The 57,186-nt window shown below is 48.4% G+C and carries 58 protein-coding genes and 1 pseudogene (1 of these 59 only partly in view); 28 read left to right on the forward strand and 31 right to left on the reverse strand.

Going from position 1 to position 57,186, the window contains the following annotated elements:
- From AC27IB_RS14585 to AC27IB_RS14595, 3 genes are all read right to left on the reverse strand, one after another.
- The coding region (locus tag AC27IB_RS14585; RefSeq protein WP_487121807.1) for a recombinase family protein at positions 1-195 on the reverse strand (195 nt) is incomplete at its 3' end.
- 186 nt (positions 196-381) lie between these two features.
- Positions 382-1,815 carry a GIY-YIG nuclease family protein gene (locus AC27IB_RS14590; RefSeq protein WP_487121809.1) on the reverse strand — a complete coding sequence of 478 codons (1,434 nt, stop codon included), beginning with the start codon at positions 1,813-1,815 and terminating at the stop codon, positions 382-384.
- A 344-nt stretch (positions 1,816-2,159) separates the two neighbouring features.
- A complete protein-coding gene (locus AC27IB_RS14595) occupies positions 2,160-3,089 on the reverse strand; it encodes a hypothetical protein (protein WP_487121811.1) in 930 nt (309 codons plus the stop codon).
- A 129-nt stretch (positions 3,090-3,218) separates the two neighbouring features.
- Between AC27IB_RS14595 and AC27IB_RS14600 the strand changes: the two genes are divergently transcribed.
- Complete coding sequence (locus AC27IB_RS14600) at positions 3,219-3,947, forward strand: recombinase family protein (protein WP_487121813.1); 729 nt, start codon at positions 3,219-3,221, stop codon at positions 3,945-3,947.
- On the opposite strand, the gene AC27IB_RS14605 is transcribed toward AC27IB_RS14600, so the two are convergent.
- The 5 genes from AC27IB_RS14605 to AC27IB_RS14625 form a co-directional block, all read right to left on the reverse strand.
- Complete coding sequence (locus AC27IB_RS14605; protein ID WP_487121815.1) at positions 3,871-4,353, reverse strand: HEPN domain-containing protein; 483 nt, start codon at positions 4,351-4,353, stop codon at positions 3,871-3,873. The genes AC27IB_RS14600 and AC27IB_RS14605 overlap by 77 nt on opposite strands.
- A complete protein-coding gene (locus tag AC27IB_RS14610) occupies positions 4,262-5,068 on the reverse strand; it encodes a hypothetical protein (protein WP_487121817.1) in 807 nt (268 codons plus the stop codon). Before AC27IB_RS14610 ends, AC27IB_RS14605 begins: the two co-directional genes overlap by 92 nt.
- A gap of 277 nt (positions 5,069-5,345) precedes the next feature.
- Positions 5,346-5,546: a hypothetical protein gene (locus tag AC27IB_RS14615; RefSeq protein ID WP_487121819.1), complete on the reverse strand. Its 201-nt coding sequence runs from the start codon at positions 5,544-5,546 to the stop codon at positions 5,346-5,348.
- 261 nt (positions 5,547-5,807) lie between these two features.
- A complete protein-coding gene (locus AC27IB_RS14620; protein ID WP_487121821.1) occupies positions 5,808-6,380 on the reverse strand; it encodes a hypothetical protein in 573 nt (190 codons plus the stop codon).
- Between the two features lie 157 nt (positions 6,381-6,537).
- Positions 6,538-7,218, reverse strand: coding sequence for a DsbA family protein (locus tag AC27IB_RS14625; protein ID WP_487121823.1), 681 nt, complete (start codon positions 7,216-7,218; stop codon positions 6,538-6,540).
- 200 nt (positions 7,219-7,418) lie between these two features.
- On the opposite strand from AC27IB_RS14625, the gene AC27IB_RS14630 reads away from it, so the two are divergent.
- From AC27IB_RS14630 to AC27IB_RS14645, 4 genes are all read left to right on the forward strand, one after another.
- Entirely contained in the window at positions 7,419-7,649 is a 231-nt protein-coding gene (locus tag AC27IB_RS14630; protein WP_487121825.1) for a DUF2789 domain-containing protein, read from the forward strand.
- Positions 7,650-7,828: 179 nt separating this feature from the next.
- Positions 7,829-9,067, forward strand: coding sequence for a methyl-accepting chemotaxis protein (locus AC27IB_RS14635; protein WP_487121827.1), 1,239 nt, complete (start codon positions 7,829-7,831; stop codon positions 9,065-9,067).
- 55 nt (positions 9,068-9,122) lie between these two features.
- Positions 9,123-9,386, forward strand: coding sequence for a TIGR03643 family protein (locus AC27IB_RS14640; RefSeq protein ID WP_296050542.1), 264 nt, complete (start codon positions 9,123-9,125; stop codon positions 9,384-9,386).
- 65 nt (positions 9,387-9,451) lie between these two features.
- Positions 9,452-10,156: a glutathione S-transferase family protein gene (locus AC27IB_RS14645; RefSeq protein ID WP_487121830.1), complete on the forward strand. Its 705-nt coding sequence runs from the start codon at positions 9,452-9,454 to the stop codon at positions 10,154-10,156.
- A 14-nt stretch (positions 10,157-10,170) separates the two neighbouring features.
- On the opposite strand, the gene AC27IB_RS14650 is transcribed toward AC27IB_RS14645, so the two are convergent.
- From AC27IB_RS14650 to AC27IB_RS14665, 4 genes are all read right to left on the reverse strand, one after another.
- The gene (locus AC27IB_RS14650; RefSeq protein WP_487121832.1) at positions 10,171-10,944 is read right to left on the reverse strand and encodes a DUF3307 domain-containing protein; all 774 of its coding nucleotides are present in this window, start codon (positions 10,942-10,944) and stop codon (positions 10,171-10,173) included.
- Positions 10,941-11,597, reverse strand: coding sequence for a hypothetical protein (locus AC27IB_RS14655; protein WP_487121834.1), 657 nt, complete (start codon positions 11,595-11,597; stop codon positions 10,941-10,943). The genes AC27IB_RS14650 and AC27IB_RS14655 overlap by 4 nt, the downstream gene beginning before the upstream one ends.
- A gap of 100 nt (positions 11,598-11,697) precedes the next feature.
- Positions 11,698-12,819: a HupE/UreJ family protein gene (locus AC27IB_RS14660; protein WP_487121836.1), complete on the reverse strand. Its 1,122-nt coding sequence runs from the start codon at positions 12,817-12,819 to the stop codon at positions 11,698-11,700.
- A gap of 15 nt (positions 12,820-12,834) precedes the next feature.
- Positions 12,835-14,775 (reverse strand): adenine deaminase, encoded by a 1,941-nt coding sequence (locus AC27IB_RS14665; RefSeq protein WP_296050528.1) that lies wholly within the window; start codon positions 14,773-14,775, stop codon positions 12,835-12,837.
- 309 nt (positions 14,776-15,084) lie between these two features.
- Between AC27IB_RS14665 and AC27IB_RS14670 the strand changes: the two genes are divergently transcribed.
- The gene (locus AC27IB_RS14670; protein ID WP_487121838.1) at positions 15,085-16,620 is read left to right on the forward strand and encodes an FAD-binding domain-containing protein; all 1,536 of its coding nucleotides are present in this window, start codon (positions 15,085-15,087) and stop codon (positions 16,618-16,620) included.
- Here the strand turns inward: AC27IB_RS14670 and AC27IB_RS14675 are convergent.
- Positions 16,610-17,116, reverse strand: a complete 507-nt coding sequence (locus tag AC27IB_RS14675; RefSeq protein WP_487121840.1) for a retroviral-like aspartic protease family protein — start codon at positions 17,114-17,116, stop codon at positions 16,610-16,612. The genes AC27IB_RS14670 and AC27IB_RS14675 overlap by 11 nt on opposite strands.
- Before the next feature lie 333 nt (positions 17,117-17,449).
- On the opposite strand from AC27IB_RS14675, the gene AC27IB_RS14680 reads away from it, so the two are divergent.
- Both AC27IB_RS14680 and AC27IB_RS14685 read left to right on the forward strand, forming a co-directional pair.
- On the forward strand, positions 17,450-17,794 hold the full coding sequence (locus tag AC27IB_RS14680) for a hypothetical protein (protein WP_487121842.1): 345 nt from the start codon (positions 17,450-17,452) through the stop codon (positions 17,792-17,794).
- A gap of 183 nt (positions 17,795-17,977) precedes the next feature.
- A complete protein-coding gene (locus AC27IB_RS14685) occupies positions 17,978-18,814 on the forward strand; it encodes a patatin-like phospholipase family protein (protein ID WP_296050520.1) in 837 nt (278 codons plus the stop codon).
- Here AC27IB_RS14685 and AC27IB_RS14690 read toward each other — a convergent pair.
- Positions 18,811-20,100 carry a DUF445 domain-containing protein gene (locus AC27IB_RS14690; protein WP_487121844.1) on the reverse strand — a complete coding sequence of 430 codons (1,290 nt, stop codon included), beginning with the start codon at positions 20,098-20,100 and terminating at the stop codon, positions 18,811-18,813. The two genes, AC27IB_RS14685 and AC27IB_RS14690, sit on opposite strands and share 4 nt — an antisense overlap.
- A gap of 229 nt (positions 20,101-20,329) precedes the next feature.
- Here AC27IB_RS14690 and AC27IB_RS14695 point away from each other — a divergent pair, with 229 nt between their 5' ends.
- A complete protein-coding gene (locus AC27IB_RS14695) occupies positions 20,330-22,393 on the forward strand; it encodes a hypothetical protein (protein WP_487121846.1) in 2,064 nt (687 codons plus the stop codon).
- A gap of 60 nt (positions 22,394-22,453) precedes the next feature.
- Here the strand turns inward: AC27IB_RS14695 and AC27IB_RS14700 are convergent, their stop codons facing one another.
- Positions 22,454-23,461, reverse strand: coding sequence for a WD40/YVTN/BNR-like repeat-containing protein (locus AC27IB_RS14700; protein WP_487121848.1), 1,008 nt, complete (start codon positions 23,459-23,461; stop codon positions 22,454-22,456).
- 69 nt (positions 23,462-23,530) lie between these two features.
- On the opposite strand from AC27IB_RS14700, the gene AC27IB_RS14705 reads away from it, so the two are divergent.
- The 4 genes from AC27IB_RS14705 (at position 23,531) to dgcA (ending at position 27,345) form a co-directional block, all read left to right on the forward strand.
- Positions 23,531-23,974, forward strand: coding sequence for a DUF3859 domain-containing protein (locus AC27IB_RS14705; protein WP_296046785.1), 444 nt, complete (start codon positions 23,531-23,533; stop codon positions 23,972-23,974).
- 197 nt (positions 23,975-24,171) lie between these two features.
- Positions 24,172-25,167, forward strand: coding sequence for an adenosine deaminase (gene add, locus AC27IB_RS14710; protein ID WP_487121850.1), 996 nt, complete (start codon positions 24,172-24,174; stop codon positions 25,165-25,167).
- A 142-nt stretch (positions 25,168-25,309) separates the two neighbouring features.
- Complete coding sequence (gene dgcN, locus AC27IB_RS14715) at positions 25,310-26,308, forward strand: N-acetyltransferase DgcN (protein WP_487121852.1); 999 nt, start codon at positions 25,310-25,312, stop codon at positions 26,306-26,308.
- Positions 26,305-27,345 carry an N-acetyl-D-Glu racemase DgcA gene (gene dgcA / locus AC27IB_RS14720; protein ID WP_487121854.1) on the forward strand — a complete coding sequence of 347 codons (1,041 nt, stop codon included), beginning with the start codon at positions 26,305-26,307 and terminating at the stop codon, positions 27,343-27,345. The genes dgcN and dgcA overlap by 4 nt, the downstream gene beginning before the upstream one ends.
- On the opposite strand, the gene AC27IB_RS14725 is transcribed toward dgcA, so the two are convergent.
- A complete protein-coding gene (locus tag AC27IB_RS14725) occupies positions 27,342-27,812 on the reverse strand; it encodes an EVE domain-containing protein (protein WP_487121856.1) in 471 nt (156 codons plus the stop codon). The genes dgcA and AC27IB_RS14725 overlap by 4 nt on opposite strands.
- A gap of 116 nt (positions 27,813-27,928) precedes the next feature.
- Here AC27IB_RS14725 and trxC point away from each other — a divergent pair, with 116 nt between their 5' ends.
- The 4 genes from trxC to AC27IB_RS14745 all read left to right on the forward strand — a co-directional run bounded on the left by trxC (position 27,929) and on the right by AC27IB_RS14745 (position 31,629).
- A complete protein-coding gene (trxC, locus tag AC27IB_RS14730; protein WP_487121858.1) occupies positions 27,929-28,363 on the forward strand; it encodes a thioredoxin TrxC in 435 nt (144 codons plus the stop codon).
- A gap of 122 nt (positions 28,364-28,485) precedes the next feature.
- Entirely contained in the window at positions 28,486-30,684 is a 2,199-nt protein-coding gene (locus AC27IB_RS14735; RefSeq protein ID WP_487121860.1) for a YgiQ family radical SAM protein, read from the forward strand.
- A gap of 139 nt (positions 30,685-30,823) precedes the next feature.
- On the forward strand, positions 30,824-31,075 hold the full coding sequence (locus AC27IB_RS14740; protein ID WP_296046775.1) for an HP1242/YdcH family protein: 252 nt from the start codon (positions 30,824-30,826) through the stop codon (positions 31,073-31,075).
- Between the two features lie 143 nt (positions 31,076-31,218).
- Positions 31,219-31,629: a hypothetical protein gene (locus AC27IB_RS14745; protein ID WP_487121862.1), complete on the forward strand. Its 411-nt coding sequence runs from the start codon at positions 31,219-31,221 to the stop codon at positions 31,627-31,629.
- A 45-nt stretch (positions 31,630-31,674) separates the two neighbouring features.
- Here the strand turns inward: AC27IB_RS14745 and AC27IB_RS14750 are convergent, their stop codons facing one another.
- On the reverse strand, positions 31,675-32,223 hold the full coding sequence (locus AC27IB_RS14750) for a DUF3718 domain-containing protein (protein ID WP_296046772.1): 549 nt from the start codon (positions 32,221-32,223) through the stop codon (positions 31,675-31,677).
- Between the two features lie 111 nt (positions 32,224-32,334).
- Here AC27IB_RS14750 and AC27IB_RS14755 point away from each other — a divergent pair, with 111 nt between their 5' ends.
- Together AC27IB_RS14755 and AC27IB_RS14760 are read left to right on the forward strand one after the other, a co-directional pair.
- Positions 32,335-32,685, forward strand: a complete 351-nt coding sequence (locus AC27IB_RS14755; protein ID WP_487121864.1) for a winged helix-turn-helix domain-containing protein — start codon at positions 32,335-32,337, stop codon at positions 32,683-32,685.
- A 129-nt stretch (positions 32,686-32,814) separates the two neighbouring features.
- Positions 32,815-33,351, forward strand: coding sequence for a PH domain-containing protein (locus AC27IB_RS14760; protein ID WP_296046768.1), 537 nt, complete (start codon positions 32,815-32,817; stop codon positions 33,349-33,351).
- Between the two features lie 6 nt (positions 33,352-33,357).
- Here the strand turns inward: AC27IB_RS14760 and AC27IB_RS14765 are convergent, their stop codons facing one another.
- The 7 genes and pseudogenes from AC27IB_RS14765 to AC27IB_RS14795 all read right to left on the reverse strand — a co-directional run bounded on the left by AC27IB_RS14765 (position 33,358) and on the right by AC27IB_RS14795 (position 40,869).
- The gene (locus AC27IB_RS14765; protein ID WP_487121867.1) at positions 33,358-34,755 is read right to left on the reverse strand and encodes a sensor domain-containing protein; all 1,398 of its coding nucleotides are present in this window, start codon (positions 34,753-34,755) and stop codon (positions 33,358-33,360) included.
- A 3-nt stretch (positions 34,756-34,758) separates the two neighbouring features.
- Positions 34,759-35,130: pseudogene (locus AC27IB_RS14770) on the reverse strand (PAS domain S-box protein); the annotation flags it as partial.
- A 12-nt stretch (positions 35,131-35,142) separates the two neighbouring features.
- On the reverse strand, positions 35,143-35,598 hold the full coding sequence (locus AC27IB_RS14775) for a PAS domain-containing protein (RefSeq protein WP_487121869.1): 456 nt from the start codon (positions 35,596-35,598) through the stop codon (positions 35,143-35,145).
- Between the two features lie 209 nt (positions 35,599-35,807).
- Positions 35,808-37,400, reverse strand: a complete 1,593-nt coding sequence (gene ahpF / locus AC27IB_RS14780; protein WP_487121871.1) for an alkyl hydroperoxide reductase subunit F — start codon at positions 37,398-37,400, stop codon at positions 35,808-35,810.
- 84 nt (positions 37,401-37,484) lie between these two features.
- Entirely contained in the window at positions 37,485-38,048 is a 564-nt protein-coding gene (gene ahpC / locus AC27IB_RS14785) for an alkyl hydroperoxide reductase subunit C (protein WP_296046761.1), read from the reverse strand.
- Positions 38,049-38,339: 291 nt separating this feature from the next.
- Positions 38,340-39,998, reverse strand: a complete 1,659-nt coding sequence (locus tag AC27IB_RS14790; RefSeq protein ID WP_296046759.1) for a response regulator — start codon at positions 39,996-39,998, stop codon at positions 38,340-38,342.
- 205 nt (positions 39,999-40,203) lie between these two features.
- Positions 40,204-40,869 carry a 2OG-Fe(II) oxygenase gene (locus AC27IB_RS14795; protein ID WP_487121874.1) on the reverse strand — a complete coding sequence of 222 codons (666 nt, stop codon included), beginning with the start codon at positions 40,867-40,869 and terminating at the stop codon, positions 40,204-40,206.
- A 241-nt stretch (positions 40,870-41,110) separates the two neighbouring features.
- Here AC27IB_RS14795 and AC27IB_RS14800 point away from each other — a divergent pair, with 241 nt between their 5' ends.
- The 9 genes from AC27IB_RS14800 to AC27IB_RS14840 all read left to right on the forward strand — a co-directional run bounded on the left by AC27IB_RS14800 (position 41,111) and on the right by AC27IB_RS14840 (position 50,271).
- Entirely contained in the window at positions 41,111-42,664 is a 1,554-nt protein-coding gene (locus AC27IB_RS14800) for a bifunctional GNAT family N-acetyltransferase/carbon-nitrogen hydrolase family protein (protein WP_296046757.1), read from the forward strand.
- Between the two features lie 2 nt (positions 42,665-42,666).
- The gene (locus tag AC27IB_RS14805; RefSeq protein WP_487121876.1) at positions 42,667-43,389 is read left to right on the forward strand and encodes a thioredoxin domain-containing protein; all 723 of its coding nucleotides are present in this window, start codon (positions 42,667-42,669) and stop codon (positions 43,387-43,389) included.
- A 123-nt stretch (positions 43,390-43,512) separates the two neighbouring features.
- Positions 43,513-44,310: a hypothetical protein gene (locus AC27IB_RS14810; protein WP_296046753.1), complete on the forward strand. Its 798-nt coding sequence runs from the start codon at positions 43,513-43,515 to the stop codon at positions 44,308-44,310.
- Positions 44,311-44,473: 163 nt separating this feature from the next.
- Positions 44,474-45,466, forward strand: coding sequence for a patatin-like phospholipase family protein (locus AC27IB_RS14815; protein WP_296046751.1), 993 nt, complete (start codon positions 44,474-44,476; stop codon positions 45,464-45,466).
- 178 nt (positions 45,467-45,644) lie between these two features.
- Positions 45,645-47,255 (forward strand): methyl-accepting chemotaxis protein, encoded by a 1,611-nt coding sequence (locus tag AC27IB_RS14820; RefSeq protein WP_296046749.1) that lies wholly within the window; start codon positions 45,645-45,647, stop codon positions 47,253-47,255.
- Between the two features lie 146 nt (positions 47,256-47,401).
- Entirely contained in the window at positions 47,402-47,941 is a 540-nt protein-coding gene (locus AC27IB_RS14825) for a manganese efflux pump MntP (RefSeq protein ID WP_487121879.1), read from the forward strand.
- Positions 47,942-48,133: 192 nt separating this feature from the next.
- A complete protein-coding gene (locus AC27IB_RS14830; RefSeq protein WP_487121881.1) occupies positions 48,134-48,904 on the forward strand; it encodes an SDR family NAD(P)-dependent oxidoreductase in 771 nt (256 codons plus the stop codon).
- A 109-nt stretch (positions 48,905-49,013) separates the two neighbouring features.
- Positions 49,014-49,445, forward strand: coding sequence for a hypothetical protein (locus AC27IB_RS14835; protein WP_487121883.1), 432 nt, complete (start codon positions 49,014-49,016; stop codon positions 49,443-49,445).
- An 88-nt stretch (positions 49,446-49,533) separates the two neighbouring features.
- Positions 49,534-50,271 carry a hypothetical protein gene (locus AC27IB_RS14840; protein WP_487121885.1) on the forward strand — a complete coding sequence of 246 codons (738 nt, stop codon included), beginning with the start codon at positions 49,534-49,536 and terminating at the stop codon, positions 50,269-50,271.
- A 57-nt stretch (positions 50,272-50,328) separates the two neighbouring features.
- On the opposite strand, the gene rpsO is transcribed toward AC27IB_RS14840, so the two are convergent.
- The 7 genes from rpsO to AC27IB_RS14875 all read right to left on the reverse strand — a co-directional run.
- Entirely contained in the window at positions 50,329-50,598 is a 270-nt protein-coding gene (gene rpsO, locus AC27IB_RS14845; RefSeq protein ID WP_296046740.1) for a 30S ribosomal protein S15, read from the reverse strand.
- 113 nt (positions 50,599-50,711) lie between these two features.
- Positions 50,712-51,689: a tRNA pseudouridine(55) synthase TruB gene (truB, locus tag AC27IB_RS14850; RefSeq protein ID WP_296046738.1), complete on the reverse strand. Its 978-nt coding sequence runs from the start codon at positions 51,687-51,689 to the stop codon at positions 50,712-50,714.
- A gap of 6 nt (positions 51,690-51,695) precedes the next feature.
- Positions 51,696-52,094: a 30S ribosome-binding factor RbfA gene (gene rbfA, locus AC27IB_RS14855; RefSeq protein WP_296046736.1), complete on the reverse strand. Its 399-nt coding sequence runs from the start codon at positions 52,092-52,094 to the stop codon at positions 51,696-51,698.
- 109 nt (positions 52,095-52,203) lie between these two features.
- A complete protein-coding gene (infB, locus tag AC27IB_RS14860; protein ID WP_487121888.1) occupies positions 52,204-54,810 on the reverse strand; it encodes a translation initiation factor IF-2 in 2,607 nt (868 codons plus the stop codon).
- A 24-nt stretch (positions 54,811-54,834) separates the two neighbouring features.
- Positions 54,835-56,328, reverse strand: coding sequence for a transcription termination factor NusA (gene nusA, locus AC27IB_RS14865; RefSeq protein ID WP_487121890.1), 1,494 nt, complete (start codon positions 56,326-56,328; stop codon positions 54,835-54,837).
- 48 nt (positions 56,329-56,376) lie between these two features.
- Entirely contained in the window at positions 56,377-56,835 is a 459-nt protein-coding gene (gene rimP, locus AC27IB_RS14870) for a ribosome maturation factor RimP (RefSeq protein WP_296046731.1), read from the reverse strand.
- A 312-nt stretch (positions 56,836-57,147) separates the two neighbouring features.
- Positions 57,148-57,186: the end of a response regulator gene (locus tag AC27IB_RS14875; RefSeq protein ID WP_296046728.1), read on the reverse strand. 954 nt of this gene lie beyond the right edge of the window; 39 of the gene's 993 nt are visible here — the last part of the coding sequence; the start codon falls outside the window, past its right edge — the gene reads right to left on this strand; its stop codon occupies positions 57,148-57,150.

Consider the following 57,186-nt stretch of genomic DNA (forward strand, 5'->3'; position numbering starts at 1 on the left):
TGTAACTACCAGAGTATCCCCCTCTCTGAGTACTTCGAGCACTCGAGTTAACTCAGTTCGATTTTCGCGACTGGTTCCGGAAGCTTGTTCTTCATAAACTCTATCGCAATTAGAGGCTTCGAGCGCTTCACGCTGTAGGCTTGTTGACTGATCTAAGGTTGATACTCGGGCATAGCCGTAACGGTGAGCAGGCATTGTATATCCTATAAAAGTTCGCACAGGGTCTAGAGTCTGCAAGTATACTCTTCGGTTCATGAAAAACAAAGCCTGAACGAACCATTTTACGGTTCACACGAATAGTTCGAGCAGGGTATACTCTAGCGAACTAAAAATTACACTGTTAATGTCAGTATCATCAATGCTGAAATTTTTCTAAGCAAATTATAACGGTCGTAAACTCTTCACAGCTTCCTCAACGCTCCCTGCCCGCACTTTAATTGTGTATCTAAGAGAGCTGGCTGGAATACCATAAAACCTTGCTACATCTTCTACAGAACGAAATTCACGCCCAAACACTACACATTTCCGACCACAGCGCTTAACAGGGGCTTCTGATTTCGGTATCCATTCAAAATTAGCATGAGAATAGGGTAAAGATTGAACGCGTTTGGATAGCACCAGGTTATTTGATTCCACTTGCTCTAAGCTGACATTATCCAGTACATCATTTTTGAAAGTATCGTAATCTCTCCACCGTGAATCAACATCGTTTTTTCTGATTAGGCTTCTGTACCGACGAAATAGCGCTTTCCCAGCTTCTGGATGATCACTTACTCTTCTCGAATAAGATGTCAATTTAGCAGCGTCTCTCTCGCCGGCTCGAATCCTACTCGCGATAACGTAAAACGGAACTTTAAAGTTCGTTAAGCGAGAAAACTCTCTTGATGCCTCTGCAATCGACAAATACTTCCTGCCACTAATCGTGACGGCATTTCCGGCACCACGGCTAAACTGTCCACCAGCACTGCTATTAAGACCAAAAGGATAAAGACTATTTTTTTCTTTGATCAGTTGCTTTTCCAGACCTGGTAGTAACTCCGCTGGAACCGCAGTTTGGATCGGTCGTATTGAAAACGAGTCCGCACCAAAATGTCGAATCGTTCTTTGAAGTAATCGCTGAGAGCCGCTCTTGGCTTCGTTAATATGCTCAGCTCGCCGCTCATGAATAGATTTGCAGGTAATTCCGATATAACTTTTCTGGGTTGGAATACAGGTCATGCAATACAACGTTCCAGTATCACCGGTATTTTCTGACTTCTCGGTGGAAATTGCTCGGTCTATCCCCCACTTTTGCTTTAGTCTGCTTCGAACTAATTTGAATTTTTCTGGTTGGTTGATCGTGAGTAAGAAGTGATAGAGAGAACAGAAAGTTATACCAACCTGGCTTGGATAGTCTTTACCGTCATAAAAAAACGGTTCAGCTTTACCACTACCAATAACCCTAGCCCACTCGCTGTTATCAAACTCTTTCGCCCATTCAAAAATTTTAGGCTCATGCATGATTGAACTGGCTAATAATTTTGCTTCGTATGTTTTTAGACGAGAACGAAAATTTTCATAGCTAATACTACCGGATGCATGTGCCAGATACTTGTCATTTAGACAAACTGAAATACGATTTATGATGATATTTGTTTTGCGAGCGCCGTGTGCAACTCTGTACTTATCGCCACTCAAGGTTAGGGCTTGTTTTGCGGTAATATCGTCTAGTATTCCCCTGTTATACAAACGACTTAGCCGCTGCTTATACAGTTGATAAGTAACTACCGGCTTATCAATGCAATGATACATCTGAATGTAATGGTTATAATTCATCGTTTATTTCCTACTGTTTGCGGAAACTTAAGAGTAGGAGATAAACGAGAAAAAACAAATTTAAGCATTTGTTTTTTAAAGACTTTAATTATTTCAACATTGACATACATTCATGCTATTTGAGAGTAACTTAGTCTTAGGTATAAGGATATTACGTGAGACTCAATTTTTTTAAGAAACGATATCCACCAGCTTAAACTTCTTAGCCTAGGACTTTAGCTTTCAGCAGTCTGGTTTATTCATTAGCTGCTCAACCTTACCGTACAATCGACACCTTATTACAACCTCATCAATAACCAGTAAGGTACCCCAAGCATATCCTTTTACTAGATATTTCGCTTCAGTTACTTTTTCATTCTGTTATATGCAATAATCTCTTTCGCTAACACTTTTAACTCCTGTCTCACCGCTGAGCTAATCGAATAGTTATCTCTTGAAGATCTAAAGATTTTTCTTTTCAATTCTTTAGACAGGTAATCAGCTATACCAGTATCAATATTCAATGGTCGACTAGATTTATAAGACACAACGGTGATTTCACCGGTTGATAAGTCTGTAAAATACTTTCCGATTTTCCATCCGCTATCATCTCCCAAACTATCAATATCAAGCTCGATAAATTCTGATGCTTCTTCGCCTATTACTCGCCGATAAACCTCACAGTTGTAATGATCTTTAATTTGGATAGCGTTGTTGGAATTTGACCGAACAAAATCCAACTCTTTCAGGGCCAATTTAAGACGATTGAATGTATCAGTTGTGGTCAACGCTACACCTTTGAGAGTTTTAAGCTCCGGACACGGTAGAGACGCAAGGATGTGGGCATGAAAGCAGCCACCGCGACTTCTTTCAAGAACGAAAAATTCATGTGTAATTGAAAATTTATTAAATAGCGTTCGTTTCAGGTCAGCTCTTAACGCTGATATGGGAGGCTTTCCGTTACCTCTTGAGACCACAGTAGAATCGATGGATTTTAATCTTCTACAGTAATGCTCTGTTAAAGTAAAAGTGATCATGACTGTTGCTGCATTTTCACTCTTACTAGTTTGGTTTAATACGGCTAATACAGCAGCTCTTAAACCGAAGTTAAGATACTGTTTATTTTTGCTATCTATCTCGATTATCTTATATAAACTTCTTTCGGCTTTTAACTTGGTTAACTTCGATACTAGATATGGGCTGTAGAAGGGTGAGTTACGAGGTACTGTTAAAACGTTCGAAAATACACTGGCAATTTCTTTTAAAGCCGCTTCTATTCTTGCTTTGCCTGACATTCTTATTTTTCTACAACTATAAGGATTTGGTCGAGTTTTACAAAAAACTACCGGCATCGCAATCCTAAAAAAGTAAAGTGAAATACACACAACCACCGTTGTTGTTTTTTACACCACAGGAGCAGCCCCATGGAACAGTACATCGCATATCTAAGAGTCAGCACAAAAGAGCAAGGACGTTCAGGATTTGGTTTAGAAGCTCAGCGCAGAGATATCTCTCTATTTGTCAACCAGCGCCCCTGTGAAGCGACAATCATTCAAGAATACGTCGATGTGCAATCGGGTATAGATAACGCGCGAGAGAAGCTTACAGAAGCTATTTCGTTCGCAAAGAAGCATAACGCATGTTTGCTCGTGTCGAAGCTTGATCGATTGAGTCGTAAAGTATCTTTCATAGCGTCTTTGATGGAGGACAAGCAATTAAATTTTAAAGTCGCGTCTATGCCTCATGCAGACAAATTTCAACTACACATTTACGCCGCTTTAGCGGAACAAGAACGCGACTTTATCAGTTTACGAACCAAAGCTGCACTGGCGGAGAAAAAAGCGTCTGGGGCTGTTCTGGGCGGCTTGAGAGATAATACGAACCGCCGGAATGTTATAAAAAAACATCAGGCTGATCAGGCTGCACCAAAATTTTGGCCTTTAATTCAACCTATGCTTGATAAAGGTGTTTCACTGCGTAGCATTGCGAAAAGACTAAATGAGACAGGCTTAACAACTTCAACAGGTGCTAGCTTCAATTCACAGACAATCAATCAAGAATATAAAAATCAGGTGTTTACGCAGCCTGGCTTTGTAGTTGTTCACATAATTCAAGAACACTCTCAGCCCGATTTACCTGATCTTCAGCCCTGACTTTTTCAAAATCAGTAGTGATATCATAATCGGCTTGTGATCGAATCTCTTTACTTTGCCGAAGCATGTAGGCCAATCTTCTCTGTTGTAGTGAAGAAAATGGCTCTCCATTGCCAGCAGTTTGTAAATGTACAACTAGACTATGGTGCACCCCTCCGCCTGAGTAATGTGGGATAGTCTGTGTTAACAAATCTAACACTCTATGATACATGGCATAATATGCCCTGCTAGCAGCATTCCTAGTATCGCACTCGTTGTCATTGGTAAGACTTGTTTTCGCGGTTGTCAAAAACTCCGATGCTGTTGTGCTCATGCTAGGCAGACGCCTCTTCCGCACTGTTTTGAGGAACGCTCTTTCGTCCTGAAAGAGAAGAGCGAATAAACTGAACAACGACAGGGATATCATCTAAATTTTTTTCAACCAGCCTATCAATCAAAGCCAAATTCAGTTCGAATATTGCTTCCGCTGAAACTTGAGGTTCAAATACTCTGAAATCGATTGACAAGTAAGTGCGTTCAACTCCGTGATGAGCAATGCAGTCGACATTTGCGTAACCTTTATCTTCTATAAGGTTCCAAACTATATCGCTGATAGTCTCTAAATCTACTTTAGACACAAGACCTTTGTCGATGAACTCCTGCAATGCCTTAGCCTCTATTATCGAATGGCAAACTCGCTCACTATATTTTTCAGAATGCGGAACGGCTTTTACAAATTTCTGCATACAAAACTCAAAATCATCAATATTGAGTTTTAATACAGTCCGACATAATGCCTCTTCAATAACTTGAAGATCCCAACATTCTTTTGCACTTGATAACAACACATTATAAGCCTGATTATGCTTTGCACTGTGAGTAAGAGCGACATAGTAGTTGAGTTTTACAATAGCGTCCGAGTTTAACATCAATGTCTTCTCGAAATATTCGACTACTTTATCGACATCTTGTTGAACGCCATATAAACGACCTAAACAATGGTATTTCTCTTCGTACGTTGGCAAACGGTCAATTTCATTAACTAGACGTCGAAAAGTAAATTGATCAAAACGCTCACCTTCTTGCAGCTGACGAGCTATTAAATCACCAATTTCATTTTCTTTAGAAGCGACTTGAACCACGTAGTTTCCTTTATAAACCTGTGCCTGGTAGCCAGTGGAGTAACCCTAATCATCAATCCAGATGTTAGTATACTACTACTCACTTATCGTAAACGAACCTAAAAACGTCTACGCACTTATCGTTGCTCTGGAGTTTGATAGGGAGCTTTTGCCGGACTAAAAGATACATTACACGATTGTTAATGTCCAATTTCTGGGGCAGTTCAAGCAAAACAGATGAGAAAAAACGTATAAAAAAGTTCCCAAATTACCTAAGGCAATACTTTTAGTTATCGAGTTAACGCAACTTTGCCGAACTAAACTGCATATCCTTTTTCGACAAAGATGACGTGATAGTGCTGTATAGAGCTTTTAACAACAGAGTTTTGCCGCAACCATTCATACCAGTAACAATTATGTTTTTGCCTTCGGCTCCGATGACAATAGATTTTTCAGAACGAGGTATTTTGCCGCGCATGGTAGATATAAGATTACGCATAAGGTAATCCATTCATTTTCATTTCTTCACTATACCTGTACCTCTATGAAAACTAAACGCTAAACACCATCTCTCCAGCACCTCAAATGTATCAAACTAGTGTCACAATGTGATTTAGTTGATACTTGCTATAAGACCTAATCCTATGTAGCGTAAGGTAAAGAAATCAGTCAGCAAATGAGTGTCACTTCCCGCCAGCTCCACCAAATAAAAAAGCTTGCCACCTGGCAAGCTTTTTTGTGTTGAATGATGTGGGTAAGTTCAGAATGAATATCGAATCGACAGTGAGCCTGCGTTGTATTCATCGTTTATCTCATAACCGATGCCTGCGGCAATTCCGGTATCGAAATAATAATGCGCAGTAAACTCCACCCCCCCAGCGCTTTCGATATAGGCTGGCCCCCAGTCCTCATATTTGTATTTGATGTCCGTTTGTAAGTTCCGGTAGAAAGAACCTCGTACGCCGGCCGCTACGCCATAGCCGTCTGCGTGGTGGTAACCATTGCCCAACCCATCTTCGTTCTCATAGGTAATTTCGGCATACACCGCCCAGTTCTCAGACACATTAAATTTACTGCCGAAGCCCGAACTCAGGTTGTTATACTTTAAGTCATATCCGTTGAGGCTCTCGTTTAATCTTGCATAACTTCCGGTAACATATAAATACGGTAGTAACGTATAGGAACCTCTTAATACTAACCCTGACGGCGTATTATCGTTTCTATCCAAACTCAGCTGTGAATAAGCTAGTTCTATATAGTCAAAATCAGGCAGGTCGGCAGCAAAAACAGGGGAAACGGCAAACGCCAGCAGCGCGCAGGAAAGCTTTTTCATTCTTCATCCATAAACAGTAGTACTAAATCCATTATTGGTGAGGGTATAACTATTTTGGCCGAAGTAAACCAATGAAAGACATGGGGATTTAAATGAGAGATGTTGATTTAGTGGGGTGATTTCACGTTTAATCACCCCAAAGAAGAAGGCTTTGAGTTTATAGCCCCAGTTCTTTATCCAACACTTTAGCAAATTCCTCGAAGCTCATGTTCGACATCAGCTTACCGTTTACCACAAAGCTTGGCGTTGAACGAATACCATCGGCCTTGGCGTTTTGCTGATACCAGTTAATCAGCCTTTCAGATTTAGCATCATCGCTTAAACAGGCCTGCAGTTGTTCATCACTCAGTCCGACTGATTTACCCAGTGTTACCAACTCATTCAGGATAGTATTACCATCGCGACTGGCCATCCACTGTTGCTGCTGTCCAAACACCTTATCTACAAAATTAAAGTAGTCATCACTATTGCCCGAACAGCGGCCAATTATTGACGCTACCAAACCAAATTGATCAAAATACACTTCGCGAAATACAAATCGGATTTTACCGGTATCGATGTAATTTTCTTTAAGTGGTTTAAACGCGTTGTTGTGAAAAGAAGCGCAGTGCGGGCAGGTAAACGAAGCATATTCTACTACCTGAACCTGCGACATAGGGTTGCCCAATGCCATGTCTTTGACCTTAGCTTCAGCCGGGTTCACCAAGGAAGGTGGCGTTTCTGTACTGCCTGGAATAGGCGTAACAGGCGCACTGTTGTCCTGCTCATACACCATAAAACCAATCCCCAGTGCCAATACCAACACCCCTACGGCCAACAATAATACCCGCGAATTCATTTCTACCTCTGAAGTTAAACTAGATACAAACTGTAGGTTACCATTATCCGGTAACTAATCAGAAGGGGGTTTAACCCGGGCGTCGCTTTATTTGCCTCAACATCCTGTCCATGGCATTTATCGCCTGCAGGGTAAATGGTCCAATTTAGCCGCCTGTGCGTAAGCATTAATGAAACATAAACGCACCCAAGGAGGCACCTATGTTTACTCAACAACCCGGTATTAACGATTTGTTTGTGCAATTAGGTTTACCGTCTGACGAATCGGCCATTGAACAATTTATCAGTGAGCATCGCGGGCTTAAATCGGCGCAGCCGCTGGCCGAAGCACCGTTCTGGAACGACGCCCAGGCGAGTTTTCTGCGTCAGGCGCTGGCCGAAGATGCTGAGTGGGCAGAAGTCATAGACGAACTCAATACCCGCCTGCACTAACCCATTAACTTCGCGTCGGGCACTGCACCGCCCTGCAGTGCCCTTCCCCCTGTGTGACCCTCGAAGTTTGTATTTATTGTTGCTTGATCTGGCGCTATACATAGGCGTTATAGGTTACTTATACTAAAGTAACAGTACTAAACTGTTATAAATGTATAAAAAAGGGCGAAGTTTACGCTATGACACAATGGTTTTGGCACACGTACGATGTAATTGAAAAAACGTTCTTTTACACACTCACCCGGAAGATAATCGGTAACATCAGCTTTTTGTTTTTGTTCCAGCTGGCAAATTTCTACCTGTTTTACGCACTAATGAACAGCTCAGCAGAGACCCACGATAGCTATCAGTCCACACTTATTACGCTGTTTATTTTAAGTACCCTGAGCTTTGCGTTTACCATTTTTTACATGCACCACCTGATTGTAAAACCGGTAAAAGCGCTGCTTAGCACGTTAAATGATATCAATCACACCCAGGGCGATCTTTCTACCCGACTGCCGGCCTTTACCTGTGATGAATTCAGCGAACTGTCTGCCGCCTACAATAAGTTTGCCCATAACCTCAGCGAATTAATTGAGCGTGTGTATAAAGATGCGGAACGCTCAAGCGATGCCAATAAAGAAGTGTGCACGCTGGTAAAAAATGTGGATAGCCAGGCGGCCACCCAGAAACACCTGAGTGACAACATCAGTCAGTCGTCGCAACAGGTTGGCCACAGTATTCACGACATCGTATCGGCGTCTGAACAAGTGGCTACCACTAACAGTCAGAATCAAACTAACGCCACCACGGCCAATCAAACGCTGATCACCTCCAAGCAACAAATTGAGCGCATCACGCTGCTGCTTAACCAGTTTTCTGACACCGTACGAGGTTTGCAAAATAACGCCGATAACGTGCGGAATATTCTCAAGATGGTGGAAGGCTTTGCCGACCAAACTAACCTGCTGGCCCTGAATGCCGCCATTGAGGCTGCGCGTGCCGGTGAGGCTGGTCGTGGTTTTGCCGTAGTTGCCGATGAAGTGCGTAGTCTGTCGGCCAAAGTGGCCGACGCCACACAGCAAATCAGTAGTTTTTTAAATGAGATGGAAACCCTGGTAGGCGAAACCCAGCAGGAGTCCAGCCGGTTAATCGATGCCTCCGGTCAGATGCAGGAGAGCATCAGCGATACGTCTTCTACCTTTGAACAGATGATGGATGATTTCAAACAGAATATGGAAGCTTTTCAGCTGATCATGAACTCGGTCAATGTGCTTGAATCACAACAAGCCCAGGCCACAGAAATTGCCGGTCAAATCACCCAGCTCAGCATGGATATTCAGCATTCCATGGCAGCCAGTGTGAAAGAGGCCGAACATGCTCAGTCTCTGGCCAGTTCAACCCGCCAGGGCCTGAGTCAGTTTGTGGTAAGTTAAAGCAATCCAAAGCGCACGCAGCGTCGTATTGGTGGCAGTAGCAGGAGAACACAGCATGCCACCGAAACACCAATTAGACGACGCCACCTTATCGCGTATTATCGAAATGGCCTGGGAAGACCGTACGCCTTTTGAAGCCATTGAGAAAGAATACGGCTTATCCCAGGATCACGTTATTAAACTGATGCGCGGTGAACTCAAGCCTTCCAGTTTCCGGCTGTGGCGCAAACGCACGGCCGGGCGCACCACCAAACACCTGAAGCTGCGCTCACCAGAAATAAACCGTGGCTACTGCCCTACCCAGTACAAACAGCGCTAGTTACTTTTTGTCTTAGGTGTGATTAACTCATGCCCTCATGGTTTGATGGCATAAGGACGTCGCAGATGATTACATTGTATGGATTCGGCCGCGGGCTGGGCATGTACGACCCAAGCCCTTTTGTACTGAAAGTCGCCGCGTTTTTACGCCTGGCAAACATTGATTATCGCTACGATGGCAACGTTAATTACGTGTTTAAAGCGCCGAAGAAAAAACTGCCGTATATCGACGATAACGGCACCATCGTGTGTGATTCCAGCTTTATTATCAGCCACCTTAAAAAGCGTTACGTCGCCGATTTCGACGCTCATTTGTCTGCCCGGCAACAAGCTACCGCCACCCTTATTAGCAAATCGCTGGATGAGAACTTTTACTGGTGCCTGGTGTATTTTCGCTGGGTGGATAGCGCCAGCTGGCCAACCGTGAAAAACGCGCTATTTGGTAAGCTGCCCTTCCCGCTTAGCACCATTGTGCCGCTGGTGGCTCGTCGGGGCGTTAGCAAACAGGTTTATCAGCAGGGAACCGGCCGCCACAATAAAGATGAGGTGTTAAGCATTGCCAAACAAACGCTTGATGCGTTGTCGGTATTAATCGGTGATAACCGGTTTTGCCTGGGTGACAAGCCAAGTTCACTGGATGCCACCGTTTATGCGTTTTTGGCCGAGGCCGTACTGGTGGAATTAGATAACGACTTTACCCGTCTGGCCCGCCAGTACACCAACCTTAACGATTACTGCCAGCGCATTCACCAGCAATATTTTACGCAATAGCGTGCGTGTAGTGTTTATTTACCTAAGGGAAGTTCTGTTGCCACACTGGATACCAGCAAACCAATGGCAATGGTTAATGCGAAACTGGTAAGCGTGCCAAGCATCACATACTCGGTTAGCTTTTTGTCTTCACTCTGACGCAAATCGCCAAACCGAAACACCGACTTGGCAGCCAGTAAAAAGCCAATGGCCGCAAACTGATTAAGCAAGATAAAGGTGAGTACCAGGACCCGCTCAAGATAACCAATGTTCTGTCCGGCAGCCTGCAATGACGTTTCACTTTGCTCTGCTGGTTTATCGGCCTCCATAGCGGTACTCCAGGGGGCCAGCACTTGCCTGATAATAATCGACACCGGGCGCAGAACCAGTAGGTAGCCGGTAATAACCGCAAATGTTTGGTAGTTAAGTGACTGTTTAAGCCAAGCACTAACCGTGGCTTGCTCAGGTTGCCACACCAGCATTACTATAAAGCCAATCACCAGTAAATGAGCCAATTGGTCTGCGACAAACGCTTTCATTGACGTGCCGGCGTAGGATTTCAGGCCGTCGATAACAATATGTGAGGCCCCCAAAAGCAGCGCGTAAGCGGCCACGGTAAGCGGGTGAATTTCGGTTGTCAGACCAAAAATAAGCGCAGCCAGAAGCCCGTGAATGGCGCCATGCCAGTATAAACAGGGCGCCGAAAAATGACGCTGATTGCGCTGTACTATCCAGTGTGCAGGCTGGAAATAAAAATCAGCCAGTACATGGCCGGCAATTAAGAGTACCAGCAGCGTCATGGTAGTCATGCGGTAAAGTCCTTTGTTACCTGTGCGGCAAAGTCGTCCAGGTAGTCGCTAATCAGGTGATATTGACTGGTGTTTAAGATCCGGGTGACATTGCTGCGTTTCTTATCCAGCACTCTGGCCAGATGTTCATGGGATTTATTATCGGTCATCAGATAAGCCAGCACAACCTGAGCCTGGGTTGAGGTCAGGCGATCAAGGTGACTGTCGTAAAACCGTGTGAGCAAACCAATGTGCTGATTAAAATTGTGATTACCGCTGACAATACTCAGCCCTCGGCCTTTCAGGCTATCGAGTCCATGGCCGGATAGTGAGTACGCTTCACCGGTAGCGGTTTTAACCGTCTGCCCGCCCGTTTCACCGGTGCCAATGCCAATACACTGACGAACGGTCACGGCGGGGTCACCACTGCGTAGGGATAAATCAATCAGCGTGGCTAACGTCGCAGCTGATGGCAACGGTGAAACCACCTGAAAACTGTCGCCACGAAATATGTCGAACTCAGCGCCGTAACGGGCACGTAACGTTTTGAGCAGCCGCTCCAGACTGCCCATCACCTGCGAAAAATCGTTGCCAGAGAGTTTACTCGACCCTACTATATCGCCGGTGATAACCGCAATTACGCCGGTATTTAACGGTGTTTCGGTGCTTTTCATTGCATTATCCTCAGCCACAACGTATTTCAGTAATGAATCACATCACTAAAAGTTACTATATTTAATCACATAAATCAAAGTGATTAAATTTGGTAACATGTCAGCTCAATATACGTTGGGCAAACCAGAAGCTGGCGAGCACCGCAATACACACCGAGCCTGCGCGGGTAATCGTAGCAGTGAACCGGGTAAATCGGGTGACCGATTGCATAATAATAACGGCCAGCACCACAATGCCCAATTGTGCAATTTCAACGCCGGCATTAAAACTTATCAATGCCCCCACATAACCAGACGAAGGAATACCCAGTGCTTTTAACGCCTGAGCAAACCCCAGACCATGTACCAGCCCAAACCCAAACACCAGGGTAAAACGCCATAATAAGCGTGGTTTGAACAACAGGTTTTCAATGGCTATCCAGGCAATCGATAATGCAATGATCGGCTCTACAATGTGGCCGCTCACCACTATTGCCCCATAAGTAGCCAGGGCCAGCGTAACGGTATGCGCCAGGGTGAAGGCGGTGATCAGCAATGCCAACTGGCGCAGTGAAGCAACGCCTAAAAATAACCCCAGCACAAATAATGCGTGATCCCAGCCAAACGGCACAATGTGCAGCATGCCCTGCTGAAGATAACTTAGCCACAGCTTCACGTCTGCGCTTTCCAGCCCGCTGGCCTGAGGCTGTGCGGTAAAATAAAAAGCCGGACTGGCCTGATTCCGCACCAGCCAGCGACTTAACGTAAGCTGCTCACTGGCATAATCCATATTAACCGCAATCGGCTCTTCAAATTTAAAATCATCGGTAAATACTGTCACCAGAGCACTGTCAGTAAAGCCATCAGGCAAATTAAGACTAAACACAAAGCGGGTCATGGGCCAGGCCAGACCGGAGGTAAAATCCTCAGCCGGTGCCTCGGGCCAGGCTACCGACCTGAACTGCCAGTTTAGCTTATCGTTGCCCAGAGTAAACCGACTGGCCTGTTCCAGCTTACTCAGTAGCTGCCTGAAAACGTCTGATTTTTGCGGCTCAGCAAGCCGGGTGAGCGCATAGTAAGCTTCGCCCCCCTCCATGACCTTGGTTAAATCAACATCCAGCGTCACGACAGCCTGACCGGCTTCATTAATAACGACATCAACCCTTGTCATATTGAGCAAGTGCGCCTCAGCCGTTGCCGGCAGCCAGAGCAGCACCAGAAAAACCATCACATAGCGTGTCATGCTAACGAACCTTACCTACCAGATAATCGCGTGGGTATTGCCGGTGGTCACATCCACCAGGCCGACCGGGTTGCCCTCATAAGGAGCTACCAACTGCCACTTCCACGGCGCCGCGGTTAAAAAGGCAAAGCGCATTCGCTCCGGCAAGCCATTGGCATTGATCCACACCATTTTATCGGCCTGGTGATGCAGGTTTTCCATTTCTGCTGCCACTTCATTTACCGGCCGTGCCGTCATTAACCCGCCAATATCCAGCTGAACCCTGGCCACGACTTTACCATCATTCACCAGCGCCCATCCGCCGCCCATTTCGGCAACCGTATTCGCAGCAAGGGCCATGGCATAATCATCATTCCCCATGGTCCAGATATTATGTAAGTCATGCGACTGCGAGCTGGCCAGGGCGGAACCCGGCGTCTTCGGCCCCACATTTTGCCAAATCATTTTCGATACCGCGGCGGTGCCATGATAGCGGTCAACCACCGCCACTTTTATCAGACCAGCATCAGGGTCGGCTTTAATGGTGCCATCCTCTGCAACCGGCAGTTCCATGGTGATAAATTCAGGTTCAAACCAAAATGGCTCCAGCACTGCCGCGTTAACGGTTTCACGGCCTTCGGGAGCGCTAATCACAAAATCGGCGGCAATCAGCTCACGCCCTACATTCATGGTGTCAGTCGCCCACTGTGGGTAATCTATTTCGGGGATGGGAAGCAGGTACTCGCCGTTATCAGCCGCAAGCTGACCATTGGCGTAAACCCGCTCAATGGCAACTGTTTGCGGATCCGAAAGTAATACCACATCGGCATAACGCCCCGGGGCCAGAGCGCCTACCAGATGATCAATATTAAAATGGCGCGCCGTGTTGTAACTGCCCAGCTGATAAGCAATTTCCAGCGGAACGCCCAGGTCGATGGCACTGCGGATGTTATAATCCATGGAGCCCAGTTGTAAGGTGGCAAACACATCGCGATCATCGGTGGTTACCGAAATGTTACTCCAGTCTTTCAGACCCATGTCCAGTAGCTTCGGAAACAGCGAGTCCATGCCGGCCTGTTTAATTTCTAAAAAGACGCCGCGACGTAGTTTTTCAATGCCTTCATCGGCCAGTCGCACTTCGTGATCGGAGGCCAGGCCTGCCGCCGCGAAAGCACTGATATCAGTTTGTGAGGTAAGGTTCATCCCATGGCCTTCCACCACACCACGGTAATCATAGGTGGCTTCGATCATCTCCCAGATACGCTGATGGCCACCGTTATCGGCATTAATGACCGCCGACCAGTCCATTACTTCCCCGAGCGCCACAACACGCGGATCGTAGGTCAGGAAATCGCGCATCTCGTTATAACCATAGTAACCTCCGCCCGACTCATAAACCGTTGGCGGGGTGGCCGAACCGATAGCCGGGAAGATTTTCAGCGTGCTACCTTTACGTTCCGCCTCTAGCCAGAATTCGGCATTGCGATTGCCTACCACGTTGGAAATCTCGTGGGAGCCTTCCACCGTCCAGGTATTGCCATGAGGGATCACCAGTGCCGCTTCGTACTCCGGCGTCAGGTAAGAGCTTTCTATGTGTTTGTGAGATTCACCAAACCCCGGTACAGCCCACAGTCCGTTTGCATCATAGGAGCTCTGTGTTTCGCCTGGCCAGGTGCCGGTATCGCCTACCCAGGCAATACGGTTATGGGCAATCACGATATCCTGTGCGGGCAACCACTCCTGAGTAAACACATTAAGTAGCGTTACGTTTTGAATAACCAGCTCGGCTGCTTCCCGGCCAAGGGCTACCTGCGTTAGCGCCTGGCGGGTTTTCACTTCATCCTTAAAAACATGAGTTTTAACCGGTGCATCAGTATCTGCCGCGGCTTCCTGCTTAACTTCAGAGTGAGGCGAACAGGCACCAAGCAAAACACTGATAAACAGTGTCGCAGCGAGAGGATAACGGGTGGCAGACATAACAATACTCCAGACTGGCAAAGGTGATGGGTGGAAACGAGTAACGCAGAAGGCTGGCAATGGTCAGTTTCTTTTCCGACAGATTGCAGCGGGCTAACAACTATGAGCAATGTAGTAGCAATTGTGGTGCCAGATACCTGACCAAACAGTCAAGCCCGGAGTGAGCGGTAATAGGCCGCTCTATTCACTGCCATCCCGCTGGCAAAAGTAAGCTGCGTGCACCAATTGGTGACATCCTTGCACTGCGCGCTGGCAGATATATTTTTGTGGCGGGCAATCTCTACGGCCTGCTCTCACGTATAGCTCCACATGACACACCAAGCCCGTCCTTCAGCGCCTATGACATCACCGGTACCCGCTATGCTCACTGTGGTCTGGTTTAAGCGCGACCTGCGATTACAGGATCACGAACCGCTTCATCATGCAATAACCGTGGCTGCGAAAAAGGGCTACCCGGTATTGCCACTGTACCTTTTTGAACCGGATATCATGGCCGATCCGCACTATTCTGAGCGGCACTGGCGGTTTGTGTGGCAAAGTTTGCTGGCTATGCAGCGCACGTTACAGGCGGCCAGGGGCGAACTGCATGTCAGCTACGACAACGCCGTTGCGTTTTTTCGCCGGCTGATAGCGGCACATCCACACATCGAAGTGGTCAGTTATGCCGAAACCGGGCTGCAATGTACCTATGAGCGGGATAAGCAACTCAGTACACTGTTTAAACAACACAACATCAACTGGCGGGAATTTCCCTATGCCGGGGTGCAGCGCGGTATTACGCACCGGCGCACCTGGCATCAGCGCTGGCAACAAGTGATGGCTCAACCTGGTTTAACGACTGAACTGCATCACCCGCACTGGTACATCAATAAATCCCTGGTTAACCGGGTACCCGGCGACCTTGCCGCGCGTTTGCATAGGCCCGATGATAGCAAGCAGCCCGGCGGCGAACATCAGGCCCACCAGCTGTTGGCCAGCTTTCTGACCGACCGGCATACCCATTATCACCGTCATATCTCCAGCCCGCTGGCCAGCTTTAACAGCTGCTCCCGGCTGTCGCCCTATCTGGCCTGGGGTAATATAAGCCTGCGCCAGGTTTATCAGGCTCTGAATAGTGCTGGCAGCAAACGCCCCCGATCGTTAAGCGCTTTTGCCTCGCGATTACACTGGCATTGCCATTTTATTCAGAAATTCGAAAGTGAGTGCGAACAGGAATTTCGTGCGGTTAACCACGCTTATTCTAGCTTTCCGTACCGCACTGATGACAAGGTTGAAGCCGACCTCGCTGCATGGAAAACCGGCACCACCGGCATTCCCATGGTAGATGCCTGCATGCGCTGTGTTAACCACACGGGTTATTTAAACTTTCGCATGCGTGCCATGCTGGTGAGCTTTTTAACCCATTATCTGCTGATCGACTGGCGGCTGGGGGTGCGCCATCTGGCCCGCCAGTTTCTCGATTTTGAGCCGGGAATTCATTACCCGCAATTTCAGATGCAGGCGGGCGTAACCGGCACCAATACCCTGCGTATCTATAATCCGGTAAAACAGGCTGAAGATAACGATCCCGACGGCAGTTTTATTCGCCATTGGGTCCCGGAAATTGCGCATCTGCCAAACGAGGAACTTTTTGCGCCCTGGCTAATACCACCACTCACCCATATGGCAATGGAACAACCGGTACCAGAGCGCTACCTGCACCCTGTTGCACAGCCGGATGCTGCCATTACCCGGCACCGGGATTTGTTATGGAATTGGCGAAAAAGAGATGATGTAAAACGGGAAGCAAAACGTATCCTGCACCGCCACTCTATACCTGCCAGCCAGCTAAAGCCTACTCGCTAACTGAGAGACTGGCGTGGAGCTGGGATTGATCGCACTGACTCAGGGTAAGTCTGGCCGGCGCTAACTCAATGCCCAGCGGTGCGGCGCGACTAAGCAGTTCCATGCCCAGAATGTTGTGCTCATTGTTCATCACCGCCACGCTGACATTGGTAAACTGACAATCGTTGCTCAGACTTAGCAGCGGCACATTATACAGCTTCACTTTATGCTGACGGCCATTCGCCAGCCTGGCGATAACCAGACCATCTTCTGTGACCTGCTGAGTTTTTCTGATGCGGGCAAAGGTTGCCTTATTAAGTACGGTAAGCGAGGAGCCTGTATCAATTAAAAACAGCGTATCAGACTCGTTATCCACTTGACTTTGCAGATAAAGCGTACCGCCTTCACTGGTCGTCAGTGCAAAGCTGTTGGCCTGAGCTGTATTAACCAGAGCAAGATTGGTACTTACCAGCACTGCCAGGGCGGCAAACAGGGTTTTGACTGGTTTAACAAACATACGCATTCTCACTCACTGACTAATTCAGAATTCACCGGGGTGAGTTCATCTTTTTGAGACTCAGTGAGTAGTCAGCAAGTTAAGCACCAAAACGTAGGTGATTGTTTTCAATGGTATGCGCTCAGCTGAACTGTCGCTAACGCACAAAATAAGTGCTACACCGCACCACAATATAACAATTTAAACCGTCCTTTATCACCAAATGAAGCTTAAATGAATAAGTTGATAGTTAATTGCTATCACGAGATGGTATTACTTTTTATGAAAGGCTTAATTACACTCGAATTGCCTATAAAAATGCTAAAACTGTTTTAAATCTTCAAGGACACTACAATGAAATTATCAATTTTGCCTTTATTGGCTGTTTCCTGCTTCTCATTTGCCCACACTTCAGCCCAGGCTGCACCAGAAATGAACAATGCCGATACCACCATGGTTGTTGAACGCTCTGGTAAACCGCCTTTCAAGCGTACCTTTGTACAAGCCCGTACCGTTGATGTGGCCCAGTTTGAAACCAGCGCACAATGTGAAGACGTAAAAACCGTCACCCTGCGCGGCAAACCACCGTTTAAACGCTCTACCGAATGTGTTCGGGTTGTTGACGTTGCACAGTTTGAAGTCAGCTCTGAGCAGCCAACCACTGACTTTAGCGGTAAACCACCGTTTAAGCGTCACTAATCCGCTCTGCGCAATCTCCCCGGGCCTGCCAACCGGTTGCCCGGGGATACTTTAATCTCGTTATTGATCCCCGCTCGACCCTTCATTCGTTTATACCGATTAATTAATAAAATTTATTTCATCAATGGTTGTTGTTCCGGTACGGTAAATTAACGGTGACAGCAAAATAAACGGACTTGCATTATGAAGCGTGCCCTCGTTGTAGAAGGAGGCGCCATGCGCGGTATCTTTGCCGCTGGCGTACTCGACAGTTTTCAGCAGCAACAGTATTACCCTTTCGAACTTGTTGTTGGTGTATCGGCCGGCGCTACCAGTGCAGCCGGCTATCTGACAGGCAATGCCGAGCGCAACCGGCGTATTATTTTACGCATGGCCACCCAGCGGGATTTTTTTAACCCACTGCGGTTTGTCATGAAAGGTCATATGACCGATGTAAAGTGGCTGTGGTGTGAATCCCGTGAGCGCTACCCGTTAGATGCAAGGGCGCTGAGCAAAGGGGCACCGCTGATGGTTGCTATCACCAATATGCAAACCGGGCGTGCGGAGTATCATCAGGCAACGCCGGACAATCTGGATGAACTGATGGAAGCAACCTGTGCCCTGCCACTGGTCTACCGCACGCCACCGCAGCTTGAAGAGGATTTCTATGTGGACGGCGGCGTGGCCGATGCTATCCCCGCGAAATATGCCTATGAACAAGGCTGTCGGGACATCACCGTAGTGCTCTCGCAGCCCTGGGGCTATCAGAAACCAGCAGAAAAAACGCCCTGGATGACCAATAAGATGTTTGCCGATTACCCGGCCCTTATCGACACTATCCACCAGCGCAGTGATACCTACAACAGCACGCTGGCATTTATTGCCAATCCACCGGCAGACTGTAAGGTACACATAATCGCCCCACCGGCCGACTTTCCGGTAAAGCGTCTGACGATGAACAAAACCAAACTGATTAAAGGCTATCGCATGGGCCGCCAGTGTGCACAACAGTATTTAAGTCAGTTTACCCAGGCCGCCTAGGCAAGCTGACTAATGGCGTATTCCAGGGTAAACAGTATCCCGCCGATCAGGCCTCCCACCAGGGTGCCGTTTATACGCACCTTCTGTAGATCCTTGCCGATATTCAGTTCGATTTGACGCGCCATGTCCCTGGCATCCCAGCTTTCGATGGTGCGACGGATATGGTCAGTAAGAAAATCGGCCAACTCCGGGGCGATATACCGGGCAGCTACGCCAATATGGTGATTCACTGCCTGCTGTAAATCTGAATCAGCCAACAGTCGCGCGCCCCCCTCACTGAACAATCGGGTAAGCCGGGCAGCTACCTGGCCATCGGTTTTCGCCAGATCATCGGATAACCACGCATGGATATCCTGCCAGATCCGCAGCAAATACCGTTGCAGTGCCTCACTTTCCAGTAACTTATTGCGGAAATCTTCGAGTTTTTGCCGGGCAGCAGGATCGGTTTCCAGTCCATCAATAAAGCGGCTAATCTGTTCATTCAATGCCTGGCGAACCGGGTGTGCCGGATCGCTGTTAATATCCTGCAGGGTATGGCTTACAGCACTTACCGCAATGGCCGCGCCCTGCTCACTTAACCAGCCGGAAGGCAGAATTTTTTCCAACCGACTGTATTCGGTTTTCAGCCAGACATTCAGCTTAGCGGCAATCAGTGCCTGGGTTTCCTCACTTTGTAATGCGCCGGCCAACTTATCGATGAGTTTGTCTACTAACTGCTGATGACGATTATCCCGGGTCATCACACGCAGGGAACCGGCCAGCAGCGCGGCCATCGGGATCTTTCGCAAGCCACGGTCTACTGAGCGACGCAAAGCCTGTTGGATAGGCGTATCGTCAATCACATTTAATAGCCCGGTGAAGCTGTCTGCCACATAATGGGCCAGTCGCGCTGCGTTGTCGTTTTGCGATAACCAGAGCCCCATGGCTTTCGCTGGTGAACTGCGGGCCACCAGCGACTCGATGGCCTGCACATGAAAAAACTTTTCTTTAACAAACTGGGCCAGATTAGTCGCAATAGTATGCTGATTGCGAGCCACGATATTGGTGTGTGGGATTGGCTTAAACGCCGGGATCGGCCGAAATAACGCACTCACCGCAAACCAGTCTGCCAGGCCGCCTACCAATGCAGCTTCAGCCATCATTTTAACCAGCCCCAGAGCAGTATGATCACTCAGCGCAGGCTGCAGGGTTTGCCACACACTAATACAGATAAACAAGCCTGCGGCCCCCAGGAGCCAGAGTCCGGCCTGTCGTTTTGCCCGGGTTAATTGTGCCGCTTTATCCATAGCTTTTATCTCTAATAAGGGTCTTTCGCTTGTACTGATGTATAGGCAGATAGTTACTAAGCAAGGGAGAACCAGTTGATTTCATGGGTATATTTATACTCTTAAATTTTTTATAAATTTAATTTTATTATTTTGCATCTACGCCCGCATCTCACTCGTTTGGCTTATGAGGGCTGCTTTTTTCATCCTGCAGTATGGCAGTCATACCCACTACAAGGAGATACGGAATATGAATACAAAATATCATTGGAGCTTAGCTCCGTCGATCATTGCGCTGTCACTGACTCTGGCGCTTGGCGGCTGTGTAGACGACGGCGACACCGGTCCGGCCGGCATGGACGGGATCAATGGCGCTGACGGCAGTGATGGTAACGATGGCGCACCGGGACTGTCTGAAGGGGTATTTTTAATTGCCAATAACGGCGACGCTAACCGTGGCACGGTTAGCCGGGTCGATCAAAATGCGGCCATACTGAGCCGTTTCACCAGCGGGAATAATGAAGGTATCGTACTCGATGACGCTGGTAACCTGATTCAGGCCGGAGATAGCAGCACCGGCAGCTTGCGGACCCTCTGCCGCATGACCTCTCGCTCAGAAGGCATGTACATGCCTGGCTATGACAAAGACATTACTGGTACCAACACCGGTCTTATCAACCCTAAAGGCATTCACCTGGCCTCCGAAAGTGGCATGGTGTTTGTGGCGGATTTCAACGGTATGCGGATCAGTGTATTTGGCAGTCAGGCCGCAGGCGATGTAATGCCGGTTGCTGAAATTGCTCTGCCAGCCAAGCCCTGGGATGTCACCGTCGATGAAGTGAATGACCGCATGTATGTGGCACTTACCGACGGCACGGTGGCCGTTTACGATAACGTAATGACCTCCGGCTATGCCCCCACCGTAATGCGGACTATTGTACCGGCAGATGCCGACGGTAATCAGTTATCGGTGAATCTTCACGGTATTGTTTATGATGCCTCCGGTGATCGCCTGATAGTTTCTGATGTAGGCGACGCCGCCGTGGCCGATGATGGTCAGCTGTTTGTACTCAATAATGCTGCCATGGCGGATGGTAATACAGTGCCCGCCCGTCAGGTTGGCGGTCCGATGTCTATGCTGGGTAACCCGGTAGACATTATTCTTACCGGCACCACCTTGCGTGTGGCAGAAAAATCGAACGATGCCATTTTAGTGTTTACCAACATTTTCGATGGGCCGGATGGCGATATGGCTCCCACCCTTGCAACCCCTACCAGCAAACCGGAGTCGCTGGTACAGGTAATGCCTGAAATGACCAGCCTGGATGCGTCAGATAACGCGCTGGCGACCACCACCATCAATGGCATTGTGGTGTCCAGCAATCCCTCTGCTGCGGGTGCCACCACCGGGCAAATATCCCGTTACAGTTCGGTACTCAGCAGTACACTGGGCAACTTTGATGCCGGTATGAGTATTGAAAGTGTCACCATTGATACGATGGGTGATGGTGCCATTACCTTTGACAACCCGGATTCGTCGATGGGTGGCGTACTGGTAGTCAACCGTCTGGCCAGCATGCGTGACGACGACAGCTACAGTATGTCGCAGGACCATATGATTATGGGAGCCAGTACCGGTTTAGTCACGCCGAAGGGGGTGGATGTGTCATCTGCTCACGGCCTGGTCTTTGTGGCCGAGTTTAATCCCGATACGCCAGCGGTGCAGATATTTTCGTCTTGTGCGTCCGGCGATGTTGCGCCACTGCTCTCGCTGGTTGCCAGTAACGGTGCGCGTCCATGGGACGTTGACTACGATGCTGCCACCGACCGTGCCTTTGTGGCACTCACTAACGGTACCGTAGCGGTATTTGACGAAGTCACCCGTAAACTGATGTCGGGCATGACAACGATCTCCAGTGAAGACCGTCTAATCACTCCTGCCATGGGAGGCGTGGCGGTTAGCGCGCCAACCAATATTCATGGCATCGATTACGATCCGCAGTCTGACAGCCTGGTTATCTCTGACGTGGGCAGCGCCGCCAGTGCTACCGACGGTAAGCTTTATGTTATCCCAGCTGCCGGTATGGCCAGTGGCTTAAGTGATATGAGCGTGATGATTGCAGGGCCCAACTCCATGCTGGGTAACCCTGTCGATCTGATGTTAAGCAACGGACACCTGTATGTCGCAGAGAAATCGAATAACGTAATCATGCGCTTTGATAACATTCTCAACAGCGCCAGTGGTGATATTGCCGCGGATTACAGCATGAGTTACACCGCGCCGGAATCGGTAGTGGTTGTGCCGGTTAACTAATCTAACGACCAGTAACCAAAGCGCCCAGTCCCGGGCGCTTTTTTTATTCCTGCTGATGAGTTACCGGTACAGCTCTACCACGCCGTTTTTACCCACGCCAATACAACCTTTCTCGACCTGACAAGCCAGACTCCAGATATTGCTTTGGCTCACCACCTGCCAGTCATCTGCGCCCGGTTTTAATACCGCCACGCCCTGAGGATTACTCACCCAGTACTCAACCCCTTCGGTTGTAGCCATTAAAGCTGAGCCATATACCGCGCCTTTTAGCGGCAATTCAGGTAATGCCTGCCAGTTTCCACTATCAATGAAGTACTGCCAGGCACTGGCCACAGCGCCGGCAAGCTTAAGACTGCCGCCACTCACAAACACGGTATTTACTGTTGCCTGCACAGAGAAAATCCCACTCGCCTCGCCGCCGGCAATCGGGCTTTCAATACTGTGCCATTGGTTTCCCTCAAGCATTAGTAGCCGCGGCGTATCACCATTACCGGTGCCAATCACAATTCCCCTGCCCGGAGCCTCATTAAGGCAGGTACCGCTGGAGGCAAACCCGCCCTCTGATGATTGGGCTTTGATGGGCAGCGACTGTCTTTGCCAGTTTAGTCCGCCATCGGTGGTGGCCAGCACAAACAAGCCCTGCTCATCGGAATCGCCATATAACCAGCCCATAGTGAGCGAGGTCATATAAAAGCAGTCATAAAAGGTACTTTGCGCCTCACCCTGTGACACCTGTTGCCAGTCTGCGCCGGCATTATCACTGATAAACAGGCCTGAATCCGGCCCTTCGCCCGCACTCATCACCACCAGCCGACCGCTGCTGAGCCGTTGGTTATCGCGAAACTGTTTCGCTTCAGCCCCGGCCGGGGCCGGTATCTGCTGCCAGCTGTTGCCATCATTTGCAGACAAATAGATCCCTCCAGCAGTGCCGGAAGCCAGCGCATACTGGCCTTGCCAGGTCACCGCCTGAAACGAAACCTTATCGTTTAACTGATGGACCGTTACTTCAGCCTTCGCCACCGGGAAAAGACTGGCGATCAACATGGTAGTCAGGGTTATTCTTTTCATATGTCGGGGCAGAAATCCTTGGTTAAATTTGCTAACATTAAATTTATCATACAATTAAAAAAGTACGCCATGGCAAAGCCAAAACCCATTATTGAAATAGTCACTTATGGTATTCACACCAAGTGGGATGCCGACGCCAAAGCATTGCCTAAAATTAAGACATTCACCAACCACATTCCACTGCAGCTGGATATTGAATTTGGCTTTATTGTTAACATAAAACGCGCCAAGAATCAGCAAGTTCGCTACTGCATTTACCATCCGGACATTCCTGATGAAGACGGTATTGCTATGCCGCCTTTTGACGGCGAGGAATACATCCGCTCAAACGACTGGGATTTTTATCTCGGCGATACGCTGTGGGAACCGCTGCACAATAAAGTAGGCGACTGGCGCATGACTCTGGAACTGAATGGCAGCGTGATTGCCGACAAAACCTTTACTGTAGAAGACGATCTGCCCTACGACGGCGCGCAGTTCTGGCAACGGGGTAAGCCTAAATTACGTCGCTGAGTGATAACGCCGGGCTTGCCATGTTTTCGGGCAAATTTGCACCGTTGTGAAACATCTGCCGCGCCCCGGCGAATAACAAACGCTGACGAAACAACTGGTTAGAATTTTGACTGCCAGGGAATAATACTTGCAAAACTTACCCGAATAATCGCCAAAAACACCCGATGAATATCATCTAACAAGAATACGGAGTGTGTATGCAAGCATTTATCGAAGGTATGCCTAAAGCAGAGTTACATGTTCATATTGAAGGTACTCTGGAACCGGAACTGAGTTTCGCTCTCGCCAAAAAAAATAACATCGAACTTCCCTATGACACCCCTGAAGCACTTATCGCGGCTTACGACTTTCATGATTTACCCTCTTTTTTAAAAATTTACTACGCAGGCATGAGCGTACTGATTGATGAAGAGGACTTTTACCAGCTGACCTGGGATTACCTGGCAAAAGCGGCCTCACAAAACGTGGTTTATACCGAAATTTTCTTTGACCCACAGGGTCATACCAGCCGCGGCGTAAGTTTTGATACGGTGATCAACGGCATCCGCAAAGCCCAGACCGCAGCAGAGGAAAAGCTGGGGATCCGCAGTCAGCTAATTATGTGTTTTCTGCGTGATATGTCGGCAGAAAGTGCCATGGAGCATCTTGAAATGGCCAAGCCTTATCTGGGCTGGCTGGTCGGCGTAGGCCTTGACTCCGATGAGCATAACAATCCACCGGTGAAGTTCCGTGACGTGTTTAAGCAGGCCAAAGAATGGGGCCTTAAACTCACCATGCACTGCGACGTAAATCAGAAAAATACGCTGGAGCATATCCGCCAGGTCATTGAGATTATTGGCGTTGATCGCATTGATCACGGCGTTAATTCACTCGAGTCAGAACATCTTTGCGAGCTAATCAAAAGCCATAAACTAGGGCTCACCGTGTGTCCGGTGTCCAACCAGTTTGTGGTGCAGTCATTAACCTCTGAGGAAATTCGCCAAATGCTCAACAAAGGCATGCTGGCAACCATTAATTCCGACGATCCGGCCTACTTTCGGGCTTATATGAATGAAAACCTGATTGCCCTTCAGCAAGAGGGAGACTTCAGCCGCGACGAAATCAAAACCCTGATGGCCAATGCCTTCAACGTTACCTGGCTTCCCGAAAGCGAGAAACAAACCTATCTGGATCAGCTCAACGCTTATAGTTAAGGATGACCGCCAGTGACAGACCCCGACGCCATTTATTAATGAAGAATAACGCTGGAATTCATTAGTCGATGGCTTTAGGGTACTGACCCATTGTTTTCATCTTCTTCAGTCACCTTATGTGACCTCTGTTCAAGGAGTTATCATGAACCTGCCTTCCCCTTATTTACTTTTTATCGGCACTGCCACGGATCCGCTCAGCATTAAAATGGCCAAGAGCGCAGCAGACTGGAGCCCTGAGATGTGCGTCGGCGAATTTGCTCTGCCCGGCTGCACCGTTTCCACCGGCTTACCGGCGATGACCATTGAAGAAGGCGCAGAAAAAGGGGCTAAAGCTTTTGTCCTGGGCTTTGCCAATAGCGGTGGTGTGCTCGACCCATCACTGGTGGCGTCTATTATTACCGCGCTGGAAGCCGGTATGGATATCATCAATGGCTTGCACGATAAGCTCAGCGATATTGCCGAAGTGGCTGAAAAAGCCGAAGCACTCGGTCGCCGGCTGATAGACATTCGCCACCCGACCACCAAATTTAAAACCGGCACCGGCGTAAAACGCCCCGGTAAACGTTTGCTTACGGTAGGTACCGACTGTTCAGTCGGTAAAATGTACACCACTCTGAGCCTGGCCCGAGGCATGCAAAGTCAGGGCATGAAAGCCACGTTTCGCGCTACGGGTCAGAGCGGCATTCTGGTTGCCGGTGAAGGCGTAGCCGTGGATTGCGTGGTCGCTGATTTTATCTCCGGCAGTGTCGAAGCACTCTGCCCGGCCAATGACGACGACCACTGGGATTTAATCGAAGGACAGGGCTCACTGTATCACCCTGCCTTCGCTGGTGTGAGCTTAGGGCTACTCCACGGCTCCCAACCGGATGCCCTGGTGATCTGCCACGCATTAAACCGTGATCACATGCGTGCCCTGCCCGGCCGCCCCCTGCCTGGCCTTGAACAGGTGATAGAAATGAACTTAAGCGCCGCGCGGATCACCAACCCGGCTGTAAAAGTCATAGGGGTTTCGGTGAATACTTCGTCGGTGAACGAAGAAGAAGCCTTGGCTTATTGTCAGGAAGTCACCAGACAACTCAGCCTGCCCTGTGTGGATCCTATCCGCCATGGCGTTGGCGCACTAGTGGAGGCGTTGGAATGAGTCTGTCTTTTAAAGCATTCAACGAATCCTTTCCGCTCGCCAGAGAGTTCCGTATTTCACGGGGCGCGAAAACCCAGGCCGATGTGATCACCGTGGTGGTCAGTGACGGCCACTATTATGGCTGGGGAGAGTCTGTGCCCTACGCCCGCTATAACGAATCCATTGATTCGGTGCTGGCGCAACTTGAGGAAATCAAACCTGCTTTTGCTAATGTCGGTGAAACCGAAGACCTGCTTGGCTTGCTACCCGCTGGTTCAGCCCGCAATGCACTGGACGCTGCCCTATGGGATTTAAAAGCCAAAATAAAGGGAAAATCGGTGGCCAGCCTGGCTAATCTGCACACGGTACAGCGTTGTTATACTGCGCAAACCCTCAGCATTGATACGCCAGAAGGCATGAAAAACCAGGCACTGGAAATACAAAATGCGCCGCTTATAAAAATTAAGCTGGATGAACATCAGGTGCTTGAACGTTTGGCAGCTATCCACGAGGCCTCACCGCAAAGCCGGTTGATTGTGGATGCCAACGAGGGCTGGCAGGTAGCAATGCTGAACGAATTGCTGCCGGAGATGGCTAAACTTGGTGTGGCGCTGATAGAACAGCCGGTTCCTGCCGAAGCCGATGAACAACTGGCAGGGCTTAATAGCCAGGTCATCCTGTGTGCAGATGAGTCTTGTCACGTGAGCGCAGATATAGAACATCTGGCAAAGTACTATCAGGCGGTCAATATTAAACTGGATAAAACCGGCGGCTTAACCGAAGCAATTCGCGCTTACCACGCGGCTAAACAGCACAACCTGCAAATCATGATTGGCTGTATGGTTGGTTCTTCGCTGGCCATGGCACCGGCTTATGGCCTGTGCGCCGATGTCCAGTTTGTTGACCTGGACGGGCCTTTACTCGTGGCAGAAGACCGTGCAGACGGCTTTACCTTCGATAATGGCCGTATGATTCAGCCTGAGCCATTTCTGTGGGGCCTACCCGGCCAGTATGGTCAGCAAGGCCTGGCCAGACTTTGGGCTGACCTGGCAGATTAAACCTGGCGGCCCGCCAGCTCAATCAGTGTGTGCCATTCGCTCTCTGTTACCGGCATAACAGATAAGCGATGGCCCTTTTTGACCAGGCCTAACTCTTTGATGTACGGGCACCGTTTAATCTCACTAAGGGGCAGCACCCGGGCAAATTTACTCACATATTTCACATCCACACTGAACCAGCGTGGTGTTTCCGGCGTAGCTTTCGGGTCGTAGTAAGGCGATTCCGGATCAAACTGACTGGCATCGGAATAGCCGTATTTAACCACTTCGGCAATACCAGCAATGCCCACCGTTTTGCAGCTCGAGTGGTAAAAAAACACTTTATCGCCAAGCTTTACTTCATCACGCAAAAAGTTTCGCGCCTGATAATTGCGCACCCCGTCCCAGGGCTCGGTTTGGTTTGGACGGCTTGCCAGATGGTCGATGCCGAAGACATCAGGCTCAGATTTAAACAGCCAGTACTGCATGAATACTTCTCCATAGTTACGTGGCGCAAAGTATAAGTCACGCCGATGTACAATTCAGCCCTTGAGAAAAGGAAAAAACACACAATATATAAGCGAAAGTTTATAGGAGTGTCCCCATGAGTGCTATGCATATCGTTTGCCCCCACTGCCAGGGCCTGAACCGCAGTCCGGCAGAACGTCTTAGCGACGGACCGGTTTGTGGTAAATGCAAACACGAACTATTGCCTGCCCACCCCATTGAACTTAAGCAAGCTGATTTTGCCCGCTTTATTGAAAAATCAGACCTGCCGGTGATTGTTGATTTCTGGGCCGACTGGTGCGGCCCCTGTAAAATGATGGCGCCGGCGTTTGCTCAGGCTGCAGCGCAACTATCCGGTCAGGCGATTTTTGCGAAAGTCGACACCGAATCCAACCCCATGTTAAGCCAGCAGTTTGCCATTCGCAGTATCCCCAGTTTACTGGTATTTAAGCAGGGCCGGGAAGTGTCCCGACAAGCGGGTGCGATGCCCGCCGGTCAGCTCATTCAGTGGGCCCGGCAGGTCACGGGTTAAGTGCTATGAACACCGTTGTGCAGTCTGCTTCACGCCTTAATGGTGTAAATGATCACATAGCTATTTTCGCTCGCGGATGTTTGTTATAATCCGGCCGTTTTCACCAGCCTCTGAAGAATCCCATGCAAGCAACCATAAAAGCCGATCGCGGCCTGTTTTCTTATCCCAAATACTGGGCCCATTGCTACGGTAGTGCGCCATTTTTACCCATGTCCCGGGCCGAGATGGACGAACTGGGCTGGGATAGCTGCGATATTATACTGGTGACAGGTGACGCCTATGTGGATCATCCCAGTTTCGGCATGGCCATCATAGGCCGCTTACTGGAGGCCCATGGCTACCGGGTTGGCATTATTGCCCAGCCGGACTGGCAAAATAAAAACGACTTCATGCAGCTGGGCAAGCCTAACCTCTATTTTGGTGTGACGGCCGGTAACATGGATTCCATGATCAATCGCTACACCGCGGATAAAAAGCTGCGTCACGACGATGCTTACACGCCCAACAACGAAGGGGGTAAACGTCCCGACCGTGCGGTAACCGTGTATTCCCAGCGCTGTCGTGAAGCCTTTAAAGACGTGCCCATTATTATTGGTGGCATTGAAGCGAGCTTGCGACGTATTGCTCACTATGATTACTGGTCTGAGAAAGTACGTCGTTCAGTGCTGTTTGATGCTAAAGCTGATTTACTGATGTTTGGCAATGCCGAGCGCCCTTTAGTGGAAGTCACTCACCGACTGGCGGCTGGTGAAGCCATCAGCGACATTACTGATGTTCGCGGGACGGCCATCATTGTTAAACAACCCTTGCCTGAATGGCAGGGCGTTGACTCAACCTCTCTGGACAGACCGGGCAAAATCGACCCAATCCCCAGCCCCTATATTATGGAGCCGGATTGCGAGGGCGAGAACGAAAATAAAGGCAGCCAGCCTGCTGCCGAAACGCAAGCCCAGCCCATCGTGGTTCAGCCAGCTGAAAGGCGTAAGCCGTGGGAGCAGGTATACGTAAAACTGCCTGCATTTGAAGTAGTTCGGGACAACAAAACCCTGTATGCCCACGCCAACCGCATCTTGCATCAGGAAACCAATCCGGGCTGCGCGCGTGCGTTACTGCAACGTCATGGCGATCGCCATATCTGGATCAATCCGCCAGCCATGCCGCTTGAAACCGAAGAGATGGATGCGGTATTTGATTTGCCCTATCAGCGGGTGCCACACCCGGCCTATGGTGAAGCCAAGATCCCCGCCTACGACATGATCCGCTTTTCGGTTAACATCATGCGCGGCTGTTTTGGCGGCTGTACATTCTGCTCCATCACTGAGCATGAAGGCCGCATTATTCAGAGCCGTTCGGAAGATTCGATTATTCGGGAAATTGAGCAAATTCGGGATACGGTGCCGGGCTTTACCGGCGTGATCTCAGACCTGGGCGGGCCAACGGCTAACATGTACCGTCTGCGTTGCAAGAGCGCCAAGGCAGAAGCGACTTGTCGTCGCCCCTCCTGTGTATACCCTTCCATTTGTGCACACATGGACACCGACCACAAACCCACGATCGACCTGTATCGTCGGGCCCGCGATTTACCTGGCATCAAGAAGATCCTGATTGCTTCCGGCGTACGTTACGACCTGGCCATTGAAGATCCCAATTATGTGAAAGAATTGGCCAAACATCACGTTGGCGGATACCTGAAAATTGCCCCAGAACACACCGAAGATGGCCCGTTAAGCAAAATGATGAAGCCGGGTATGGGCACTTATTACCGCTTTAAGGAACTGTTTGACAAGTATTCGAAGGAAGCCGGTAAAGAACAATATCTGATCCCGTATTTTATTGCCTCGCATCCGGGTACCACCGATGAGGACATGCTCGCACTGGCTATCTGGCTGAAAGAAAACCGCTTTAAACTGGACCAGGTACAAAACTTCTATCCGTCGCCTATGGCAACGGCCACCACCCTTTATCACACCGAGGTTAACTCGCTGCGTAAAGTAAAAAAAGACAGCGAGAATGTGCCTTCTGCCAAAGGCGAAATCCACCGTCGCTTACATAAAGCCATGCTGCGTTACCATGATCCGAAAAACTTTGCGCAAATCCGCAAGGCACTGGTGAAAATGGGCCGCGAGGATCTGATTGGCCGTGGTCCACAACATTTGGTACCGCCGGAGTCTGCCAGCGAAAAACGTCAGAAAGCCGCCAAACCCCGTCGTGGTGAGCGGGCGATGACCAAACATACCGGTTTTAAAAATGCCGCCAGTCCCAACCCGGGCAATAAAAAGCGGTCACACAAAACCAAACGTAATAATCAGCAAAGTCACTAATGGTTCGGGCGGGTATCTCCCGCCCTCACCACCGGTTTATCACACCTAAACCATGACCTGAATCAAGGTAAATTTCGACTTGTCGCAGTAGACTATAATTAGTGGAAAGGCCACTGTTAACAACCAGATAAGAGCTACTATGAATATTGAAAAACATGATCTCGTCCATGAATTCCCTGATCATCAGCACACTATTCGTCATTTAAAAATGAATGACCGCCATTTCGCCAGACTGTTTGAACAATACAATGAACTCGATAGCCTGATCCATAAAATGGAAGAAGGTGCTGAGCCCACCTCCGATGACATCCTCAATGATAAAAAAGCAGATCGCGTACAGCTAAAAGATGCCCTGTTCACCTTTATTAAAGAAGCCGAAGCGACCAGCTAGTCGGCAACTCAGACGATACCCAACCTTTTACCGGAGTCTGCCTGCTCCGGTTTTTTCTTTTTCAACGCAAACTTGCGCCAGACAACTTTTAATTTTCGCTAAAAGACGTATTATTCTTAAATAGCAATAAAAAAGTGGTATCCATGGCATCTGAAAATTACTCAATCCAGTGTGAAAAACGGGTAGCGATTGTGCACATCAGAGGCAGTTGGAGTGAAAGTACAACGCGGCGCTTTGTTCGCGACTTCAAACAACAGATTACCCCCCTGCTTTGTGGTAACTGGGCGCAAATAGTTTTCTTTGATGACTGGCAGTTTTCCAGCCCGGACAACGAGCAGGCCATCACCGATTTACTGAACTGGTCTATTGTGAATGGGCTAACCCATTCAGCGCGCATTTTTAAAGCCGATCCGTTAAAGAGTTATCAGCTCAACCGGATGATGCACGAAAATGATTACAGTATGAATATTCGCCATTTTCATTGCGAAAAAGAAGGCGGCGAATGGCTGGCAAAACACGGGTTTCAGGTAAATCCGAGTTTGTTAACCGTATAACGCGTTACGAAGAGATGTTGCCATCCCTTCGTAAGCCGTTCGATTTTACTTACCTGTAGTCATACTCACCGTAATTTCCACCGGAACGCTCCGCTTAGCCGTTACATCTTTAATTTCGATGACAGCATGGGGGTAGGTATACCGTTTAATCACGTCATAGGTGTCTTCAGCACCATAATAACGCGCGAATGCCGCTAATTGCATACCATTACAAACCAGGCCGTTAGCCAGCACTCTGTAAGTTGAAGTATTTATTCGGCTTGAAGGGGTTAGTTCTCTGACCGCTTGTCGCAGGCCGGAACGGTCATCCTCGGCGGCATTTCTGCACACAGAAATGAGGTCTTTTTCAAGCGCTTTGGGATAGCCTTCTGCCATGGCGGTGCCACATACTGCTGATAGCGATAACACCGTCAGGCTAAAAGGTAAAACTTTGCTTATGTTCATCATTTTTCCTTTACCTGATTTTATTTGACTGATTTTTGTTTGGCTGGCGAAACGGCTGCTCAGACCTTTAAAGTGTAAGCGCGTACCGGTCTGGTCGTCTCTGACAAAATAATGAAGACTACATGATAATTTTAATTTACCAATTTTCATTAGCTTACCGAGCAATTGTCATTTGCATGTCATAGCGTTCATTTGTTTTTCATTTGCTCTGCTAAACTTTAGTAGCAGATAACGGGTAAGCTTTGTGAAGATTTTGCGCCCATGACGTACGATAAACCCACTCGAACCATTATTGATTCATCAGGCGAACAGCGAATGCTGTCACCGCAGTGTGGCGATCTGTTTAACATGCTAATGGATAATGAAGGCGATATTGTCACTCGCAGTGCCATGCGCAAGTTTATCTGGGGTCATCAGGTGGTTAGCGAAGATATGATCAACCATCTGGTTTGTCGGCTCAGAAAAGAGCTTAAATCACTGCCCGAACCCCCGCCCTGGCAAATCGAGGTAATCCCCAAAAAGGGCTACCGCCTGACTTCTCTTGAGCCTAAACACAATATCCCTTATTGGCTACACCGCTGGGTGGAATGGGTGCATGACATTATCAAATAACCCGCTTTTACAGGCCTCAGGTTACAGTCGCTTACAATTTGGCCACTGTGGAACACTCCTAAACCTGTTGGCAGTGTTACTTCATGGGGTAAGATAGTAACCTGCAGCCCATCTGAAAAAGGAATCTTCATGGCAGAACAAGTCCTGCGTAGCGCCAGTTTTGACCCAAAAGTTAAAACCTACTGGTTATTCAACCTGTTGATTGTGTCTGGCCTGACAATCATTGGGATCCCATTACTGATAATCTCTGTCCCGCTTATCCTGTTTATCAGTGAGCGTATGCTCAGAGCAATGTCGGCAACCCTCACAGAACGAAAATTAGTGGTTAAACGGGGCGTCCTATTTAAAGTCGAAAAATCTATTCCGCTGGAGAAAATAACCGATGTCGCCATGAGCCAGGGGCCATTAATGCGGGCCATGGGGCTGTACAGGTTAAGTTTTGAAACCGCCGGGCAATCAGGCCCTGGCGCACTGGTGTCTCTGATCGGTATCGAAAACGCTGAAGCGTTTCGCGAAGCGATCCTGACCCAAAAGGACAACAACTCCGCAACGCCCCGTTCTAAGCCAGAACCATCGACAGGACAAGCATCACAACTGGCCGAACTGACTGAAAGTGTTAAACGCATAGAACAAATGCTGGCAACCCTGATCAACAACAAATCCTGAGCGGCACTAGGCATCCGCGTTTGTGCTGGTGGCGTGAGCTTGCATAAAAGTACTGATAAAGCTTTTATCCAGCTTCAGATACTTAATGGGGAAATGCTTAAGGTAAGACAGCGACGAATAGCCAGTGCCAAAATCATCTATAGCCAGTTCCAGACCAATATCATGATAGTGACGTAAAATATTCCCTGCAGTCACTGATTCGGACACCAGGGAATGTTCGGTAATTTCTATCACCTCATTGGCGCTTTGAGTACCGTACTCATGGAGTTTGGCAATCATTTCAGAGATACAAACATCTTCGTCCATTAATTCAAAAGGCGACTTATTCAATGACATCTGAAAATCGAGGTCGTATAAACTGGTCCAGCGCGCAAGCTGGCCAAGCGCCTCATTGCACACCCAGGCATCCAGTTCACGGATCAGACCATATTTCTCTGCCAGAGGGATAAACGTATCAGGCGGAACAAAACCCAGTGTCGGATGTTGCCATCGCACCAGCGCCTCTACCTTACTGACTTGTTGGGTTCTGGCGCACAGAATGGGCTGATAATGCACTTGCAGCTTGTCTTGACGGATTGCCCCGCGTAATTCTTTAACCAGGGAATTATCGTCGCGCAAACTGGTTTCCAGTACGCCGGAATAAAATTCAAACGTGTCTTTGCCGTGTTCCTTGGCGCTGTACATGGCATGATCGGCGCGGTTTAACAGGGATTGACTGGTACGGCCATCATCAGGAAATACCGCAACGCCGACACTGGCCGACAGATTAATTTCAACTTCCTCAAGCTGCTTAATCTCATGTATTGACGCAAGAATATTGGTCAGTGTTTTTTTAACGTCTTCGGTACGATCGAAGCCCATCATACAAATTACAAATTCATCACCGCCAATTCGGCCAATTTCATCGGATTGACGTACGGCATGCTGTAGCTTTGCCGCTACCTCAATCAGTAATTTGTCGCCAAATTCATGACCGAACTGATCGTTGTAATATTTAAAACCATCCAGGTCCACATAAAACAAGGCGAACTTTCGGTTTCTTACCATTGAAAGCTGAATTAGTTCCTCAATACATGTCTGTATACCAGAACGATTAAGCAGCCCCGTTAAGCTGTCGTAAACCGCCAGATGCCAGACTTCTTTTTCTTGCTCGATTTCATGGGATATATCCCGGGCAATCTTGGAAAAACCGATTAACGTACCGGCGTCATCATAAATGGACGAAAGGGATACCGAAACAAAAATTTTATGCCCGTTTTTGTGTAACCGGGTAGTCCTGAAATGCCGAACCGGATTACCCTTGCGAACGGACTTGAGCAGCTTTTCTTCTTCCTGCAATCGCTCAGCCGGAAACAAAAGCGTAATAGGTTTACCGGTAACTTCCTCAGCTGAATAGCCAAACAAACGTTAAGCGGCCTTATTCCAACTGGTGATAAGACAGTTCAAGGACTTGCTGATAATGGCGTCCTCAGAAGACTCAACCAGGGCCTGATAATGGGCTAACTGTTGTTCACTTTTAATCACACGCCGAATGTCGCGGACAAAAATAGCCCCACCGCTGATCGAGTCATGCTCGTCCGGTATAGGTGAAACTGCCACAGACACCGCGATACTGTGCTCGCGATTATCCCGGAGTTTACTGCGAAAGTGTTCGATGGGCTGACCATCAATGATAGCCTCGACTAATTTACGGTAATGATGCGCTTCACTTTTACAAAACAACGACATTACCTCACTTCCAACCAGCTGTTCTTCGCTGTATCCCGTTAAACGGGTAACAGCCTGATTAGTTCAAACAATACGGCCTTCAAGGTTGTAACTGACAATCGCGTCATCAGAATAGCTCACTATGGCTGCATAGCGCTTAAGTATCGATTCGGTTCTTACTTGCTGACTGATGTCTTTAACAATTTTAGAGGCGCCAATGATGTCACCGTTATCATCAAGAATAGGCGATACGGTAACCAAAATATCTAACAACTGACCGGCTTTATCGAGGCGCTGGGTTTTATAGTGCTCAACACTCTTACCTTGCTTGATGGCTTTGAGGATGTGCTGTTCTTCGTCAATTCTGTCATCAGGAAATAAGCGTAATACTGACTGTCCCAACATTTCCTGCGCACTGTAACCAAAAATTGCCTCTGCAGCCGCGTTCCAGCTGGTGATGATGCCGTCCAGTGATTTGCTGATTATGGCATCGTTCGACGACTTTACGATTGCCTTATAAAACTGTGCGGGTGTTGCCATTCAGATTGGATCCATTCTGGTTGAATTGTCCTGTATCACGGTGGTAGATAAAGTCCTTGGTGCTTTAATAAGTGTAGACCAGAATGGCAATGTTGGCGGCGAACAGGAAGCTAGAGGCAGATAGCCTGTTCACACGCTCACCGCAGCCCATAAAAAAAGCGGACTTTCCAGTCCGCTTTTGCATAATGACAGTGATGAAGTTCGCTGAATCAGGCTACCGCTGCCTGCTCCTCAAGCTCTTCTTCTGTCTGATGTGACAGCAAATATTCAAAGGCAGCCAATGAAGCTTTAGCCCCCTCGCCCATCGAGATTACAATCTGCTTGTAGGGCACAGTGGTAACATCACCCGCGGCATAAATACCCGGCTCTGACGTATTACACTTGTTATCCACTACAATTTCGCCGTACTGGGTAAGATCCACAACCCCTTTCATAAACTGGCTGTTAGGCACCAGACCAATCTGCACAAATACCCCGGCAAGCGGCAAGGAATGTTCTTCGTTCGTTGCCCGGTCCTGATACTCAATAGCCGTCACTTTGCCGTTATCGGCAACAATTTGTTTAGTTGCTGCGTTCTTGATAATGGTAATGTTGTCGCGCTTTTCAGCTTGGTCAATCAGAACCTGATCGGCTTTCAGTGTTGGCATAAATTCGAACACAGTGACCGACTTAACAATACCGGCCAAATCCAGGGCGGCCTCGATACCGGAGTTACCACCACCAATGACCGCTACGTCTTTACCTTTAAAGAACGGACCGTCACAGTGAGGACAGTAAGCTACACCGTTACCCACGTTCTCTTTCTCACCAGGTACGCCGAGCTCTCTCCAACGTGCACCGGTTGCGACAATCAGTGATTTGGTTTTAATCTGCTCTCCTGAGGACAGGGTCAGGGTTTTGATATTGCCTTTTTCGATGTCATCAACGCGAACATGCTCTTTTAAGGTTATATCGTAATCTTTCATGTGCTCTGCCAGGTTGCCAACCAGCTCAGGACCGGTGGTTTTTGGCACGGAAATCAGGTTTTCGATACCCATAGTGTCTTTCACCTGGCCACCAAAACGATCGGCAACCACAGTCACTTTAAGGCCTTTTCGGGCACTATAGATTGCCGCACTCACGCCTGCCGGACCACCACCAATGACAGTCACATCCTGCAGTGGTAATGACTGACCTTTGTTAGCGTCTTTCAGGCTTGGGTCGAATTCCAATAATTTGTCTATCAGTGTGGCGGCGTCTACTTTACCGTTTGCAAAGAGCTCACCGTTTAAATACACACTGGGTACACCCTGAATATCGCGCTCTTCTACCAGCGATTGGTAAAGGCCACCATCAATCATTTCTGATGAGATATTCGGGTTAAGCAACGCGAACTGGTTTAATGCCTGGACGACGTCCGGACAGTTATGACAGCTCAGGCTGATAAATACTTCGAACTTAAGTTCGTCTTTCACACCTTTGACTAATGACGCCACGCTGTCGTCAATTTTCAGTGCGGTGCCTGACGCATGCAGCAGTGCCAGAACGAACGAGTTAAACTCGTGGCCACCTGGGATCCCGGAAAAACGAATACCGGTATCTTCACCATCAGCTTCCAGTAAAAAACTGATTGAGCTGCGTAATACGCCGTTTGTATCGCGTTCTTCCAACTGGATCTTGTCACTCACTCCTGCCACATCAGACAGAAACTGCTTCAGTTCGCCACGTTTTGTGTGCTCGCCGGTTTGCAGAACAAGGGTGATGTTTGTTTGCATTGACGCGAAGTAACTTTCCAGCGCCTTTTTAATATCTTGCGTAATCATATTGAATTCTGCCTTAGATAATGTGGTTGAGGGAATGTGCGGGCTGCCGCCCGCACCGACATTACTCGTTGGTTAAAACGGTAATTAGATTTTGCCTACCAGGTCTAAAGAAGGAGCAAGGGTTTCTTCGCCTTCTTTCCATTTGGCCGGGCAAACTTCACCAGGGTGAGAAGCAACGTACTGAGCTGCTTTCACTTTGCGTACCAGATCGTCTGCGTCACGGCCGATACCTTCAGCGGTGATTTCCATCGCCTGGACGATACCATCCGGGTCAACAACAAACGTTGCACGGTCAGCCAGACCCATGTTTTCACGCATACAATCGAAGTTACGCGTGATTTCACCAGTTGGGTCGCCAATCATCGCAAACTTGATTTTACCGATGGTTTCTGACGCTTCATGCCATGCTGCGTGAGTAAAGTGGGTGTCAGTTGATACTGAGAATACTTCTACGCCACGTGATTGCAGCTCTTCGTATTTGTCAGCAACGTCACCTAACTCAGTTGGACAAACGAAAGTGAAGTCAGCTGGGTAGAATACAAATACTGCCCACTTGCCCGCGATATCTTCGCTGCTTACTTCGATTAGTTCACCATCTTTAAACGCGTTCGCTTTGAATGGTTTGATTTGAGTGTTGATTAAAGCCATTTACTTTCTCCTAAAGTTAGGTTTATTTAACGCTTTCAATAATAACCGTGTGACTATTTTTGCCGCTCGGGCTGTGCATACTCACACTGTTGATCTGCAGTTAGGATTACGAGAATTCAACCGTTACGGATTGTTTCTTTCTCGCTTCCGTTTGACTTGGGATAAGAATAACGACTGTCGGGACAGATTTATAATTGGATTTGTTGAAAGTCTGATTCGAGAAAAGCTATCAGAAAGAGATTTTTGGATAGGAATTAATCAACCCGCTCTCGGTGAGCGGGTTACCGCCCGCTATTCTGGAGTAGCGGGCACGGTATTTTCGTTTAGTGACAATGCACTAAGGTATTCATCACGTTTTTGCTGTTGATTGGCAGGCAAAGCCGCTTTACCGAGCAAGTCTGCGGCATTCACAGCCACCTCATACTGGCTGTCTGATAAAGGTTCGGTTTTATTTATTTGTACCAGCACTTTGAGCAGACTCAGGGCTATCGATTTGTCATGGGGCGATAACGTCATCGCCTGACACAGATTATTGTAAGCCGGAATAATCCGATTCTCGCGATAATTTACCGCCGCCATTTCTTTCAGTTCTTTGGTGGTAAATTTAATTTCACGGCGTTCAATTTCTTCCCGCTTCAGGTATTCATCTACCACCTGGCTGGCCAGCGTGTCGCCGGCTAACTGGGTACGCAAGGTATCAAGAATAACCAGACACTCTTCTTTCATTCCCAGTTCATGATAGGCCTTCATTAAATCCAGATTATCTTCCAGATTCATTGCCATTTCAGGTTGCAGATTATCCGTTAATAACTGTTCAGCAGTGCGCTTGTTATTTTTGAGCGATTCCATACGCGCTTTAATAATCAGCATCTTGTTGGCTAAACCCGGTTCCAGAAACTCGCCCCGGGTTACCCCTTCAACTTCCCGGGTAATTTGACGCTGGAGTTTTTCAGCCTCAGTTCCTGAAACGGTGGCAGCCAGGTCAATCATGGTACGAATCACATTGAGGCCAAGTTCCGGAGAATCATGAATTGAGTTTTTGGCAAACTTAGCCATGTTCTGTACCGCAGCTAACTGACCGTACTTATCCCGATTCAGTCGAGCTAAATCCCACAGTTTTTTATTCCGCTCAATGTTACGGGGAGCGAGCTTGCTCGCTGCTTTCACCTGTTCATAGGCAACATCAAACTGCTCTTTGCCAATATAATACTGGGCCAGCAAGTCATAAGTCAGGAAACGGGTATCATTGCGCTGCAACAAGTCTTCAATAAGCAGTTCAGCTTCCTCGACCTTGTCTTGTTTGAACAATGCTTTAGCGAGGCCAATGTGCACCCAGGCGTGATCATATTCTGCTTTTAGCCCGGAAAAGTACCGTTCGGCGGTGGCATAGTCGCGTAAGTGCACCAGGCATTCGCCAATCATTCTTTTCAATCGTGGATGGTATTCCACCACACCGCTGTCTTTCAGGCTGCGCTCGGCGTGGTAGATAGCCGCCGCGTAATCGCCATTGTCCATACAATGCATGACTTTGTGCAATTTACGACGGATATTAACTAAATAGTTAAAGCGCTGCTGAACCCGGTTTGCATCCAGGGGTTTTACCCAGAAATCATCCGGCTGTAACTCGATGATGCAATTAACCAGTTCCATACTGGTTTCTGCACTGAGAAAGACAACCGTGGATTTATCGCTGATGTAATGGTTATGTTTGAGTTCTTCAAACAGATGGAAGCCGTCTTTATCGCTGCTAACGTTAAACGCCAGTAATACCACGTCATAAGTGTCTTTCTGACACAAACGAACGGCATGGAATGCATTTTGTGCACTGCTAACCTGTTGGACGCCCAGTTCTAACAGGGCAGACTTGATTAAGTCATGGATAAGCGCCTGATTGTCAACAACCAGCACTTTTAATTCATCAATCGCTTTCGGTAATGGGATTTTATCCATTGTCACAACCACTTAACACGAAATAGCTTTCCTTGTCTGTGCAATGCCCCGCTGTAGCAGCCATGCGTGCATCACGCCTGCCACTGCTCGAAGCGCTAAACCTGAGGGTATGTATTACCTGATGTTATCCCGAATTTCATCAAACTGCCATACTCATATTACTCTGCTAACGGGAAATTCCGTTGTTATGGCCTTTCTCTTTGCCTTAGCGCGGCGGATCGACCCGCTGAGCAGTAGAGTTATTGACCCGGAACCAGCCAGCAATCGAGAATCGGTCTCGCTGGGCGGGTAATACCTCGTGGGGAAATTCCTCACTCAGAAAAATCACCATGGTGCCCGCCAAAGGCGTAACCGTAACCACTTCCTGTTGGTCACCGGGTGGATAGATCAGCAATTCGCCACCATCGAACACTCCCCAGTCTGAATTCAGATAAAACACCGTCGATAATACCCGGTTAGACTCTCCCTGAAAGGCATCCAGATGACGCTTATAAAAACTCCCCGGCGGATAATGGGCAAATTGGCTCTCATAAGAGAATAAGCCTAAAAAAAGCCGTTTATTAAGATAAACCTTCAGGCAATCCATCCAGTTTAACCAGGCAGTAGTCACCGCAGCCGTCCCCTGAATCCAGCAAATCTCGTCGGTACGCACGAATTCGTTTTGATGGAACTGGCCGGCCCTGCCGATCCCGGCCGGATCAAAATCAATGGTTTCCTGAGCATAGGCTGCTAGCCGGGTGGTTAACGCTGGCGGCAGAGCGGCAGGCATTACGCTGTAACCCCGCTGATACAAATCATCAGCGATTCGTTCAAACATCTCTTCAGGCGGCGCGTAGCCAGCGACAGCGTGATTTTCTAATGGTGTATTCAACAGGTCAGTTATCCGCAAAAAACAGGCGTGATCAATATACTGAAAAGAGCCGCCAGACAAGCTATTTTTTATACTGGCCGCGGTTTTTTTCGACAACGGTGAGTATTTATCTGACCGGTACTGATCAATACGACTATACGACTAAATAACCGGTATAGGATTGTTATCACTGGAAAACTTGGAGTGCATCTCCTGTGCATGCTATGTTGCCAACAGAACAAGTCATTTTTGAGAAAGTAGAATGAGCGACGAACTATATACTGAAGATACCGAACACCATCTCGACCTGAGACATCTGACCCTGGAAGACTACCAGGACGTCAAAGAATTAATGGACGATGTCTATCGAAATGTCGGTGGCGCCTGGCCATATAAAAATTATAAAGCCCAGATTACCACGTTTCGTGACGGTCAGATTTGTATTGAAGATAAAGGCAAGGTTGTGGCATTTGCCATTTCAGTCATTGTGGATTACGACCAGTTTGGCGACAAACATTCCTATGATGAAATTACCGGTGATGCCTATCTGACGACTCACGATCCTAACGGTGACGTACTCTATGGCGTTGAGGTGATAGTGTCGCCTGAGTACCGTGGACTGCGTCTTGGACGCCGCTTGTATGAAGCACGTAAAGAGCTATGCCGCCATCTGAACCTTAAATCCATCATGGCTGGCGGTCGTATACCCAACTACGCTAAACATGCCACGGAAATGTCACCCTACGAGTATATTGAGCGGGTGAAATCCAAAGACATCTTCGATCCTATTTTAACGTTCCAGTTATCCAATGGGTTTGAAGTAAAACAAATCATGCAGGCGTACCTGCCCGAAGATAAAGCCTCCAAGGGCTATGCAACACTGTTACAGTGGCACAACATTTATTACGAGCCGGGTAATCCAAAGCTGATCGGCGGTAAAAAGAGTTCGGCAAGAATTGGCTGCGTACAGTGGCAAATGCGCTATTTCGAGAACGTGGAAGAGCTTATTCAGCAAGTAGAGTATTTTGTTGATGCATTGTCGGATTACGGCTGTGATATAGCCTTGTTCCCGGAATTCTTTAATGCACCTCTGATGGGACTGGCAGAGTCAGAATCCTCCATTGATGCAATCTGGCACCTCGCCGAATATACCGATGAAATCCTCACCGCAACGTCCCTGCTCGCGGTCTCTTACAACATCAACATTATTGCCGGTTCAATGCCGGTGATTGAAGAAGAAGAACTGTATAACGTAAGTTACCTGTGTAAACGCGACGGCACTATCGAAACCCAGTATAAACTGCATCCCACGCCACATGAGAAAAAAGACTGGATCATGAAAGGCGGCAATTACCTGCGCTGCTTTGATACAGATTTTGGCAAAATTGGCATATTAATTTGTTACGACGTGGAGTTTCCGGAACTGGCAAGAGTCTTATCAGAACAGGAAATGCAGATACTATTTGTGCCGTTCTGGACCGATACCAAAAACGGCTACCTGCGGGTCCGTCGCTGTGCCCAGGCCAGAGCCATAGAAAACGAATGTTACGTGGCCATTGCCGGTAGTGTGGGTAATTTACCAAAAGTAGATAACGTGGACATCCAGTACGGCCAGACGGCGGTATTCTCGCCCTCAGACTTCGCTTTCCCGCACGATGCCATTGTATCTGAAACCACACCGAATACCGAAATGACACTGATTGTTGATTTGGATTTGGACAAGCTAACCACTCTGCAAAACGAAGGTTCGGTCCGTAACTACCTCGACCGTCGCCGCGACCTGTACCGGGTGGAATGGCTCGGTGGAGAAGATTAATCATGTTAGCAAAATTTGGCATCGTAATAATGTTGATTGTTGCCTGGCCCTCGCTGGCCGGCAACGACCCCCGCCCTTTTTATCAGCGTTTCGAAGATGAATCGGCAGTGGTCGACGATGCCCTGGAGCAAGCCAGTGCCAGCCACCAGTTGGTGGCATTGGTGCTGGGTGCCGAGTGGTGCCATGATTCCCGGGCACTGGCTGAGTATTTTAATGATCCGGCGCTGACATCGGTATCTGCAGCAATGACACTGTTACCGATTGACGTGGGTTACCTTGAAAATAAACAGTCATTACTCAGTCAGTTTGGCTACCCGGCTTACTTTGCCACCCCAACGCTGCTGTTGATTGACCCGCAAACCCGTCAGGTAATAAATCGTGCCACACTGCCCGCCTGGCAAAATGCCCACAATGAATCAGCCACCAGTTTGCATGCTTACTTGCAGTCGCAACAACAGTTCTGGCAGACGCAATGGCAGGCAACACCGCCGGCCCCCGTAATTGAGGCCTTTGAAGCTCAGCAAGCGGAAACGTTATACGAGCATTACCGGCAACTGGGCGCCCTGCTGGCCCTGGAAGACAATAACCAACCGGCGCCCGGTCTTAACTCTCAGTGGCGCGCCGTAAAACAATATCGCACAGCGTTGCAAAACGATCTTATCCGGCTGCATGAGCAAGGCGGAACTGAAGATAAATTACCCAACTATTCACCAATTGCCTGGTAATCTGCCAAAAAGTGTCGGCTAACATTGGTATTGCACAGAAATTAGCGATAACATCAGGCTATAAGGGCTAAGCGCCCGTTTATATGAATAATTATATCGCCACAGTTGTCATTAAGAGGGAATATGGCTAATAACTCGCGCAACGATGACTTTCCCACAATCAGACTCGACGAAGAAGACCGTCGCGGATATCAGACCAAAACGGCGCCGGTTCACCGCTCGGTGAACACCTCACAGGCATCGGCTTCCAGTGAACCAGAAAAACCTAAAGGTGGCTCTGGCTGGGGTGTAGTTGCTCTTCTGGTCGCTATTGTTGGTTGTGGTGCGGCCGGTTACTTATTTACCGTCACGCAAAAGCAAAATGCCACGCTGCAAAGTGCCGAGCAGCGTATTCAGCAACTTGAAAATAAGCTTTCCGCCACCGGTGAAGAAATCGGTGAATCGACGGTCGCTTTACAGGTAAAAGTGACCGAACTCAGCAATAGAACGGCCGAACTCTGGGAGCAAATGGATAAGCTGTGGGCGTCCGCCTGGCGTCGTAACCAAAAAGAAATTGCCGATCTGACCGATAAAGTGGCTGGCGACAAGAAGGATTTGCAGGAGTCAGTGACTCAGGTTGCCCGTAACCTCGACAGTCAGAAAACCCAGTTGGCAACGCTTAACGGCAGTCTGGAGACGGTCTCTGACGAAATGCTGGCCATTAATGTTCAAATGGAACAGGTCAATGCTAGCAGCGGAGCGCGGCAGCAGGAAATTAAGAGTCTGAGCGATAAGCTGGCATTGCTGGAACAGCGCAATAATGCGTTATCCAGCCGAATTGCATCGCTGGAGTCTGAAATTCGGGAACTGGCAACCAAAGTGGTGAGCTCACCATCAGCCAGCATACCCGCCTCCCCGACGGGTTCTACCGGCGGTCAGTAAGCGCCCGTTATCCCTGGTAATTACAGTCCATCGTGTTGTTACATAAATAGCGCCGGATTAGCTCCGGCGTTATTACATTGATTAATTTTTAAACTATTCCAACTCATTTTGCGTAATAATAGCTTTCCATGCTGCACCGCAGCACTTTTCAGGGATGCTACTTATGAAATCCGTAAAATTATCTTTAGCACTACAGGGCGGTGGCGCTCACGGTGCGTTTACCTGGGGCGTTCTCAACCGCCTCCTCGAAGAATCCTGGATTACCATTACCGGCATCAGCGGTGCCAGTGCCGGGTCTATGAATGCCGTCATGTACGCCGAGGGATGGCGTAAAAACCGCCGTGAAGGTGCCAGGCAACAACTGGCCGATTTCTGGTATACGGTGGCCGAGCAAAATGTGGGATTTGAACTCCCCGGTGAACTTAAGACTTCAGTTACCAAGTGGTGGCTGAGTGCTTTTCAGTTTCTCTCTCCCTACGACATCAATCTGCTGGATATTAATCCGCTACGAGACATTGTAGATAAGCAGGTTGATTTTAAGGCCTTGCAGCAGGCCAATCCCCTGCCCTTGTACATTGCTGCCACTGAAGTCAGTACCGGTAAACTGACGCTGTTTAATACGCCCGAACTGACCACTGACCATCTGCTGGCTTCGGCTTGTTTACCCAATGTGTATAAGGCTATTGAGATAGACGGCAAACATTACTGGGACGGTGGTTACGCCGGTAACCCGGCGATATTTCCGCTGATGAACGAATGTGCTGGTAAAGATGTGTTAATTGTTCTATTGCAACCGTTGCAACGTGAGGACGTGCCCAAGAGCTCAGACGATATCAGCGATCGTATTACAGAAATCAGTTTTCACAGCAATTTCATGCGCGAAATGCATGCCATTGCCAGCGTCAAACGTCTGGTCAGCGGTAAACGTTTTTTACTCGGGAAGGTAGAACGCCAGATAAAACAACTGCGAACACACCTGCTGACTAACGGTGAACTGCTTTCCTCGCTGGATAGCGCCACCAAATACGACAACCGCAAAAAGTTTCTCGAATGTTTACGTGATGCCGGCGAGGAAACCACCGATAAATGGTTGGCGGAAAATGCCGGGCATCTGGGTAAAAAACCCAGTTGTGATATTCAGGCGATGTTTGACTAACCAGACTAAGCGTATTGAAGGTTACAAAAACAAGCGCTTCGCGATTCGCCTGACCAGTCACCAATGGCCGGTCGGATGTACTGCGGCCAACGTTCTCCGTACAGCAGCACAGATATCATGAAATAAACTCTCTCTTTATCGGGTCTGTTGCGGTATATCTGATATTGAGAGAGCTGACATGTTGAATTCGATTGGCCGTAAAGTGATGGTAGGGTACCTGGTGCTGGTTACTGCGATGGTATTAGCGTGCCTGCTGATCCAATTAAGTATCAATCAAATCAGCAGACAAAACAGCAACTTCACTTCCCATACCTTGCCCGCTTTCACGGTACTTCAACAAACACAAGATGAGCTGGCGCAACTGCATAACCTAAGCTTTGCGCTGTATGGTTACACTATTGACAGTGCCAGGTATGCTGAACGCAACGAGCAATTGAAATCACAGTTAACCGACAGACTTTACCAATTGGGTCAGCGCCACCGGTTTAATACTGAGGCTCTTAACGCCACACTGAATGAATTGTTCTCAGCGATGGACCGCCTGGAGACTATTCTAAGCGCTTCTGACACCGACTGGGATGCGGCCAGACACGCTCTGACGCTGATTGAAAATGCTAAGGACAAGAGCCGTGAAGTACTTCACCTGATAAGCCGTGAGTCAGGTCAGCAAGTGTTTCAGGCGACAGAAGCGGTGAGTGACACCCTCGGATTGATGCGCTGGATTAACTACGCCTCGTTACTACTGCTTATTGTGGTGGCTGTGCTATCTTACCGCTACCTTTATCAAAAGCTGGTCACCCCTTTACTCGCCATCACCGCAGCGCTTACCAGCCTGAGTCACGATAAAAATCTGGATGTGAGTTTACCCGCCGCCAGTAATGATGAACTCGGACAGGTCGTTAATGCCCTGGAAAGCCTGATTGAGGCTTTAGAAGAGGATTATACAGCCTTACAGGCCATGACAAGCCAACTGCGCAACGCAAGTATGACCTTTATTGACTCCGCGGCTTCATCTGATAAACAGGCACATAATTTGTCCGGTCTGGCGGTTCAGCTGGACAGTGCACTCGCTGAGGTTGGTGTGAAAATCGCCGGTGCATCAGAAGATTCGAAAAACGTCTCCGAGTCAGCGAAATTTGCCGCAGGCCTGGTGAGTCAGGGTGAAAAAGAAGTCGCCGTCAGTGCTGCGCAGATAGCCACACTTCAACATGAAATCACTGAGTCTGCCCGGCAGCTTTCGTCTTTACAAAATGCCGGCAATCAGGTGGGTTCGGTAGTAAAGGTGATTGCTGAGATTGCCGAGCAAACTAATCTTTTAGCCCTCAATGCGGCCATTGAAGCCGCCCGCGCAGGGCAACATGGCCGAGGCTTTGCCGTCGTTGCAGACGAAGTGCGTACGCTTGCCTCACGCACCCAGCAATCCACGCATCAGATAAACACCATTCTGGCGCAAATCGTTAACTCCATTGCAGCTACCGTTCAAGGAATGGAAGCCAACCTAACCCTGACTGCTGATGCTTTTAAGCAAGCTAACCAGACGGAAAGCGCCTTACAACAAAGCCAGCAAAGTGTGCTGGCTCTTAGTGCTGACAATCAGCACCTTGCGGCCTCAACCTTACAGGTTGTGGTTGCCACGCACACTATTCAGCAACAGGTTAAGGGTATTAATCAGCAATCCGGCGAACTATTACAACAAAGTGAACTGACCCGTGCTAAAGCAGGTGAACTCGATAAGTTGATGACAACGCTAACCCAAATAGCCACGACCTATCGTTTTTCATCGTTCTGACAGTTTTAGGTTCTGCCCTGTTCGACAAAGCGAATCAAAAAAACTACCAGAAACCTGGCTAATCTGCTGGTTTATTCCGTAAAATACCGGTTTCATCGCCTTTCGTTCAGCTTGTCTGAACCGTCACTGATTTTCCCGGAGTGTTTATGTTGGAAGTAGTAATTTTAGCCCTGGCGCTAAGTATGGATGCATTTGCTGTTTCCATTGGCCTGGGTTCTAAACATGTCGTTAATGCCCGCTCGCTCTCGCTTTCAGCGGCCATTTATTTCGGTGTTTTTCAGGGGCTTATGCCGTTAATAGGTTACCTGGGCGGTCACGGGTTATTTGGCCTTATCGGCAGCTTTGCGCATTGGATTGCCTTTATTCTGTTGCTGGTCATCGGTGGCAAAATGGTATTTGAGGCATTGTCTGAAGGGATAGAAGAAGATATCGCAAAAATCACGCAGCGCGTTATGTTGTTACTGGCTATCGCAACCAGTATTGATGCTATGGCTGCCGGGTTCACACTTACCCTGATGGAATTTAACCCCTTCCTCGCGTGTCTGATTATAGGGGTTACCACATTTATTTTCAGTTTTCTGGGCGTTTATATCGGCGCTAAAAGTGGTACCTGGCTGGAAAGTAAGGCGGAACTGATTGGCGGTATCGTCCTTGTACTGATTGGATTTAAAATACTGTTGTTTTAAATCGTGCACAGAACAAATCTTACTTCTCAGTCCATTTATGAGTCAGATTGTTAAGTGATATGAATGTGCCCTTCCCCATTCTTTGCCGTAGTGATTAAGACACTCACAATGTGAGATTTTTCGAACTGTTCTTTGCAGCGCCTCTTCTCCCTGCGTTGTAATTCAGTCCAATTAATAAGGATATAAATCACTATGAACAATATGTTAGAAGGCAAAACAGCCATCGTTACCGGTGCCAGTAAAGGCATTGGCTTCGCTATAGCAGAACTCTTTGCAGAAGAAGGTGCTAACGTTGTATTAACGGCACTTCACCAGGACGAGATTGACACTGCAGTAGACAAAATTAACGCTAAAGATCAGGGCAAGGCCATTGGTATGGTTGCTGACTCGAGCGACCCGGAGGCTCCCAAAACGGTGTTTGGAAAAGCTATCGACACCTTTGGTCAGGTGGATGTCATGGTTAACAATGCGGGTGTAGGTGAGATGTTCGCGGTTGAGAAAACTTCGGATGAACACTGGGCCAAAATTATGGAGTTAAACCTCTCCGGTGTATTCCGTTTTTGTCGCGAAGCGGTTAATCACTTTATGCCGCGTAACGAGGGGCGCATTATCAATGTATCCTCGGTAAATGGTGTTTTACCCATCTGTGGCGTTGCCTACACCACCACCAAAGGCGGTGTGAATACCATGACCAAAAATATCGCTATTCGTTTGTCCGGCACTAACATCCGGTGTAACGCTATTGCGCCGGGGGTTACCGATACCGATGCCGCCCGCGCGTGGGCATCCGGTGAACAGGAAGGCGGCGACGTCATGCTGGAGTTTTCAGACAAATACACCAACACTACTGTACCTTCCGTTGAACCTCGGGATCAGGCTTACGCAGCGCTGTACCTGGCCAGTAAAATGGGTAAAGCTGTCACCGGACAGGTGATCCAGGTGGATAACGGCGGTTTCCTGTAAGGTTTTAAGTTATTATTCCGACAGGCCAGTTAAAGACTGGCCTGTTTCACCCTTACTTCACATTGCTTTCCTTAACATGATTACCCTTTAATCCACTAAGGCGATAATTATGTTTTCACAACTACCAACGTTTAGTTCCCTTAAGCTAATCGGCATCGTTACCCTGATTACGACCGTCACCGCTGGCTGCGTGTCTAAGTCATCGCTGCCGCACACCCATAGCCCCGACGCAGCCACAGTGACCCTTTATCGTTCCGGCGAATTACAAGGTAGCCTGACCGATGTTTATATTGGCTGGGGAGATGACTATTTTATTTCACTGTCTCCTGAAGAGCGTACCCAATTCACCATCGAACCTGGCTTTAAAACATTTAAAATCAGGGCTCATGCTGACTGGAGTAATGAACTCACTGTAAACTTAGCGCCGCATCAATCCGTTTGTCTGATAGCCGAAGTCAATCCTCAGAATGTGGTTGGTCTGAACTGGGTAGTATCCGGTTACCGGTTGCGACAGCTGGCCTGTGACAATCTAAACCTGTAAGACAGCCGGCCACTGAGGCGGTATCATTTACGGTAGAAAAACGGTAACTTAGCTTAAAACGCCTATTTTTAACATTACAAGGATTGTTATGTCGGCCTTTTCTGGCTATTTGATTGCCGTATTGATTCAGGGAGCAAGCGTGACTCTGCCCAGCGAGCAGCCGCCCGCATTTTTGCTCAACCACTCACCGGCTGTATTGTCGCTGTACCAGACTGTGAGTCGATTCACAGGCAGCAAAGAAGATGCTGCGGCTCTATTGCAGCAAGTTGATGAGCTGATTACATCAGATGTTGAACTAGAGCTCGCTGATATGATTGTTATTAGTCTGGCTATGCAAAGTGCTATTAATTATCAACCAGACCAGGTAGAACAAATTTATGCGTCGGTAAAGAGCCGGTACCAGCACTCCCGCACGTTAAGAAACTATTTTTTTAGCTGTACGTTATCCGGCCGGCAAAAATTACGTTCAACCATAAAAGCCCTGCGTTACAGCTTGTCTATGCCAAGCGAATTTGAGGAAAAATTGTCTTTTATAGGCCATACCTCGGATGATGAGGAGCTGTTATCACTGGCTAACACCCAATACGGTGAAATTAGCTATGAATCGGTCTATCAGGCCTTTCTGTATCGTGCACTGACAAGCCAAACATTGGAGCATCCCAATACCGTCGCACTATTATTACGAAATCTTGCCCTGGCCCACAATCAGATTGGCAGCAAGAGCCTGGAGCGACGACTGATTGTGCTTATCAGAGAGCTTGAAACACAAAACATCATCCCTCGTTTAAGCAGCGGACCTTCGGTATACAGTTATCTGAACCCGTGAAAAACAGACACAAAAAAAGCGCCATAAAGGCGCTTTTTTGCGTTGGTCAATCGCTGATTAGCGACGCAGACCAAGACGCTTGATCAGATCAAGATAACGCTCTGCATTTTTACCTTTCAGGTAATCAAGCAGTTTACGGCGCTGGCTAACCATGCGCAGCAGACCACGACGTGAGTGGTGATCTTTCTTGTTTGATGAGAAGTGTGATTGCAGTTTGTTGATGTTGTGCGTTAACAGTGCTACCTGTACTTCAGGTGAACCAGTATCACCTTCTTTAACGCCATATTCAGCAACGATGCCTGCGGTTTCTTCTTTAGTTAGTGACATAATTTTCTCCTGTTTTTTAAACTGCCGGACCGATCACTAATTCAGTCTGACAAAACTGAGCGCGTATTATACTTGGCGTGGCCCCACGCGCAAGTCATTTTACGCGTAAACCGTTATACGCTGTAAACCACGCTGCGCCGGGGGGCAACAAAGACCTGTTCAGGTGGGGCTTTTTGGTCTTTAGGTGCACACACACCCTCACCTACCCCAAGGAATCGTGCTGGCGTGGCAGTGCTATCGTAGATGCGATATTGCTGCCCTTCGCTAAGCGCTTGCGCTGCCATGGGCGTTACACTTTGTCCGTGCTGCAAGCGATTCGTTTCAGCCGCCGATAACTCAACAGCGGGTAAGCTTTTCACCGCCGTATCCATAGGTAATAACAGCGCATCAATGGCGTGGTACTCGCGCTGAGCGATATCCTGATCCACCATGGCTTCCAATGCTTCAACCGAAATCATATTCGCCGTTGGGTAGTCTGCCACTTTAGTGCGGTGTAGCCGGGTAACATAAGCGCCACAGCCCAATTGCTGACCTATGTCGTCAACTAAAGAGCGGATATACGTCCCTTTACTACAGCGCACGCGCATGTCTACTTCCGGTAAAGCAACCCGGGTTATCTCTAATTCGAAAATGGTAATATCACGGGCTTCGCGGGGCACTTCTATGCCTTGTCTGGCATAATAATAAAGCGGCTTGCCCTGATATTTAAGGGCGGAAAACATTGAAGGAATTTGCTTACTACTGCCCAAAAAAGATAAGCAGGCGGCACGCACTTCGTCTTCACCTGACACCACTTCGCGCTCTTCAACCACCTCGCCATCGGCGTCGGAGGTTGTGGTACGAATACCTAAACGGGCCGTCACTTCATACTCTTTCTCGGCGTCGAGCAGGTATTGGGAAAACTTAGTTGCTTCACCTAAACACACAGGGAGCATGCCGGTAGCCAGCGGATCAAGCGCGCCGGTATGGCCAGCTTTCTGAGCCTGATACAACCAACGCACTTTTTGTAATATTTGGTTTGATGAACCCCCTAAGGGTTTATCAATTAACACAATGCCGTTAACTGCACGACCTTTGCGCTTTCTTGCCATGCTGAATTATTCCTGCTCGTCGTCGTTGTTATCTGAACGCGCCTTATCACGAGCGACTGTTTCACTCACCAGGTTTGAAATACGCATACCTTCGGTGATCGACTTATCTTCAAAGAAATGCAGGTGAGGCACCGCCCGCATACGCATCCGCTTCGCTAACAAACTGCGTAAAAAGCCCGTATTGTCAGCTAACTGCTTCATATGCGCTTTGGTTTGTGCTTCATCACAATTAAAAAACGTGATAAAGATCTTAGCATGTGCCAAATCCCGCGACACTTCCACATCAGAAAGTGTAATAAAGGGTAAGTCGCCCACCCGGTGCTTGTATTCATTTTGCAGCAAACTGGCCACTTCTTTGTGGATTTGCTGGGCAACCCGATCAGTCCGAGAAAATTCCCGAGCCATAGTTACTCTCCTCTGTTTTGCAACCTGTCCAGCTTAAGCTTAGCTGACTATTGCACAGACAAAAGCGGGGGCTTCAGAGCCCCCGCTATACATTAGTTATTCGCTGAGGTTAGATTTCGCGTTTAACTTCAACAACCTGGAAGACCTCAATTTGGTCACCCACTTTTACGTCGTTGTAGTTTTTAACACCGATACCACATTCCATACCGTTACGAACTTCCTGTACGTCATCTTTAAAGCGACGCAGAGATTCCAGTTCACCTTCGTAGATAACCACGTTTTCGCGCAGTACGCGGATTGGGTTACTACGCTTAACGGTACCTTCGGTGACCATACAACCTGCGATGGCGCCCAGTTTCGGTGACTTAAACACGTCACGTACTTCAGCAAGACCCATGATTTCCTGTTTGAATTCTGGTGCCAGCATACCGCTCATGGCCGCTTTCACTTCATCAATCAGGTCGTAGATAACGCTGTAGTAACGTAAGTCAATCTCTTCCGCTTCAATTACGCGGCGCGCTGTAGCATCGGCACGAACGTTAAAGCCAACCACGATAGCGCTTGATGCAGCGGCTAAGCTGGCATCCGTTTCGGTGATACCACCAACGCCACTACCGACAATATTGACTTTCACTTCACTGGTAGACAGCTTAATCAGAGATTCAGAAATCGCTTCAACAGAGCCCTGTACGTCAGCTTTAAGCACAACGTTCAGTTCACTCACGTCACCGGCTTCCATGTTAGCAAACATGTTTTCCAGTTTCGCTTTCTGCTGACGCGCCAGCTTAAGCTCGCGTTTCTTCTGATGACGCTTACCGGCGACTTCACGAGCCTTACGCTCATCCTGTACAACCAGCGCATCTTCACCGGCTACCGGCACACCCGACAGACCTAAAATTTCAACCGGAGTAGAAGGACCAGCCACTTTCACATCCTGACCATTCTCGTCGCGCATGGCACGAACACGTCCGTACTCTTCGCCACACAACAGAATATCGCCAGACTTCACCTCACCTTCCTGAACCAGTACGGATGCAATCGGGCCACGGCCTTTATCAAGGCGTGACTCAACCACGATACCGCGGCCTGGGCCGGTTGGTGTGGCTTTAAGATCCAGTACTTCAGCTTGCAGGGAAATGGCTTCCAGTAATTCATCCACGCCCATACCGGTTTTGGCAGACACGTTGACGAACTGGTGCTCACCGCCCCACTCTTCAGAGATAACCTCTAACTGAGACAGTTCGGTTTTAACCCGATCCGGATCAGCGGCTTCTTTATCCATCTTGTTCACAGCAATAATCAGCGGTACGCCTGCTGCACGGCTGTGTTGTACGGCTTCTTTAGTTTGTGGCATTACGCCATCGTCAGCCGCAACTACCAGTACAACGATGTCCGTTGCTGTGGCACCACGAGCACGCATTGCGGTAAACGCGGCGTGTCCAGGGGTATCCAGGAAGGTAATTTTACCGTTGTCCGTATCAACACTGTATGCACCGATATGCTGAGTAATACCACCGGCTTCACCTGCCGCTACTTTAGCGCGACGGATGTAATCCAACAGTGACGTTTTACCATGGTCAACGTGACCCATTATGGTCACAACCGGTGCGCGAGTGGTTTTATCACCGGCACCAGAACCTGCTAACAGTTCGTCTTCCAGGGCGTTGTCGTTAACCAGCTCATATTTATGGCCCATTTCTTCAACGACCAGTACCGCGGTATCCTGATCAAGAACCTGATTAATGGTTGCCATTTCGCCCATTTTCATCATGGCCTTAATGACTTCCTGAACCTTAATAGCCAAACGGCTTGCCAGTTCACCAACCGTGATGGTTGCACCAAGCTTAACAACCCGTTCTACCGGGGCAGCTGGCTTATTAAAGCCTTGCTTCAAGCTTTCGCTGGCCTTTTTATTCGGCTTCTTACGACGGCGGGAAGACCGTTCTACCTGCATATCTTCGATATCTTCAGCTTCCTGTGCATAGCGGTTAGAGTGCATATGCACTTCTTCAGCTTCTTCTTTCTTACGGCGCTCTTCTTCTTCTTTCCAGCGACGTTCGTTTTCTTCAGCCAATTTACGTGCTTCTTCAGCCGCTTTCTTCGCGTCTTCTTCGAGTTTACGCTGCGCTTCTTCTTCCTGCTGCTTGCGTAAACGCTCTTCTTCCTGACGCGCTTCTTCCTGCTCTTTTAACTCTTCTTCGCTCAGCTCAGATTCCGCTTCAGCTCGTGCAGCGGCTTCTTGCTTCGCCTTTTCAGCACGACGGGCTTTATCTTCTTCAGCCGCTTTACGGGCTTCTTCCGCTTTACGCGCTTTCTCTTCAGCCGCCTTACGGGCTTCCTCAGCCGCTTTTTCTTCCGCTTCACGCTTCAGACGAGCTTCTTCTTCGCGACGCTTGGCTTCTTCTTCGGCCTGGCGTTGCTCTTCAATGTCAGTACGTTTCACATAAGTGCGTTTTTTACGTACTTCCACTTTCACTTCTTTCGACTTACCTAAGCTTAATGTGCTGGTAGTTTTACGTTGCAGCGTCATTTTCTTAGGCTCACCATTCGACCCACCGTGCTGTTTGCTCAGGTGGTCTAATAGTTTGCGTTTTTCATCTTCAGTCACGTTCTCACCGGCGGCTTTCTTAATGCCGGCGTCGCTAAACTGACTCACTAACCGGTCAACGCTAGTCCCGATATCACTGGCGAGTTTTTCAATGGATACATCTGCCATTACGCGTTTTTCCCCTTGTCGACCTTATTCTTCGTTGAACCAGACTTTGTTTCGTGCAGCCATAATCAATGCACCAGCTTTCTCTTCGTCCAGTCCTTCTACATCACTGATATCATCGGTGCCCTGTTCTGCCAGCGCTTCTAAATCGATGATACCTCTACTTGCCAGAACGTACGCCAGGTGCTTGTCCATCCCTTCGAGATTAAGCAGCTCTTCAGTTGGCTCTGAGCTTTCCAACGATTCCTCGTTGGCCAGCGCCTGAGTGGTCAGTGCTGCACGTGCACGGTTACGTAATTCTTCTACGGTATCTTCATCCAGACCGTCAATGGCCAGTAATTCACTTACCGGTACATACGCCACTTCTTCAAGTGAGGTAAACCCTTCTTCGACTAATACACTTGCAAAGTCTTCGTCGAGGTCAAGACCGTTAACAAATACCGCCAGAACTTTCTCGTTTTCTGCCTGGTGTTTCTGGTTCAAATCTTCAATGGTCATTACGTTCAGCTCCCAACCAGTCAACTGACTAGCCAGACGAACATTTTGACCACTACGACCGATAGCCTGAGCCAGGTTATCGGCTTCTACTGCTACTTCCATGGTATGCGTGTCTTCATCAACCACAATTGACGCTACCTCTGCAGGGGCCATTGCGTTGATAACAAATTGCGCCGGGTTTTCATCCCATAACACAATATCGACTCTTTCGCCGCCCAGTTCACCCGATACAGCCTGTACCCGTGAACCCCGCATGCCTACGCAGGCACCTACCGGGTCAAGACGCTTATCGTTGGTCTTAACAGCGATTTTGGCGCGTGAACCCGGGTCCCGTGCGGCGGACTTAATTTCTAATGTTTCTTCGGCGATTTCCGGTACTTCCAGACGGAATAACTCAACCAGCATCTCCGGGTGTGTCCGGCTGACAAACAGTTGCGCACCGCGTGCTTCAGGGCGGATAACGTACAGTAGGCCGCGTACCCGGTCACCTGGGCGGAAAGTTTCCCGCGGTAACATATCATCACGGTAAATCACGCCTTCGGCGTTATTACCCAAATCGATAATAATGTTGTCACGGTTAACTTTCTTAACCGTACCGGTAACCAGCTCGCCTACTTTGTCTTCGTACTCAGCAATCATCTGCGCACGTTCAGCTTCACGCACTTTTTGTACGATTACCTGTTTAGCGGTTTGCGTGGTGATGCGGTCAAAAGCAATCGAATCGATTTGGTCTTCAACGTAATCACCGACCTGAATCTCCGGCTCATCAATTTGCGCTGCAGACAGGGTTAATTCTGCGAAAGGGTTTTCCTGCTCCTGATCATCAGGGATCACCAACCAACGTCGGAAAGTATCAAAGTCGCCGGTTTCGCGGTCAATGCAAACCCGCACTTCAATTTCGCCTTCGTTTTTCTTCTTGGTGGCACTTGCAATGGCAAATTCTAATGCCTCAAAAATCTTTTCTCTTGGCACTTGTTTTTCATTAGAAACGGCTTCAGCCACTAACAAAATTTCTTTATTCATTTTTGCCTCACTGGTTGCATGCGGTTGGGCACGCAGTTTTATTCCGTATTAATCGAATGTTGGAACCAAATTACCTTTTTCAATCCCGCTGACCGGCAATTTAAATTGCTCGCCATCGATCTCGATAGTTAACGTGCCATTTTCACACGCCAGTAATTTCCCCTTGAAATTGCGTCGGTTATCCAACGGCAATGCCATTCTGACAGCGACGGTTTCGCCCACCACCTGTGCATAGTGCGCCTCTTTAAACAACGGGCGGTCCATACCAGGCGATGAGACTTCTAAGTTGTATTCAGTATTGATTGGATCTTCCACATCGAGGACCGCACTGACCTGATAACTGACATCCGCACAATCATCTACGTTGATGCCATTCTCATGATCAATGTAAACCCGCAGGATTGAATGCTTACCAGCACGGACAAACTCCACGCCCAGCAATTCATACCCTAATGCTTCTACCGCCGGATTCAACATTTCACTTAAACGTTGTTCTAGCCTTGACAATCCAAACCTCCAAAAACGAAAAAAGGGCATAATGCCCAATATACTGATACCTTGCTCGGTATCGCTTTGTGCGTGAGACCGAGCTAACAAAAAGCCCCGATTAAACGGGGCTTTTTTGCAATAAAAATTCGGTCCCTTTTGCCCACATCAGGCAAGGTTACTATTGGTGCAATACAACAATAAAAACCCGTAAGGCATAGGTGCTGATAATCAACAATTACCGGTACCAGCCATAATCTGCCACGCATTATACTGCCTGCTTGTTGATTTAGCAACCGGCAATCCGGCTTCACACTGGATTGTCACGATAATTTAATCTTCCCGCCAACGTTCCTTAATGGTCAGAATTTC

The organism is Alteromonas sp. 4NH20-0104 (assembly GCF_057547795.1).

Excerpts from the sequence above, each read along its gene's own strand:
- AC27IB_RS14675 (WP_487121840.1), bottom strand. The coding sequence starts at position 17,116 with ATGTTTGTTAAACCAGTCAAAACCCTGTTTGCCGCCCTGGCAGTGCTG.
- AC27IB_RS14635 (WP_487121827.1), top strand. The coding sequence starts at position 7,829 with ATGACACAATGGTTTTGGCACACGTACGATGTAATTGAAAAAACGTTC.
- truB (WP_296046738.1), bottom strand. The coding sequence starts at position 51,689 with ATGGCAAGAAAGCGCAAAGGTCGTGCAGTTAACGGCATTGTGTTAATT.
- AC27IB_RS14630 (WP_487121825.1), top strand. The coding sequence starts at position 7,419 with ATGTTTACTCAACAACCCGGTATTAACGATTTGTTTGTGCAATTAGGT.
- AC27IB_RS14835 (WP_487121883.1), top strand. The coding sequence starts at position 49,014 with ATGTTTTCACAACTACCAACGTTTAGTTCCCTTAAGCTAATCGGCATC.
- AC27IB_RS14625 (WP_487121823.1), bottom strand. The coding sequence starts at position 7,218 with ATGAATTCGCGGGTATTATTGTTGGCCGTAGGGGTGTTGGTATTGGCA.
- AC27IB_RS14825 (WP_487121879.1), top strand. The coding sequence starts at position 47,402 with ATGTTGGAAGTAGTAATTTTAGCCCTGGCGCTAAGTATGGATGCATTT.
- AC27IB_RS14810 (WP_296046753.1), top strand. The coding sequence starts at position 43,513 with ATGGCTAATAACTCGCGCAACGATGACTTTCCCACAATCAGACTCGAC.
- AC27IB_RS14615 (WP_487121819.1), bottom strand. The coding sequence starts at position 5,546 with ATGCGTAATCTTATATCTACCATGCGCGGCAAAATACCTCGTTCTGAA.
- AC27IB_RS14690 (WP_487121844.1), bottom strand. The coding sequence starts at position 20,100 with ATGGATAAAGCGGCACAATTAACCCGGGCAAAACGACAGGCCGGACTC.
- AC27IB_RS14695 (WP_487121846.1), top strand. The coding sequence starts at position 20,330 with ATGAATACAAAATATCATTGGAGCTTAGCTCCGTCGATCATTGCGCTG.
- AC27IB_RS14820 (WP_296046749.1), top strand. The coding sequence starts at position 45,645 with ATGTTGAATTCGATTGGCCGTAAAGTGATGGTAGGGTACCTGGTGCTG.
- AC27IB_RS14640 (WP_296050542.1), top strand. The coding sequence starts at position 9,123 with ATGCCACCGAAACACCAATTAGACGACGCCACCTTATCGCGTATTATC.
- AC27IB_RS14700 (WP_487121848.1), bottom strand. The coding sequence starts at position 23,461 with ATGAAAAGAATAACCCTGACTACCATGTTGATCGCCAGTCTTTTCCCG.
- AC27IB_RS14745 (WP_487121862.1), top strand. The coding sequence starts at position 31,219 with ATGGCATCTGAAAATTACTCAATCCAGTGTGAAAAACGGGTAGCGATT.
- add (WP_487121850.1), top strand. The coding sequence starts at position 24,172 with ATGCAAGCATTTATCGAAGGTATGCCTAAAGCAGAGTTACATGTTCAT.
- AC27IB_RS14605 (WP_487121815.1), bottom strand. The coding sequence starts at position 4,353 with ATGATATCCCTGTCGTTGTTCAGTTTATTCGCTCTTCTCTTTCAGGAC.
- AC27IB_RS14790 (WP_296046759.1), bottom strand. The coding sequence starts at position 39,998 with ATGGATAAAATCCCATTACCGAAAGCGATTGATGAATTAAAAGTGCTG.
- AC27IB_RS14830 (WP_487121881.1), top strand. The coding sequence starts at position 48,134 with ATGAACAATATGTTAGAAGGCAAAACAGCCATCGTTACCGGTGCCAGT.
- AC27IB_RS14595 (WP_487121811.1), bottom strand. The coding sequence starts at position 3,089 with ATGTCAGGCAAAGCAAGAATAGAAGCGGCTTTAAAAGAAATTGCCAGT.
- infB (WP_487121888.1), bottom strand. The coding sequence starts at position 54,810 with ATGGCAGATGTATCCATTGAAAAACTCGCCAGTGATATCGGGACTAGC.
- trxC (WP_487121858.1), top strand. The coding sequence starts at position 27,929 with ATGAGTGCTATGCATATCGTTTGCCCCCACTGCCAGGGCCTGAACCGC.
- AC27IB_RS14755 (WP_487121864.1), top strand. The coding sequence starts at position 32,335 with ATGACGTACGATAAACCCACTCGAACCATTATTGATTCATCAGGCGAA.
- rpsO (WP_296046740.1), bottom strand. The coding sequence starts at position 50,598 with ATGTCACTAACTAAAGAAGAAACCGCAGGCATCGTTGCTGAATATGGC.
- AC27IB_RS14800 (WP_296046757.1), top strand. The coding sequence starts at position 41,111 with ATGAGCGACGAACTATATACTGAAGATACCGAACACCATCTCGACCTG.
- AC27IB_RS14775 (WP_487121869.1), bottom strand. The coding sequence starts at position 35,598 with ATGGCAACACCCGCACAGTTTTATAAGGCAATCGTAAAGTCGTCGAAC.
- AC27IB_RS14660 (WP_487121836.1), bottom strand. The coding sequence starts at position 12,819 with ATGACACGCTATGTGATGGTTTTTCTGGTGCTGCTCTGGCTGCCGGCA.
- AC27IB_RS14655 (WP_487121834.1), bottom strand. The coding sequence starts at position 11,597 with ATGAAAAGCACCGAAACACCGTTAAATACCGGCGTAATTGCGGTTATC.
- AC27IB_RS14725 (WP_487121856.1), bottom strand. The coding sequence starts at position 27,812 with ATGCAGTACTGGCTGTTTAAATCTGAGCCTGATGTCTTCGGCATCGAC.
- AC27IB_RS14705 (WP_296046785.1), top strand. The coding sequence starts at position 23,531 with ATGGCAAAGCCAAAACCCATTATTGAAATAGTCACTTATGGTATTCAC.
- ahpF (WP_487121871.1), bottom strand. The coding sequence starts at position 37,400 with ATGATTACGCAAGATATTAAAAAGGCGCTGGAAAGTTACTTCGCGTCA.
- AC27IB_RS14750 (WP_296046772.1), bottom strand. The coding sequence starts at position 32,223 with ATGAAAATTGGTAAATTAAAATTATCATGTAGTCTTCATTATTTTGTC.
- AC27IB_RS14760 (WP_296046768.1), top strand. The coding sequence starts at position 32,815 with ATGGCAGAACAAGTCCTGCGTAGCGCCAGTTTTGACCCAAAAGTTAAA.
- AC27IB_RS14670 (WP_487121838.1), top strand. The coding sequence starts at position 15,085 with ATGACACACCAAGCCCGTCCTTCAGCGCCTATGACATCACCGGTACCC.
- AC27IB_RS14805 (WP_487121876.1), top strand. The coding sequence starts at position 42,667 with ATGTTAGCAAAATTTGGCATCGTAATAATGTTGATTGTTGCCTGGCCC.
- AC27IB_RS14645 (WP_487121830.1), top strand. The coding sequence starts at position 9,452 with ATGATTACATTGTATGGATTCGGCCGCGGGCTGGGCATGTACGACCCA.
- nusA (WP_487121890.1), bottom strand. The coding sequence starts at position 56,328 with ATGAATAAAGAAATTTTGTTAGTGGCTGAAGCCGTTTCTAATGAAAAA.
- AC27IB_RS14740 (WP_296046775.1), top strand. The coding sequence starts at position 30,824 with ATGAATATTGAAAAACATGATCTCGTCCATGAATTCCCTGATCATCAG.
- AC27IB_RS14685 (WP_296050520.1), top strand. The coding sequence starts at position 17,978 with ATGAAGCGTGCCCTCGTTGTAGAAGGAGGCGCCATGCGCGGTATCTTT.
- dgcA (WP_487121854.1), top strand. The coding sequence starts at position 26,305 with ATGAGTCTGTCTTTTAAAGCATTCAACGAATCCTTTCCGCTCGCCAGA.
- AC27IB_RS14735 (WP_487121860.1), top strand. The coding sequence starts at position 28,486 with ATGCAAGCAACCATAAAAGCCGATCGCGGCCTGTTTTCTTATCCCAAA.
- AC27IB_RS14680 (WP_487121842.1), top strand. The coding sequence starts at position 17,450 with ATGAAATTATCAATTTTGCCTTTATTGGCTGTTTCCTGCTTCTCATTT.
- AC27IB_RS14815 (WP_296046751.1), top strand. The coding sequence starts at position 44,474 with ATGAAATCCGTAAAATTATCTTTAGCACTACAGGGCGGTGGCGCTCAC.
- rbfA (WP_296046736.1), bottom strand. The coding sequence starts at position 52,094 with ATGGCTCGGGAATTTTCTCGGACTGATCGGGTTGCCCAGCAAATCCAC.
- AC27IB_RS14620 (WP_487121821.1), bottom strand. The coding sequence starts at position 6,380 with ATGAAAAAGCTTTCCTGCGCGCTGCTGGCGTTTGCCGTTTCCCCTGTT.
- AC27IB_RS14650 (WP_487121832.1), bottom strand. The coding sequence starts at position 10,944 with ATGACTACCATGACGCTGCTGGTACTCTTAATTGCCGGCCATGTACTG.
- AC27IB_RS14840 (WP_487121885.1), top strand. The coding sequence starts at position 49,534 with ATGTCGGCCTTTTCTGGCTATTTGATTGCCGTATTGATTCAGGGAGCA.
- AC27IB_RS14665 (WP_296050528.1), bottom strand. The coding sequence starts at position 14,775 with ATGTCTGCCACCCGTTATCCTCTCGCTGCGACACTGTTTATCAGTGTT.
- ahpC (WP_296046761.1), bottom strand. The coding sequence starts at position 38,048 with ATGGCTTTAATCAACACTCAAATCAAACCATTCAAAGCGAACGCGTTT.
- AC27IB_RS14590 (WP_487121809.1), bottom strand. The coding sequence starts at position 1,815 with ATGAATTATAACCATTACATTCAGATGTATCATTGCATTGATAAGCCG.
- dgcN (WP_487121852.1), top strand. The coding sequence starts at position 25,310 with ATGAACCTGCCTTCCCCTTATTTACTTTTTATCGGCACTGCCACGGAT.
- AC27IB_RS14600 (WP_487121813.1), top strand. The coding sequence starts at position 3,219 with ATGGAACAGTACATCGCATATCTAAGAGTCAGCACAAAAGAGCAAGGA.